The organism is Variovorax glucosi, assembly GCF_051216695.1.
GTDB lineage: Bacteria > Pseudomonadota > Gammaproteobacteria > Burkholderiales > Burkholderiaceae_C > Variovorax.
The window spans coordinates 335,855-391,615 of sequence record NZ_JBPJZE010000001.1 but is presented as its reverse complement, the minus strand read 5'-3'; the positions used below and the strand labels follow the sequence as shown (position 1 = coordinate 391,615).

The window sequence follows — 55,761 nt, the reverse complement described above, 5'->3', positions numbered from 1 at the left end:
TGCGTTGTCAGCGCAACTCGCGGACGGCTCGGTTCCTATGACCGTTTCGGGCTCACCGACACGGCGTCTGCCGACGCGAGTCAAGTAATTACTTCCTAGAATCATTGTTTCCCGCAACCAACCACGAGCATAAAAAATGGAACACGTACTTCCTCCTCTCCCGTACCCGATGGACGCACTGGCCCCTGAATACTCGAAGGAAACCCTCGAGTACCACTACGGCAAGCATCACAACGCGTACGTCGTGAACCTGAACAACCTGCAGAAGGGCACCGAGTTCGAGAGCCTCCCGCTCGAAGACATCATCAAGAAGTCCAGCGGCGGCATCTACAACAATTCGGCCCAGATCTGGAACCACACGTTCTTCTGGAACTGTATGAAGCCGCAGGGCGGCGGTGCACCTTCGGGCGCGCTGGCGGCCGCTATCGATGCCAAGTGGGGCTCGCTGGATGCCTTCAAGGAAGCCTTCACGAAGTCGGCCGTTGGCAACTTCGGTTCCGGCTGGACGTGGCTGGTGAAGAAGGCCGACGGTTCGGTGGACATCGTCAACACCGGCGCCGCCGGCACGCCGCTCACCACCGCCGATGTCGCGCTCCTGACGGTCGACGTCTGGGAGCACGCCTACTACATCGACTACCGCAACCTGCGTCCGAAGTTCGTCGAGACCTTCCTTTCGAAGCTCGTGAACTGGGAATTCGCCGAGAAGAACTTCGGCTGATCGCCGGTCAGCGCGACCAGGCAGGCAATGAAAACCGACCCGCGGGTCGGTTTTTCAATTCAAGGAGCAGACCGATGAAGCTGACAGGATTCCTGCTTGCAGGCATGTCGATGATGGGAATCGCGATGAATGCTGCAGCGCTCGACAGTCCGGCGACCGGCGACGCGGGCTTGCCGGGCTACGCGTCCGGCGCACAGGTCATGCGGGTCGGAACCACACGAGGTCAGATCGACACGATCGGCAACCTGATCTATTCGCAGGTGAAGTCGACGCGTTCCGTGCGCCAGCTTCGGATGACGATCCTGGTGCCCCGGACGGACGACCTGAAGCCGGCCATCGTCTATTTCCCCGGTGGTGGTTTCACCTCGGCCGACCACGAAAAGTTTTCCGAGATGCGCATGGCGCTGGCTCAGGCCGGATTCGTCGTCGCAGCTGCCGAGTACCGGGTCGTGCCGGACCGGTTTCCCGCGCCGGTCGAGGACGGCAAGGCCGCCGTGCGTTATCTGCGCGAACATGCGGCGGAATACGGCATCGACCCGGCGCGGATCGGCGTGCTCGGGGATTCGGCCGGAGGTTATGTCGCGCAGATGCTCGGCACCACCAATGGCGACAAGGTCTTCGACAAGGGACAGTTTCTCGAGAAGTCCTCGGAGGTTCAGGCGGCAGTGACGCTCTACGGGATTTCCGACCTGAGGAGCATCGGCGAAGGTTTCCCGGAAGCAATACGGAAAGTCCATGAGTCACCGGCGGTGACTGAAGCGCTGCTGTTGAACGGCCCCGCCTTCGCGGAATTTCCGGGTGCATCCGTCATGAGCGACCCCGACAAGGCATTCGCGGCCAGTCCGATGGGGCATGTCAAAGGCAAAAAGCCGCCGTTTCTGATCATGCACGGCAGCGCCGACGCGCTCGTGTCGCCGAGGCAGAGTGCGCGGCTCTACGAAGCGCTGAAGGCGGAGGGAAACACGGTCGAGTACGTGCTCGTGGAGGGCGCCGGGCATGGCGATCTCCGCTGGTATCAGGCCCCGGTCGTCGAGCGGGTGGTCAACTGGTTCCGGCAAAGCCTCGGAGAGCCGATCAAGGGCGCAGTCAAGGCTCCAGGGCAAGGCGCCAACCTGTGACGGCGCCTTGAGAAACGGGAGATCGGTAGGGGCTTCGACTTTCTACGGACGCTGCGTCTTGAAGGGCGCTCCGGCGAGCTTCGTGCCCTTCTGAATGTTCTTCTTTGCGAACCAGCCCTGGTTCATCTCCAGAACGTAGCGCACCGGCTCGTCGGAGCAATGCGAATCGAGCGTCTGCGGCTGCATGTCGACCAGGTTGACGATGCGGCCGTCATCAGCGACGAACGCGGCGGTGAGCGGAAGCAGCGTGTTCTTCATCCAGAAACATTGCGTGCGCGGCTGGTCGAAGACGAACAGCATGCCCTCGGCCTGCGGCATCTCCTTGCGGTTCATCAGCCCGATTTGCTGCTGCGGCGACGTGACCGCAACCTGCGCGTCGATCTGGTACATGCCTGCGGACAGCTTGACGCGCTGCAGGTTCATCTGGGCTTCCTGGGCCGAGGCGCCGGCTGCCATCGCGAGGGAGATCGCAAAGGGCAGCGCGACAAGTGTTGCGAAGCGCTTGAACATGAAAACGACTTTCGAAAGAAATGAGGAATATCAACGATTCGATTGACCGAGATTATTGCGATCTAAAATTTCGACGCTTTCCTCGAGCTGAAGGTTCCATTCAGCCTTCACGTCATTCCATAGTCACTCATTCATGTCCAGCTACCAGCACATCAAAGTCCCGACCGAAGGCCAGAAGATCTCGGTGAATGCCGACAATTCGCTCAATGTGCCCGATCAGCCGATCATTCCTTTCATCGAAGGCGACGGAACCGGTGCCGACATCACGCCGGTGATGATCAAGGTAGCGGACGCAGCCGTGGAAAAGGCCTACGGCGGCAAGAGAAAGATCGCATGGATGGAGGTCTATGCCGGCGAGAAGGCGACCAGGATCTACGGCCCCGACGTGTGGCTGCCAGAGGAAACGCTCGAAGCGGTTCGCGACTATGTCGTGTCGATCAAGGGTCCGCTGACGACGCCGGTCGGCGGCGGCATCCGGTCGCTGAACGTCACGCTGCGCCAGCAACTCGACCTCTACGTCTGCCTGCGCCCGATCCGGTACTTCAAGGGCGTGCCTTCGCCGCTGAAGGAACCCGAGAAGACCAACATGGTCATCTTCCGTGAGAATTCGGAAGACATCTATGCAGGCATCGAATTCGAAGCCGAGAGCGACAAGGCCAGGAAGCTCATCAGGTTCCTGCGGGACGAGATGGGCGTCAGCAAGATCCGCTTTCCAGAGACGTCGGGCATCGGCATCAAGCCGGTGTCGCGCGAGGGAACGGAGCGCCTGGTGCGCAAGGCGATCCAGTACGCGATCGACAACGACAAGCCCAGCGTGACCGTCGTGCACAAGGGCAACATCATGAGGTTCACCGAAGGAAGCTTCCGCGACTGGGCCTACGGCCTCGCAGCCAAGGAATTCGGAGCCGAGCTGATCGACGGGGGGCCCTGGATGAAGCTCAAGAACCCCAAGTCCGGCAAGGAAATCACTCTCAAGGACAGCAATACCGACGCGTTCCTGCAGCAGATCCTGATGCGACCGGCCGAATATTCGGTCGTCGCCACGTTGAACCTGAACGGCGACTATGTGTCCGACGCGCTGTCGGCCCAGGTGGGAGGCATCGGCATCGCCCCGGGCGGGAACCTGAGCGACACCGTCGCCATGTTCGAAGCCACCCACGGCACCGCGCCGAAATACGCCGGCAAGGACTATGTGAATCCGGGCTCCGAAATCCTCTCTGCCGAAATGATGCTGCGCCACATGGGCTGGACGGAAGCCGCCGACCTGATCATCAGTTCGATAGAGAAGTCGATTGCGAGCAAGAAGGTGACCTACGACTTCGCTCGCCTGATGGACGGCGCGACGCAGGTGAGTTGCTCGGGCTTCGGTGCCGTGATGATCGCCAATATGTAGGTTTTTTGTTTGGCTTCCACTCGTTGTAGGGAGTAGCAAAAATGCCGGCAAGCGCCACTTTGTCCACCAAGTTCCAGATCTCGATTCGGTAAGGCAACTCACCGACCTCGTCGCGCTTCGATCCAGACCACCAACACCAGCCCGGCCAGCACGCAGGCCAGCCCCGCAAAGGCCATCGCCGTAGGCTGTTCGCGTAGTACCAGGACAGCCAGCGCGAACGCAGTCACCGGTTCTGCAAGAGCGAGGGTGACACCGGTCGCGCCGGAAATCCGCTGGAGCGCGTAGCTGAAGAGCAGGTACGCGATACCTGTCGAAACCAGTCCCAGGTAGACCACGACGAGCCAGTCGGGCAGTGCAGCCGCAAACGGCCCCGACACGAAGAACGCCATCGGCACCGCCACCACAGCGGCTACCGTGAACACCCAGAACGTGACGGTCGGTGGCGGCGCCTCGCTGACGAGCCGCTGGCTCAGGAGCGTGTAGCAGGCGTATGAAAGACCGGCGGCAAGACACAGCGCGATACCGAACCCATCGATCCCCGGCCCCGTGCTACCAGCGTCTGGAGCCGGCATCACCATCAGACAGCCGCCCGTCACAGCCAGGATCGTTCCCAGCCACCATGCGCGCGTCGGCGTCTGCCGGAAGAACAGTGATTGCAGTGCACCCGCCCAGATCGGTCCGCTGCCGATGGCGACCGCGGTGCCGACCGCGACACCCGTCGCTTTCACGCCGGCAAAGAACGTGAGGTTGTACGCGGCGACGCAAAGCCCGGCGAGCGCGATGCGTCCCCATGTAGCGCGCGGCATGCGGAATGCCGAAAGCCGTTGCTTCGTCGACAGAAACAGAAAAGCCGCGAAAAACAAACTGGCCACCGCAAGCCGCAGCGCGCCGACCCAGTACGGCGAAGTCAGTCCCGGCGCCAGGCTCTGCGCGGTCCCGGTGGTACCCCAGAGAGCGGCGGCCGCCAGCGCCATCGCGGCGCCGGTCATCGATGCATTTTTCATGCGGACATCGTCGGGCCGCCAAGGCGTCCGAATGTCGAGCAACGCTCGAACCCGGCTGCGTCGACCGGCGGTCCCGTGGCCTATTGCACGGATCGCAGTTGCCGCGTGCCCGTCTGCCTGTCGCGTCGCAGCGCGAAGGCGAGTGCGCTTGCAGTGCGGTAGCCGGTGTGCAGAGCGGTGGTTTCGAGCGGCATGCCGTTCCGCAGAAAACGTTCGGCTGCATCGAGACGACGTGAGCGGAGAAAGGCCTGCGGCGTCAGGCCGGTCAGTTCGCCCAGACGCGCATGGAATCGTTGTGCGCTCAGGAAAAACAGTCCGGCCATCCGCGCCGTCGGCCAGGATTCGTGCAGCGTGCCGTCGAGCGCGGCGTTCAGGCGCGACAGGTCGATCCCGCGCCGGGAAACGATTGCCGGACTTTCGAGGATCTGCGGCAACAGTGCCGATGCGTCGGCCATCGGATCCGGATGCGTCCCGAGCACGTCGCCCAACCTGCGTTGTGCCGCGGTGACGGCAAATCGACGAATGCGGTCGACGCCGGCCTGATCGGGGGCGTCGATCACCAGCATCCGGGCGTCGCGCGACGCCAGGAAGCCATGGCTGACGCCGGCCGGCACGATCATTCCGCAGGATGTGTCCGCGAAGGCGGACCGGCCGCCGACTTCCAGTTCCATGCGACCCTGCAGCGCGAACATGATCTGCGCGTGGTCGTGCGCATGGCACATCGCCTCGCCGCCGTAGCTGCGGACGCTGCACCGGGCGGACATCGACGGAGGCGAAAACATCCGGCCAGTCTAGCTGTCTAGAATCCCGCCCCTTGCCCATTTGCCCAATCGCCCGCACCCAATGAACATGCCCATCGTCGTCAACGAAGATCTCCAGGCCTACATCGATCCGCTCACGCCAGAGGAAGAGGAGGCGCTGGAGCGCAGCATCCTGACCGAAGGCTGCCGCGATGCGCTGGTGCTGTGGGGCGACGTGCTGGTCGACGGTCACAACCGCTATCGCATCTGCCGGAAGCACGATCTGCCGTATCAGACGGTGCAGAACCCGCGTTTCCGGTCGATCGACGACGTGCATCTCTGGATGATCGACCAGCATCTCGGGCGCCGCAGCGTCTCGGATTTCCAGCGCGGCGTGCTGGCGCTGCGCAAGAAGGAGATCGTGTCGGAGCGATCCGTGACGCTGTCGAAAGACGTTTCGGGCGCACCGTTCGACGGCGGCGTCGAGGTGACGCCGACCGCACCGCTCAACAGCCGCGAGTCGCTGGCGAAAGCCGCTCGTCTCACCAACAGCCAGATCGTGATGATTGAGAAGATCCAGAAGCTTGCGGCGCCGGAAGTCGTTGCGGCGGTGCGCTCCGGCACGATCTCCATCAACGCGGCGGCTGCCGTGTCCAGTCTGCCCGCGGAAGAACAGGTCGCAGCCGCCATTGCCGGAAAGGACGAGCTGAAGCAGGCAGCCAAGCGGGTGAGGGAGTCGAAACGCAAGCCTCGCGACGCTTCGCCGGCCGATGCCGAAGCCGAAGCCGGCGACGACAGCGGCGACGGCGACCCGTCCGGCGTCATCGCCGGATTGCGTCGTCGAGTGGCCGAGCTGGAAGCGGAAAACCAGTCGCTGCGCCGGCAGATCGGCGAGATGCAGGTCTGAACCTGCAGCCCCTGTTGCCTGCGATCAGGGCTGCAGCACGATCGCGCCGGTGAGCGCCCGGCTTTCGGCGGCGCGGTGCGCTTCGGCGACGTCCGCCAGCGCGAAGCGGGCGCCGATGTTCGCGCGAATGGCGCCTTGTTTCATCGCGTCGAACACATCGGCGGCGTTGGCGCGGAAGGTCGTCGGGTCGGCGTTGTGCGGAAAAACCGAAGGCCGGGTCAGGAACAGGCAGCCCTTCTTGTTGAGCAATTCCGGGTCGATGGCGGGCGCAGGCCCGGACGCAGCGCCGTACAGCACGACCAGGCCGAAAGGCGCGCAGCAGTCGAGCGAGCCCATGAAGGTGTGCGCCGCGACCGAGTCGTACACCACTCGCGCCTTGCGCCCGTCCGTCGCCGCGATGACCTGCGCGACCCAATCCGGCTGCGAATAGTCGACGGCGACATCGCAACCGGCCGCTCGCGCCGCCTCGCATTTCGCAGCAGAGCCGGCGGTGCCGATCACGGTTGCGCCGAGCGCTTTCGCCCATCCGCTCAGGATCTGCCCGACGCCGCCTGCCGCCGCATGAACGAGTACGACATCGCCCTGCTGGACTGCGTAGGTGCGCCTGACCAGGTATTGCGCCGTCATGGCCTTGAAGAAAACAGCGGCCGCGTCCTCGTCGGAAATCCCGTCCGGTATCTTCACCAGCTTCGACGCCGGCACGTTGCGCCTGTCCGCATAGGCGCCGACGCCCGCATTCATGTAGACGACACGGTCGCCGACAGCCAGATCCGCGACGCCGTCGCCGATCGATTCCACGACACCCGCGGCCTCGTGACCGAGTCCTGTCGACGTCGGCAACGGGTATTTGCCGGCGCGCTGGTAGATGTCGATGTAGTTGAAACCGACGGCTGTCTGGCGAAGCTGGACCTCGCCGGGGCCCGGTTCCGGCAGTTCGATGGTGCTCAGCCGCATATGCTCCGGGCCGCCGAACTCGGTCATCTGGATGCTGCGTGCCTGCGTCGTTTTCATTTTTCTGGTCTCCGGAATCGTTGGAAGGGTTGTGTCTGGAAGATTGCGCCGCAATTGTGGGCGTGGAAGCGGTTTCAGGCGCCACCTGCGAGGTGGCGTCAGAATCTGTCCTTCAATCTTTCCACCGACCCGTTCGCGACTGCAGGAGCCTCTCTCAATGACCTATCCCGACACCCGACTTTTCATCTCCGGCCAATGGCAGGATGCGGCCGACGGCAAGACGCTTTCGGTGTTCAATCCGTCGACCGGCAAGGAAATCGGCAAGGTGGCGCACGCCGGCATCGCCGACCTGGATCTGGCGCTGGCTGCCGCGCAGAAGGGTTTCGAAGCCTGGCGCGACGTGTCGGCGTTTGAACGCGCGAAAACCATGCGCCGCGCGGCTGCCCTGATGCGCGAGCGCGTCGACGCCATCGCGGAGATGCTGACGCAGGAGCAGGGCAAACCCCTGGCCGAAGCCCGGGTCGAGACGCTTTTCTCGGCGGACATCATCGACTGGTTCGCGGATGAAGGCATGCGCGTGTACGGCCGGATCGTCCCGTCGCGCAGCCTGGCGGCGCGCCAGATGGTGCTGAAAGACCCGGTCGGCCCGGTCGCGGCTTTCACGCCATGGAATTTCCCGATCAGCCAGGTGGTGCGCAAGATGTCGGCCGCGCTGGCGACCGGTTGCTCGATCCTCGTGAAGGCCCCCGAAGAAACGCCGGCCAGCCCGGCCGCGCTGGTTCAGGCTTTTGCCGATGCCGGCGTGCCTGCGGGCGCGATCGGCCTGGTTTACGGCAATCCGGCCGAGATCTCGAACTACCTGATTCCGCATCCGATCATCCGTAAGGTCACGTTCACCGGCTCGACGCCGGTCGGCAAGCAGCTTGCCGCGCTGGCCGGCCAGCACATGAAGCGCGTGACGATGGAACTCGGCGGCCACGCCCCGGTGATCGTCGGCGAGGACGCGGACATCGAGCTGGCGATCAAGTCGGCCGGTGCGGCCAAGTTCCGCAATGCGGGGCAGGTGTGCATCTCGCCGACGCGTTTCCTGGTGCACGAAAGCGTGCGGGCGGAGTTCGCGACCGCGCTGGCGCGGCACGCACAGGGGCTCAAGGTCGGCGACGGCATGGCTTCGGACACGCAGATGGGCCCGCTGGCCAATCCGCGTCGCCTGACCGCGATGGCCGACATCGTGCAGGACGCCGTCAAGCTTGGCGCCAAGGTGGTGGCCGGTGGCGAGCGGATCGGCACTTCGGGCAATTTCTTCGCGCCGACCGTGCTGACCGACGTGCCGCTCGGCGCCAAGGTGGTGAACGACGAGCCGTTCGGCCCGATCGCCGCGATCCGCAGCTTCACGAAGATCGAGGACGCCATCGCCGAAGCCAACCGGCTGCCGTTCGGGCTGGCGGGTTATGCATTCACGCGCTCGCTGAAGGACGCGCACCTGCTGGCCCAGCGCGTCGAAGTCGGCATGCTGTGGATCAACCAGCCCGCCGCGCCGTTCCCTGAAATGCCTTTCGGCGGGATCAAGGATTCCGGCTACGGCTCCGAAGGTGGTCCGGAGGCGCTCGAGGCTTACCTGAACACGCGCTCCGTCGCGATCATGAACGTGTGATCCGCCTGTGCCGATCCGCTCGATAGAATGATTTTCATGGCAACCAGAAACCCTCCGAAAACGCCGACGCCGCCGGCACAGAAGCCGGGGCGCGGCGACGGCGATTCGGTCGTCCTGGAACGACGTCCGCAAAAAACCGCGCCACCGCAAATGTTTCAGGTGGTCATGCTCAATGACGATTACACGCCGATGGAATTCGTCGTCATGGTCATCCAGGAATTTTTCAGCAAGGACCGCGAAAGCGCGACCCAGATCATGCTGAAGATCCACCTCGACGGCCGTGGCGTCTGCGGCGTCTATTCACGCGACATGGCCGCCACAAAGGTCAACCAGGTGATGGAAGCGGCAAATCAGGCCGGTCACCCGCTGCAATGTGTCAGTGAACCAGCCGGGTGATTGCATGAAGCTGTTTAATGGAGCTGTTGATTTCGGCACGCTCCAACCCATCTCAGAAGTTCAGTCGTTATTTACAGCAAGGCAAAAGGAAATCTCATGATTGCCCAGGAACTGGAAGTCAGCTTGCACATGGCCTTCGTCGAGGCCAGGCAACAGCGCCATGAGTTCATCACCGTCGAGCACCTGCTGCTCGCTTTGCTGGACAACCCGAGCGCCGCAGAGGTGCTTCGCGCATGCTCCGCCAATGTCGACGATCTCCGCGCATCGTTGACGAATTTCATCAAGGACAACACGCCGCAGGTGGCCGGTACCGACGATGTCGATACCCAGCCCACCCTCGGATTCCAGCGCGTGATCCAGCGCGCCATCATGCACGTCCAGTCGACGGGCAATGGCAAGAAGGAAGTGACCGGCGCCAACGTGCTGGTCGCGATCTTCGGCGAGAAGGATTCGCACGCGGTCTACTATCTCCACCAGCAGGGCGTCACCCGCCTCGACGTGGTCAATTTCATCGCGCACGGCATCAAGAAGAGCGATCCGCCGGAAGCGGCGAAGGGCTCTTCGGAGTCTTCTTCGAACGAAGGCGAAGAGGGCGGTGGCGGTGGCGAGAAGAACGAGAAGTCTTCGCCGCTGGAGCAGTTCACCCAGAACCTGAACCAGCTGGCAAAGGAAGGCAAGATCGATCCGCTGATCGGCCGCGAATACGAAGTCGAGCGCGTGATCCAGATCCTGTGCCGCCGGCGGAAGAACAATCCGTTGCTGGTCGGCGAGGCCGGCGTCGGCAAGACCGCCATCGCCGAGGGGCTCGCATGGCGCATCACTCAGGGCGACGTGCCCGAGATCCTGGCCGAGGCGATCGTCTATTCGCTCGACATGGGCGCGCTGCTGGCCGGTACCAAGTACCGCGGCGATTTCGAGCAGCGTCTCAAGGGCGTGCTCAAGTCGCTCAAGGACAAGCCGAATGCGGTGCTGTTCATTGATGAGATCCACACGCTGATCGGCGCCGGTGCGGCTTCGGGCGGCACGCTGGATGCGTCCAATCTGCTGAAGCCGGCGCTTTCGAGCGGCCAGTTGAAGTGCATCGGTGCGACCACGTTCACCGAATACCGCGGCATCTTCGAAAAGGATGCGGCCCTGTCGCGTCGTTTCCAGAAGGTCGACGTGGTCGAGCCGACCGTCCAGGAAACCGTCGATATCCTGAAGGGGCTTAAGTCGCGCTTCGAGGAACATCACGGTGTGAAGTACGCGGTCGCCGCGCTCCAGGCCGCGGCCGAGCTCAGCGCCAAGTACATCAACGACCGCCATCTGCCCGACAAGGCGATCGACGTGATCGACGAAGCCGGTGCGGCCCAGCGCATCCTTGCGCCGAACAAGCGCAAGAAGACGATCACCAAGGCGGAAGTCGAGGAAATCGTCGCGAAGATTGCCCGTATTCCGCCGGCCAATGTGTCGAACGACGATCGCGGCAAGCTGCAGACGCTCGAACGCGATCTGAAGAGCGTGGTCTTCGGCCAGGACAAGGCGCTAGAAGTGCTGGCCTCTGCCGTCAAGATGGCGCGCTCGGGTCTGGGCAAGGGCGACAAGCCGATCGGCTCGTTCCTGTTCTCCGGCCCGACCGGTGTCGGCAAGACCGAAGCGGCCAAGCAGCTCGCCTACATCATGGGCATCGAGCTGATGCGCTTCGACATGTCGGAGTACATGGAGCGTCATGCGGTGAGCCGCCTGATCGGCGCGCCTCCGGGCTACGTCGGTTTCGACCAGGGCGGTCTGCTGACCGAAGCCGTCACCAAGAAGCCGCATGCGGTGCTGCTGCTCGACGAAATCGAGAAGGCGCACCCGGACATCTTCAACGTGCTGCTGCAGGTCATGGACCACGGCACGCTGACCGACAACAACGGACGCAAGGCCGACTTCCGCAACGTCATCATCATCATGACGACGAATGCGGGCGCCGAGACCATGAACAAGGCGACCATCGGCTTCACCAACCCGCGTGAAGCGGGCGACGAAATGGCGGACATCAAGCGACTGTTCACGCCCGAGTTCCGCAACCGCCTCGATGCGACGGTGAGCTTCAAGGCGCTGGACGAGACGGTCATCCTGCGGGTGGTCGACAAGTTCCTGCTGCAGCTGGAAACGCAACTCGCCGAGAAGAAGGTCGATGTGACCTTCACCGACGCGCTGCGCAAGCATCTGGCGAAGAAGGGCTTCGACCCGCTGATGGGCGCGCGTCCGATGCAGCGCCTGATCCAGGACACGATCCGTCGCGCGCTGGCCGACGAACTGCTGTTCGGTCGTCTGCAGGACGGCGGTCGCCTCACGGTGGACCTGGACGACAAGGACGAAGTGCAGCTGGACATCCAGCCGCTGCCGAAGAAGGAAGGCCGCGGCGCCAAGCCCGAGGCCGAGGAAACCGCAACGGGTTGATCCTCGGGGCTGTCCGAAAAGACCGGTAGCATTCCAGCTGCCGGTTTTTTTTCGTCCGTCCGTTTCCGAACCTCAACTGTCTCCCTTGGTCATCCCCGAACTCAGCGCCGAGTGGCGCACCGGTCTTTCGCTTGCCTGGAGCGGCTACATGGCCGTGCTGTCGGTCTGGATCGTGATGCAGAAGCGGGCGCCGCTTTCGACGATGAGCTGGATCCTGTCGCTGGCGCTGCTGCCGTTCGCCGGCTTCCTGATCTATTACTTCCTCGGACCCCAGCGGCTCAAGAAGCAGCGGTTGAAGCGGCTGCGCAGCCGGGCGATCGCTCAGTCACCGGGAGAAACCGCGAGGTTGCGCGAGGCGTCGAACGACGCTCCGCCGGCGTTGCGCCAGCTCGCGGCGCTCGGAACCGCGTCCTGCGGCATTCCTGTCTCGAGCGTCGTGTCGGCGGAACTGCTTTCCGGCGGTGCGCGGACCTTCGACGCGATCTTCGAGGCAGTCCGCAATGCGCGCGACCACGTTCATCTCGAGTACTACATCTTCGAGCCCGACAAGATCGGCACCGCACTGCGCGACCTGCTGATCGAGCGTGCGCAGCAGGGCGTCACCGTGCGACTGCTGCTGGATGCGCTCGGCTCGAAAAGCGTCGGCCGCACTTTCATGGCGCCGATGCACGACGCCGGAATCCACGTTGCGCTGTTCCACGACACGCGCATCGGGCGGCGGCTGCGCCCCGTCATCAATTACCGCACGCACCGGAAGATCGTGGTGTGCGACGGACGCGTCGGCTTCACCGGCGGCGTCAACATCACCGATGAGGAGGACCGCCGCACGCGCCCGGATGCGTACCACGACGTGCATATTCGCCTGGAAGGCAGCGCGGTGCGCTGGCTGCAGACGACTTTTCTCGAAGACTGGAGCTATGCGACCGGCGAAAGCATCCGGCACATGGTCGACGAGTCGATCGACCGGATGATGCCGCGCATCGACGGCGGCCAGATCGCAGCGCAGATCGTGACCAGCGGACCCGATTCGCCGCTGGAAGCCATCCATCGCATGCACGTCGCCGCCATCCACTCGGCCGACCGGCGCGCCTGGCTGACCACGCCGTACTTCGTGCCCGGCGAGCCCGCGCTGATGGCGCTGACCAGCGCTGCGCTCCGCGGTGTCGACGTGCGCCTGCTGGTGCCGCGCCGCAGCGATTCGGCCGTGGTCAGCGCGGCGGCGCGCTCCTATTACGACGAGCTGATCGCGGCCGGCGTCAAGATCTGGGAATACAAGGCGCGCATGCTGCATTCGAAGACGCTGGTGGTCGACGACCAGTGCGCGATGATCGGCACCGCCAATTTCGACAATCGCAGCTTCCGGCTCAACTTCGAGGTGATGGCAGTGGTTTACGGTCCCGCTCTGGCGCATCAGCTGAGCGACCAGTTCGAGACCGATCTGCGCAGCGCATCGCCCGTGAGGCCGCACCGCAAACAGAGCTTTCCGCGCCGTTTCGGCGACTCGCTGGCACGACTTTTTTCTCCCTTGCTCTAGGTTCAGACACTTTGATGCCCGCCCACACCTTTCTCTGGCACGACTACGAAACATTCGGCGCGGTCCCGCGCCGCGACCGGCCGTGCCAGTTCGCGGCCATCCGCACCGATGCCGAGCTGAACGAAATCGGCGAGCCGTCGATGCTCTACTGCAAGCCGGCGCCGGACTATCTTCCCAGCCCGGAAGCCTGCCTGATCACCGGCATCACGCCGCAGCTCGCACTCGAGCGCGGCGTGCCCGAGCATGAGTTCGCAGCCGTCATTGAGAAGATGTTCTCGCAGCCGGGCACCATCGGCGTCGGCTACAACACGATCCGCTTCGACGATGAAGTCACGCGTTTTCTGCTGTGGCGCAATCTGGCCGATCCTTATGCGCGCGAGTGGCAGAACGACTGCGGGCGCTGGGACCTGCTCGACGTCGTGCGGCTCACTTACGCGCTGCGGCCCGACGGTATCCAGTGGCCGACGAAGGAAGACGGCAAGCCGAGTTTCAAGCTCGGCGACCTGGCGCGCGCCAACGGGCTGCTGCATGAGTCTGCGCACGATGCGCTGTCGGACGTGCGGGCGACCATCGCGCTGGCACGGCTGATACGCAACGCGCAGCCGCGCCTTTTCGATTTCGCGTTCGGCCTGCATCGCAAGGACCGCGTGGCGTCCGAGCTCGGTCTTCCGGCGACGCGTGAAACCGCACGGCCGTTCCTGCACGTCTCGGGAATGTTCGCGGCCGAGCGCGGCTGCCTGGCCGTGATGTGGCCGCTGGCCAGTCATCCGACGAACAGGAACGAGATCATTGCCTGGGACCTGGCGCACGATCCTTCGGAACTGCGCGATCTCGATGTCGCGACGCTGCGCGAACGCATCTTCACGCGCAGCGCCGAGTTGCCGGAGGGTGTGACGCGGTTGCCGGTCAAGGGAATTCACCTGAACAAATCTCCGATGGTGGTCGGCAATCTGAAGACGCTTTCGCCGGTCATGGCGGCGCGTTGGGGCATCGACATGGATGCCGCCATGCGCAATGCCGAAATCGCCGCCGGCCTGCCCGACATGAGCGCGATCTGGCCGCAGGTCTACGAGCGGCCGGAGCGCTCAAAAGACAGTGCCGCCCCGGATGTGGACGAGGACCTGTACGGCGGTTTCGTCGGGAATTCGGACCGGCGCCGGCTGAACGATCTGCGTGAACTGTCGCCGGAATCTCTGGCGACGGCGCGTACCGGGTTCGACGATCCGCGACTGGAGGAACTGCTGTTTCGCTACCGCGCGCGCAATTTTCCGGACACCTTGCAGCTGGAAGAAGCCGAGCGCTGGGAGGCGTATCGCGCAGCGAAATTGTTGGAAGGCGAGGGTGGCGCCCGTAACGTCGACCAGTTCTTCGCCGAGATCGATGCGCTGGCCGAGACGGCCGACGAGAAGGCCGAGGAGATCCTTGGCGCGTTGTACGAGTACGCGGAAGCGATCGCGCCGACCGACTGAGCCGCGCGTGTCGCTCACTTGACCGTGGCGGGGGGCAAACCCCGACGGGTCTGCCGCTGGATGGCTTCGAGAATGAATGCCCCCATTCCGAGGCACTTCATGTTCCAAGCACCGCCCAGCCGCCGCCGTTTTCATCTCGCAACCGCTTCCGTCGCCGCTCTGGCCGTTGCTTCGCTGGCAGTGCCTTCCTGGGCGCAGTCCGGCTGGCCAAGCAAGCCGATCCGCATCGTCGTGCCGTACACGCCGGGCGGTTTTACCGACCAGATGGCGCGGCTGGTGCAGATCGGGCTGCAGCAGCGGCTCGGCCAGCCGGTGGTCATCGACAACAAGCCCGGTGCCAACAGCCTGATCGGCGTCGATGCGGTAGCCAAGGCCGCGCCGGACGGCTACACCTTTGGCGTGGTGATTGCGGCCTATTCGGCGAACACCACGCTGTACCCCAAACTGCCTTACGACCCGGCGAAGGACCTGATCGGCGTTTCGCTGATGGGCATCTCGCCACTGTTGGCCGCCGTGAACAACGACGCTCCCTTCAAGACCGGCAAGGAACTGATCGCCTATGCGAAGGCCAATCCCGGCAAGCTCAGTTTCGGCTCGTCCGGCAACGGATCGGCCGCGCACCTGACCAGCGAACTCTGGAAATCGCTGACGCAGACCTATATGACCCACATTCCGTACCGCGGCGCGGTGCCAGCGCTGACCGACCTGATGGGCGGTCAGATACAGCTCTTCCTCGACGCGCCGACCGGGCTCATCAACCAGGCGAAGGCCGGCAAGATCCGGCTGATCGGCGTGGCGGGGGACAAGCGACTGCCGGCCGTGCCCGACGTACCAACCTTCATCGAACAGGGTTTTGCGGGGTTCACCGGCAGTACCTGGGCCGGGATGATCGCGCCGGCCGGCACGCCGCCGGACATCGTCAGGCGCATGTCCGACGAAGTGGCTCGCATAATCAAGAGAGATGAAACGCGTGCAAAACTGGATGCGATGGGCACCTTCCCGGTCGGCAGCACGCCGCAGGAATTCGATGCATTCATCGCCGCCGAGACGAAGAAGTGGGCGGCGGTGATAAAGACCGCCGGCGTCAAAGCCGAATAGATAACCAGCATGCGCCGGCCCGCGCGACGGTTACAGCGACGACTCCAGCATCTGCCAGTAATCGTCCCGCGTTGCGAGTCGCGGGTTGGTCTTGTGGCAGTGGTCGGCCATCGCGCCGTCGATCACCTGCTCGAATATCTCCGGCGTTACGCCGACTTCCGCGAGACCGCCCGGCAAGCCCAGCCGCCCGGCCATGTCGCGGATCGCCTCGCCGACATCGCCGGCCGAATCGAGATTCATTGCGCGCGCCATGCGTTCGAGGCGACGGTCTTTCTGCACCGATTCCGCACCGGCGTTGAAGCGGATCACCGCAGGCAGGAACAGCGCGTTGAGCGTGCCGTGGTGGAGGCGCGGGTCCACGCCGCCCAGGCTGTGGCTCAGCGAATGCACGCAGCCCAGTCCTTTCTGGAACGCCATCGCGCCCTGCATCGACGCGCTCATGAGGTTCAGTCGGGCGTCGCGGTCGCTGCCGTCGTTCGTCGCGCGTTCGATGTGGCCCCACGCGCGCTCCAGCCCGTCGAGCGCGATGCCGTCGGCCGGCGGATTGAAAGCGGCCGACATGAAGGTTTCCATGCAGTGCGCGATGGCGTCCATGCCGGTCGCGGCGGTGAGCCTGGGCGGCAGGCCGAGCGTGAGTTCGGGGTCGCAGATGGCGGCCTTGGGCATGATGAACCAGCTGTGGAAACCGAGCTTGCGATGGTCGTCCACGATGATGATCGCGCCGCGCGCCACCTCGCTGCCGGTGCCGCTGGTGGTGGGAACGGCGATCAGCGGAACGACGTTCTCGGTGATCTTCGGCGAGCCGCCTTCGATGGTGGCGTAGGTCTTGAGCGGGCCTTCGTGCGTCGCCGCGATCGCCACGCCCTTGGCGCAGTCGATCGCCGAGCCACCGCCGACTGCGATCAGCCCGTCGCAGCGTCCGTGTCTGTACGCCTCGACGGCAGCACGTACCGAGGCTTCGGTCGGATTGGACGGCGTGCCGTCGAATACCGTCACCGCCATGTCGCCGAGCGCATCGAGCGCCTTCTGCAACACGCCTGCCGCGCGCACGCCGGCATCGGTGACGATCATGGGGCGGTCGACGCCGATACGCGCGCATTCGCTGGCAAGCAGGCGGATCGCGCCGAATTCGAACTGGATCTGGGTCAGGTACTGTATGAGGGCCATAGTGGAGAATCTAACAACAGGAACGCCGCTTGCCCACGAATAAAACCCTTGCCGCTGTCCCTCCCGGCACAGCGGCACTGACCCCGCGCATGGCCGATGTCGTCGAAAGGATGACGCGTGCGAGGCATCCGGCGCTGAATACGCTGACGGCCGACGAAGCCAGGGCGTCTTACGAAAAAGGCGCCGGCGTGCTCGAAGTGCTGAAGCCGGCGCTCGCGAGGATCGAGGATTTCACGATTCCAGCCCGCGACGGCCATGTACTGCCTGCGAGGCTTTACGCACCGTCCGATGCCGTGCTTCCGGTGCTGCTGTACTTCCACGGCGGCGGCTTCACCATCGGCAGCATCGCGACGCACGACACGCTGTGCCGTGTCCTTGCCAGCCGTAGCGGTTGCGCCGTGATATCGCTCGACTACCGCCTTGCGCCCGCGCACAAGTTCCCGACCGCTTCCGACGACGCCTGGGATGCGCTGCAGTTCGTGGCGCGCGAGGCGAAATCGCTGGGGCTCGACGGCAGCCGGATCGCCGTCGGCGGCGACAGCGCGGGCGGCACGCTGGCCGCGGTCTGCGCGGTGATGGCACGCGATGCGGGCATTCCGATCGCGCTGCAGATGCTGTTCTATCCCGGCACCACCGCGCATCAGGACACACCTTCTCACGCCCGTTATGCCTGCGGACCGCTGCTCGACGAGCCTTTGATCAGCTGGTTCTTCAATCAATACGTTCGCACGCGAGCCGATCGCAACGACTGGCGCTTTGCGCCGCTCAACGCCGACGACGTCGAAGGCGTGGCGCCCGCGTGGATCGGGCTGGCCGAGGCCGATCCGCTGCTCGACGAAGGCATCGCCTACGCCGACAAGCTGCGCGCTGCCGGAGTGCCGGTCGATCTGGAGATCTACCGAGGCGTGATCCACGAATTCATCAAGATGGGTCGCGCCATACCCGAGGCACTGCAGGCGCATGCCGACGCGGCGCGCGCGATACGGGAGGCATTGCAGCCATGAACGAAACAGATTTGAACAGAAGCAATTACCGTTTTTTCCATCGCCTGCGCGTGCGCTGGGCGGAGATCGACGCGCAGAGGATCGTCTTCAACGCGCATTACCTGATGTACTTCGACACCGCGATCTCCGATTACTGGCGTGCGCTGGCCTTGCCGTACGAGGAATCGATGCGGGCGATGGAGGGCGATCTGTATGTCAAGAAGGCGTCGATCGAATTTCACGCGTCGGCGCGCATGGACGATGTGATCGACGTTGGTATGCGGTGCCGCCGCATCGGCAACTCGTCCATCGTGTTCGACGGTTCGCTGTTCCGCGGCGACGAAAAGATGGTGGATTGCGAGCTGGTCTACGTCTTCGCCGATCCGGCGACCCAGACTTCGAAACCGGTGCCGCCGGCGTTCCGCGCGATGCTCGAAGGCTATGAAGCAGGAGCGTCGATGCACACCGTCGTCACCGGCGATTGGCAGCAGCTCGGTCGTGAAGCCGGTTCCGTGCGGCGTGCGGTCTTCGTCAAGGAGCAGCGCATTCCCGAAGAGCTGGAATGGGACGAATTCGACGCCACCGCGCTGCATGCGGTTGCGCGCAACGGCCTGGGTCGGGTCGTCGGCACGGCGAGGCTGGTGGCAGGCGGGCCGAAGCTCGGGCGCATCGGACGGATGGCGGTGCATCGGGTGCTGCGCGGCGGCGGAATCGGCGCGGATGTGCTGCGGGCGCTTGAAGACGCGGCGCGTGCGCGCGGCGATTCGGACGTGATGCTGCATGCGCAACGCAGCGCCGAATCGTTCTATCGTCGCGCCGGCTATGTGCCGCACGGCGAACCGTTCGACGAGGCTGGCATCGCGCACATCGAAATGCGCAAGTCGCTGGCCTGAGCCTCGATGCGGCTGCGCACCCGGATCGTCACGCTGGCCGTGGTGCCGCTCGTCGTCGCGCTGTTGCTGGTGGCGGCGGCGGTCCATCACCAGGAGCGCGATCTGGCTGGGCGCGAGCGTGCGCTGGTCGAACACAGTCTGCTGGCGCAGCGGCGGTCGGAATTGCGCAGTTACGTCGAACTGGCCGTCAGCACGGTTCGCCCGCTGTACGACACCGGTCGCGACGACGAGCAGACGCGCGGGGAAGCGCTGCGTCGCCTAGCCGCGCTGGACTACGGCAACGACGGCTACTTCTTCGTCTACGACATGCAGGGCCGATCGCTGATGCACTCGCGCCAGCATGACCTGGAAGGCCGGAACCTGTGGGAGATGCGCGATTCGCGGGGCAGGGCGACGATCCAGGATCTGATCGGCCAGGCGCAGGCCCAGACCGGTTCCGGCGGCTTCGTCGAATATGAATGGCGCAAGCCGTCGAGCGCTCAGCTGGCACCCAAGCTCGGCTACGTGACCTCGTTGCCGCGCTGGAACTGGATGCTCGGCACCGGCCTGTACCTCGACGATGTCGAGACCGCGATGCAGACGCTGCAGCGGCAGGTGAGCGACAACGTCACGACGACGATGCTGTGGATCGCGGCCATCGCAGCCGGATGCATCGGCGTGGTCAGCGCGGGCGGGTTGCTGCTGAATCTGAGCGAGCATCGCGTGGCAGAAGCAAAGCTGCGGCTGCTGGCGCGGCAGGTCGTGCAATCGCAGGAAGACGAGCGCGGCCATCTGGCGCGCGAGCTGCACGACGGCATCAGCCAGACGCTGGTTTCTGCCAAGCTGCTGATCGAGTCGGCGGTCGACAGCATCGAGCGCTCGCAGCAGCAGCCGGCGCCGCAGTCGATGGCGAAGGCGCTGCTGCGGCTGAACGATTCGTTGTCGGAAGTGCGGCGCATATCGCACCGGCTGCGGCCGGCGCTGCTGGACACGCTGGGTTTGCCGGCTGCGCTGGAGCATCTGGGCACCGAATTCGGCGAAGCGGGTTCGCCGGAGGTCGAAGTGAGGATCGAAGGCACGCCCATCGAATTGCCGCAGGAAGTGAATACGGCGCTTTTCCGGGTCGCGCAGGAGGCGCTGACCAACGTGCACAAGCATGCGCAGGCGCGGCACGTGAGGCTGACGCTGGCTTTCCATCGCGCGCACGTACAGCTCGAAGTGCGCGACGACGGCGTCGGATTCGACGAGGTCGCGCTCAACCTCGATCCGCGTCGCGGCATCGGTCTGCGCAACATGCGCGAACGGATGGGCGCGATCGGCTGCACGCTCGACGTGCACTCCGACACCGGCGGCACGCGCATCGTCGCGATGGCCCCGGTCACAATCGTGCGGATCGCATGAATTCCGTGACAGAGCTGGCTCCGCCCATCCGCCTTTTCCTCGTCGACGACCATCCGCTGGTCCGTGATGGCCTGCGCGCGCGGATCGGCGGACTGGCCGGGATCGACATCGTCGGCGAGGCCGGTTCGGCGCATGAGGCGCTCGAGCTGATCGAATCGGTGCGACCGGGCCTCGTCCTGACCGATGTCGGAATGAAGGACATGAACGGCATCGAGCTGGCCGGCGTCCTGCTGGCGCGCGACCCGGCGCTGCACATCGTGATGCTCAGCATGTACGACAACCCCGAGTACGTTCAGCGCTCGCTGCAGGCCGGCGCGCGCGGCTATGTGCTCAAGGACGCGCCGGCTGCGGAGATCGTTGCTGCGATCCATGCGGTAACGGCAGGCGGAACCTTCCTGAGCCCGGCGGTTTCGCAGAGGCTCTTCCGCAGCCAGACGCCGAAGCCGACGTTGACGCCGCGCGAAAGCGAAATTCTCACGGCGCTGGGCCGGGGCGAATCCAGCAAGCAGATCGCGCGCAGCTTCGACCTGAGCGTGCGCACCGTCGAGGCGCATCGGCAGAGCATCAAACGGCGACTCTGCATCGACGGGCAGGCCGAGCTGATCAAGTACGCGGTGGAGCACGCGCGACAGTTCGGCGGCAGCTGAAAGTGGCACAGCTTCTGTAGCGCTTTCGGGTTATCCCTTACGCAACACCGCGCAGGCGAAGCGCGCGGTGTGACGGATGGCAGCGCTGCCGATGGAGGGAACACTTCGGGGACTTCCCCCTGGAGACAAATCAATGCAAAGCATCCGCCGCCACCTGCTGTGGCTCGTCGTCGCGATCGTCGGCGCCTTCGCGCTCGGCACCGTCGCACTTTCGCGAGGCGAAGCGATCAGCGCGCTTTGGATCGTGGTCGCCGCGGTCTGCGTCTACCTGATCGCCTACCGCTACTACAGCCTGTTCATCGCCGACAAGGTGCTGGGGCTCGACGCGCGGCGCCAGACGCCGGCCCATCGTCACAACGACGGCCTCGACTACGTGCCGACCGACAAGAACGTGCTCTTCGGCCACCACTTCGCGGCGATTGCAGGCGCCGGTCCGCTGGTCGGCCCGGTGCTGGCGGCGCAGATGGGCTACCTGCCCGGATTGCTGTGGATTCTTGCAGGCGTGGTGTTTGCCGGCGCTGTGCAGGATTTCATCATCCTGTTCATCTCGACGCGGCGCGACGGCAAGTCGCTCGGCGACCTGATCAAGCAGGAGATGGGCATCGTGCCGGGGATGATCGCGCTCTTCGGCACCTTCATGATCATGATCATCATCCTGGCGGTGCTGGCGCTGATCGTGGTGAAGGCGCTGGCCGAATCGCCGTGGGGCGCATTCACCGTGGGCGCGACGATTCCGGTGGCGCTCTTCATGGGCGTGTACCTGCGCTACATCCGGCCGGGACGCATCGGAGAGGTGTCGATCATCGGCTTCGTGCTGCTGATGCTCGCGATCTTCGGCGGCCAGGCCGTGAGCCAGAACCCGGAATGGGCGGCGATGTTCACCTTCGACGGCAAGTCGCTGACCTGGATGCTGATCGGCTACGGCTTCATCGCCGCGACGCTGCCGGTCTGGCTGCTGCTGGCGCCACGCGATTATTTGTCTACCTTCCTGAAGATCGGCACGATCCTCGCGCTGGCCATCGGCATCGTGTTCGTCGCGCCGACGCTGCAGATGCCGGCCGTGACGCAATTCGCTGCCGGCAACGGCCCGGTGTGGTCGGGAAGCCTGTTCCCGTTCCTGTTCATCACCATCGCCTGCGGAGCCGTCTCCGGTTTCCACGCGCTGATCTCGTCGGGCACCACGCCGAAGATGATCGACAACGAAAGCCACGCGCGTTTCATCGGTTACGGCGGCATGCTGGCCGAATCCTTCGTCGCGGTGATGGCGCTGGTCGCGGCATCGTGCATCGAGCCCGGCATCTACTTCGCGATGAACAGCCCGGCCGCGCTGGTCGGCAGCGATCCGGTGACCGTGGCACAGACGATTTCCAGCTGGGGCTTCGTCGTGACGCCCGAGATGCTGATCCAGACCGCGAAAGACGTCGGCGAAACGACCATCCTCGGCCGCACCGGCGGCGCTCCGACGCTGGCGGTCGGCATGGCGCACATCCTTCACCAGGCACTTGGCGGTCCGGGAATGATGGCTTTCTGGTATCACTTCGCGATCCTGTTCGAGGCGCTGTTCATCCTGACGGCAGTCGATGCAGGTACGCGCGCCGGTCGCTTCATGCTGCAGGACCTGCTCGGCAGCTTCGTGCCGGCGCTCGGCAAGACCGATTCGCTGCCGGCGAATCTGGTCGCCACCGGACTCACCGTCGCTGCCTGGGGCTATTTTCTCTACCAGGGCGTGGTCGATCCGCTGGGCGGCATCAACACGCTGTGGCCGCTGTTTGGCATCTCCAACCAGATGCTGGCCGCCGTCGCGCTGCTGCTGGGCACCGTCGTGCTGTTCCGCATGAAGCGCGAGCGTTATGCCTGGGTGGCCGTGGTGCCGACCGTCTGGCTGCTGGCCTGCACGCTGACAGCCGGCTGGCTGAAGATCTTCTCGCCGGACCCCAAGGTCGGCTTCCTGGCGCATGCCGCAAAGTACGCCGACGGACTGGCGCGGGGCGTGCTGATCGCGCCGGCCAAGACGCCCGAGGCAATGGCGCGCATCGTCTTCAACGACAGGCTCGACGCCGCGTTGTGCGCGCTGTTCATCTTCGTGGTGCTGAGCGTGCTGTTCTACAGCGTGAAAGCCTGCCTGGCCGCGCGGCGCGTGAACCATCCGACCGTGCACGAGACGCCGTTCAAGGCGTTGGAACCGGTGCGCACCTGATGTTCAATTCGGGCATGAGCCTGCCGGAAGCCGGCCGTTACCTCGGCCGCGCGATGGGGCAGACGTTGCGGCTGATGGTCGGACAGCCGGACTACGGTGCGTACGTGCGGCACATGGCTATGACGCATCCGGATCAGGCGCCGATGACCGAGGTGACGTTTTTCAGGGAGCGGGAGCAGGCGCGGTATGGCGGGGGCAGGGGCCGTTGCTGCTAGATGTTGCTCGCCCCCAGGCTTGCTCGCTTCGCGTAGCCGCCAACCCCCTGCCGGGGGCGATACCAGCGGCCGGGCGAAGCCCGTTCCGCGGTATCTCTGGACCCGAAGCGGGTCCGATGTCGAGGATCAAATGTCGGCAAGCAATTCGTAGGGCAGGGGCTGCACCTGCAACGCCGGGCCGGTCGCGCTGATCGCATGCAGTGGCCCGGCCTCCAGAGCGGAGGTCTGCATCGACACCAGCGCCGCCCATCCGCCGTCCGGCGCCGGTGCTGCCTGCACTACCGTTCCAACGGGTTGTTCCGAGTCGCTCGCTGCAAACACTTCCTGCCCGGCCTCGACCTGTGCATCGGCGCTCACGACATAAGCGCGGCGCTTGAGCGTCCCGCGAAACTGACTACGCGCGACGACCTCCTGGCCCGGATAGCAGCCTTTCTTGAAGTTCACGCCGCCGACGGATTCGTAGTTCAGCATCTGCGGCACGAAGGCCTCGACAACCGGCAGCGTCAGCGTCGCGATGCCGCTGCGGATTTCGCTCCAGGCCCAAGTTGCAGGGTCGATCGCGTCGCCGACAGGCGCGGGAGAGGCGAGCGGGGCAATCGACAGCGCGCGCGACACGCCGTCGGCGGGGTACAGGGCGATGATGCTGATGTCATTGACTGCCTTCCGGGTGCCTGGCGCAGCTTCGGAATCCCCGCCATTGGCCGCGATGGCGCTTCCCGCCAACCCATACAGAGCGAAATCGCCGGTCGCATCGGTCAGCTTGAGCTTCGCGCGCATCACGAACATCGACAGCCGCTTCAGCGTCTGCGCCAGGATGTCCTTGCTGATGACCAGCAGCACCAGTTCCGGCGTCGGCCGGATGCCGATGAAGCTGGCGATCATCCGGCCCTTGGCCGTGCAGAGCGCTGCTAGCCGGGCCTCGTCGGCTTTGAGCAGCGCGAAGTCCTGCGTCAGCTGTCCGTGCAGGAAATTGGCAGCATCGGGGCCTTCGGCGCGGATCACGCCGAGATTCGAAAGCGGGGTTACACCATGAAAAGCGACTGTGTTCATCGCTGAATTATCATGGCCGGCCACGACCCGCCCGGCTGGCAAGGCCAACGGCGCTCAGCCTTCCTCCGCAATTCAATCCATCCCTTGCGACGCTTTTTCCTCACTGTTTTCCTGCTCGCCGCCTTGGCCGTGCTCGGCACCGGTGCCTGGGGGCTCTGGTGGCTGCATCGTCCGCTCGATCTTCCGTCGCCCACAGTGGATCTTTCCGTCGAACCCGGGACGACGCCGCGCGGCGTGGCCGAGGCGGTCGTGGCGACGGGTACCCGCGTCCATCCGCAGCTTCTCTACGCGTGGTTTCGTTTTTCCGGGCAGGACCGGCAGATCCGCGCCGGCAGTTATGAGCTCGAGCGCGGCGTCACACCGCGCACCTTGTTGAACACGCTGGTTCGCGGGGAAGAGGCGACACGCAGCGTCGTGCTGGTCGAGGGATGGAATTTCCGTCAGGTGCGTGCGGCGCTGGCCAAGGCCGAACAGCTGAAACCAGACACGGTCGGCGTGACCGACGAAGCGCTGATGACGCGTCTCGGCAAGCCCGGCCTCCATCCGGAAGGCCGCTTCTTCCCGGATACCTATACCTATTCGAAGGGCTCGACCGACGTCGCGTTGTTGCAGCGCGCCATGCGGGCCATGGACAAGAAGCTCGACGCAGCCTGGGCCGCCCGCGCAAACGACATTCCGCTGAAAACGGCCGATGAGGCGCTGATACTGGCAAGCATTGTCGAGAAGGAGACAGGCCAGTCCAAGGATCGACCCGAAGTCGCCGCCGTCTTCGCGAACCGTCTGCGCATCGGCATGCCGCTGCAGACCGATCCGACCGTGATCTACGGTCTCGGAACGGCCTACGACGGCAACATCCGCAAGAAGGACCTGCAGACCGATACGCCCTGGAACACCTACACCCGCCGCGGCCTGCCGCCGACGCCGATCGCGATGCCCGGTCAGGCGGCATTGCTGGCTGCGGTTCGACCGGCGTCGAGCAAATCGCTCTATTTCGTTTCGCGCGGCGACGGCAGCAGCCAGTTCAGCCCGTCGCTCGACGAGCACAACCGGGCGGTGAACCGTTATCAGCGCGGTATCGAACCCAAGCAGCCGCAAAGCGGACAGTGAGCACCATGCCGAACGCACTTCCGAACGCCTTTTTCCTTACGCTCGAAGGTATCGACGGCGCCGGCAAGTCCAGCCACATCGATGCGCTGGAGGCGATGTTCGTCGCGGCCGGCCGACAGGTGACACGCACGCGCGAACCCGGCGGCACGCCGCTGGCCGAGAACCTGCGCAACATGGTGCTGAACGAGCCGATGGATCCGCTGACCGAGTCGCTGCTGGTCTTCGCGGCGCGGCGGGATCACATCGTCCGGGTGATCGAACCGGCGCTTGCTCGCGGCGACGTCGTGCTGTGCGACCGCTTCACCGACGCCACTTTCGCCTACCAGGGCGGCGGGCGCGGTTTCGATCTGCAGGTGCTGTCGACGCTGGAACGCTGGGTGCAGTCGCAGGACGGGTTTGCCGATCTGCTGCAGCCCGATCTCACGTTGTGGTTCACGCTGCCGCCCGAGATCGCAGCCGAACGTCTTGCCGGTGCGCGCGTTCCGGACCGTTTCGAATCGCAGCCGCTCGAATTCTTCCAGCGCGTCGCCGACGGTTATGCCGCGCGTGCGAATGCCGCGCCGACGCGCTTCGCCCGGATCGCGGCTGACCGGCCGCGCGAAGAGGTGTGGGCGCAGATCGAATCCGCGCTGAAAGAACGGGGCATTGCATGACGCAAACGCAGACAGCCTTGTCGCCCTGGCTCGTGGAGCCGCTGGCCAGTCTGCTGCGCCAGCGCGGCCACGCCTGGCTGCTGCAGGGACCGTCCGGACTCGGCCAGTACGAACTCGCCTTGGCGCTGGCGAGGACCTGGCTCTGCGAAAACCCGAGCGATGCGGGCGCCTGCGGCCATTGCGGCAGCTGTCACGCCATCGACGTACGAACGCATGCCGACCTCTGCGTGCTGATGCCCGAAGTCGCGATGCAGGAACTCGGCTGGCCGCTGGACGAGAAGACCCAGTCCGACATCGACGACAAGAAGCGCAAGGCCAGCCGTGAAATCCGCGTCGAGGCGATGCGCGATGCGGTCGGGTTCGCCCAGCGCACCAGCGCGCGCGGGCGTGGCAAGGTCATGCTGGTATACCCGGCGGAACGCATGAACGCGATCACGGCCAACGCCTTGTTGAAGACGCTCGAGGAGCCGGTCGGCGACGTGCGTTTCGTGCTGGCGAGCGAGGCGGCCTGGCAATTGCTGCCGACGATTCGCAGCCGCTGCATCGCCTTCAACCTGCCCTGGCCCGAAGCGGCACAGGCCGAAGCCTGGCTGGCAAGCCACGATATTCCGGCCGCCGATGCGCCCGCACTGCTGCGAGCCGCTGGCGGACGACCGCGCGACGCACTGCGGATGGCGCGTAACGGCCAGTCGCCGAAGGCGTGGTCGCTGCTGCCGAAGGCGATGCTGCGGGGCGAGGTTGCGGCGCTGGCCGATCAGGCGCCGCCGCAGGCTGTCGATACGCTGCTGAAGATCTGCCACGACCTGATGGCAATGGGCAGCGGCGCCGAGCCGCGTTTCTTTACCGTGGCCGAATTGCCACCGCCGCCGTCGGCAATTGCGTTGGCACGGTGGTGTAAATCGTTAACAAATGCTGCAAAAACTGCAGAGCATCCGTTCAACGCCGGGTTGATGCTGGAAGCTTTGGTGAGCGAAGCGCGAAGCGCCCTAAACTCGCCGGGTCGCCCATGAACACACCCATCTCCAGCAATACTTCGCTTTCTCCACGCCCCAGCGTGATTCAGCTGGCTATCAAGGAGAAGGGCGCTTTGTACGCTGCATATATTCCGCTGTTTGCCGAAGGCGGAATCTTCATTCCGACATCGCGCGAATATCGCCTGGGCGACGATGTCTATGTGCTTCTGACGTTGCCGGACGATCCGCAGCGCTATCCGGTTGCCGGCAAAGTTGCCTGGATCACGCCGGCGCGTGCGGCGGGCAGCCGCGCTCCGGGCGTCGGCATCCGTTTTCCGGCCGACGAGAAATCCCGGCAGCTCAAGGCGCGCATCGAAGAAGCGCTCGGCGCCGCAATGGCCTCCGACCGGCCGACGCAGACCATTTGAGTCAAAGTCGGCAGCCCTGCCGGCCTTCCTGTTTTTCCCGTGTCGTTCAACCGGCGCGATTGCCATGTTCACAGACTCCCACTGTCACCTGACCTATCCCGAACTCGCCGACAACATCGTGCAGATTCGCGCCGCGATGGCCGAAGCGCAGGTCGACCGCGCGCTCTGTATCTGCACCACGCTGGAGGAATTCGACGCCGTTCAGACAATGGCGGCGCGTTTCGACAACTTCTGGGCCAGTGTCGGCGTGCATCCGGACAATGAAGACATTGCAGAGCCCAGCATCGACGACCTGGTGCGGCGCTCCGAATTGCCAAAAGTCGTCGCCATCGGTGAAACGGGTCTGGACTATTACCAGATGGCCGAGCGCAAAGGCGGTCGCACCATTGCGGACATGGAATGGCAGCGCGACCGATTCCGAGTTCATATTCGTGCAGCGCAGCAGGTGAAGAAGCCGCTCGTCATTCATACCCGCGATGCGTCGGCCGACACGCTGGCGATATTGAAGGAAGAGGGCGAAGACGGCCGGGTCGGCTCCGCCGGCGGCGTCTTTCATTGCTTTACCGAGACTGCGGAAGTCGCGCGTACGGCGCTCGACCTGGGTTTCTACATTTCCTTTTCGGGCATCCTGACGTTCAAGAAAGCGCAGGACATTCGCGATGTCGCGGCATTCGTGCCGCTCGACCGCATGCTGATCGAAACCGACAGCCCGTATCTCGCTCCGATTCCCTACCGCGGCAAGACCAACAGTCCCGCTTATGTTCCCTATGTCGCCCGTCAGATTGCGGAGCTTCGAGGAATATCGGTCGAAGCCATTGCCGAGGCCACCAGCCTCAATTTCGAGACCCTATTTTCAGGTATTCAATGCTCATCCAATTGCTGAAGAAGTCATCGTATCTTCTTCTCCTGGTTGCATCTTTTGCAGCGCACGCCGACACGACCGTCGATTTCTTCAGAGCAGTCCGCAGCGACAACGCCAGCGGCGTCAGGAGCCTTGTCCAGCGCGGCTTCGATCCCAACACGCGCGACGAGAAGGGCCAGACAGGCTTGTTGGTCGCACTGCGCGAACCGTCTCCGCGCGTCATCGACGTATTGCTCGCTTCGCCGAAGACCAATGTCGAAGCTCGTAATGAAAACGACGAAAGTCCTCTGATGCTTGCCTCGATCAAGGGCCAGCAGGATCTCGTCGAAAAGCTGATCGCACGCGACGCCGATATCAACAAACCGGGATGGACGCCGCTGCATTACGCAGCGAGCAGCGGCCAGGTTGCGATCATGAAATTGCTGCTGGACAAATACGCGTTCATCGATGCACCGTCGCCCAATGGCACCACGCCGCTGATGATGGCAGCGATGTACGGATCTGGTGCAAGCGTCAAATTGCTGCTCGATGAAGGTGCGGATACGGCAATGAAGAATCAGCAGGGCATGACGGCCCTGGATTTCGCGAAACGCGGCAATCGTCCGGACGCGATCGAAATGCTTTCGGCACCCAAGTAGCCGGTTCAAGTAGCCGGTAACTCAGCGGGGACAAGCCCGCTGATGCGTCTCGTGTCTTTGTATATTGGTAATAAGTCGTTTGCGGCCATTGCGGCGATCCATAGACTTCTTTTATCTCTACAAGGCTCATTCATGATTCGTAAACTTCTGGTCGCAACCATGCTGGCCGCCGGTCTCCTGCAAGTCGCAGCCGTGCAAGCCGAAACCGTTCGCTGGGCGCGCAGTGCCGATCCCGCAACGCTCGACCCGCACGCCGTCAATACCGGCACCAACTTCAATCTGCTGCACCAGCTTTACGAACCACTGCTCATCCGCACGTACGACGGCAAATTGCAGGGTGCGATCGCCACTTCCTGGACGCTGACTTCCGACCCGACCGTCTGGGAATTCAAGCTGCGTCCGGGCGTCAAGTTCCATGACGGAACGCTGCTGACCGCCGATGACGTCGTCTTCTCGCTAAAACGCGCGCAGGCACCGACCTCGCAGCTGAAATCGCTTCTGTCTTCGGTCGACACGGTCACCAAGGTCGATCCGCTCACCGTTCGCGTGAAGACCAAGGGCCCTAACCTGATCTTTCCGAACAACCTGACGAATCTTTTCATCATGAGCGAGGCCTGGTCCAAGGCCAACAAGGCCGAAACCTCGCAGGACGTCGCCAGCAAAACCGAGAACTTTGCCACCCGCAACGTGAACGGCACCGGCCCGTACACCCTGGCTTCGCGCGAAGTCGATACGCGTACCGTGCTCAAGCAATTTCCTCAATACTGGGGACGCGGCCAGTTCCCGCTCGACGTGACCGAACTGGTCTACCTTCCGATCAAATCGCCGGCGACCCGCGTCGCTGCGCTGCTCTCGGGCGAAGTCGACTTCCTGCAGGACCTGCCGGCGCAGGACGTCGCCCGCCTGAAGGCCGACAACCGCCTGCGGATCACCGAAGGCCCGGAAAACCGTTCGATCTTCCTGGGCCTGAACGTCGGCGCGAAGGAGCTCAAGTACGGCGACGTGAAGGGCAAGAATCCGCTGTCGGACCCGAAAGTGCGCGAGGCCATGAATCTCGCTATCGACCGCGACGCGATCAAGACCGCCGTCATGCGTGGCCAGTCGATTCCGTCGGGCATCATCGCGCCGCGTTTCGTGAACGGCTACGAGAAAGCTTTTGCGGCTTACCCGAAAACCAATGTCGCGCAGGCCAAGAAGCTGCTCGCCGATGCCGGCTACCCGAACGGATTCGGTCTCACGCTGCACACGCCGAACGATCGCTATGTGAACGACGAAGCGATCAGCACCGCGATCTCAGGTTTCCTGGGCCGCATCGGCATCAAGACGACGGTTGTCGCGCGCCCGATCGCACTGCACAGCGTGGCCATCAATCAGGCAGACACCGATTTCTATCTGTTCGGCTGGGGCGTGCCGACCTATGACTCGGCTTACATCTTCGATTACCTCGTGCACACGCGCGGCAAGGACGGGCGCGGCCCGACCAACGCGACCGGCTACAGCAACCCGGACATCGACGCGAAGATCGTTTCGCTCGCGTCCGAAAGCGACAAGGGCAAGCGCGACGCCACCATCAAGGCGATCTGGCAGACGGTGCAGCAGGAGCGTTTCTATATTCCGCTGCACGATCAGGTGCTGACGTACGCATCGACGCCGAAGCTCGACATTCCGGTGAGCCCGGAGAACACACCGTTCTTCAAGTTCGTGAAGGTCGCCAAGGCAGCAAGCAAGTAAGCCGCAGATGCTGGTTCATCTGTTGCGCCGGCTCGGCCAGTCCGTGCTGGTGCTGCTGGCCGTTTCGTTCATCTCGTTCCTGGTCTTCCGCCACATCGGCGATCCGACGATCAGCCTGCTCGGCGAGGACGCAACCATCGCCGACCGCACGGCGCTGATCTCGCAGCTCGGCTTCGACCGTCCGGTGCCGGAGCAGTACGTGCGCTATCTCGGCAATGTGCTGCAGGGCGACCTGGGTGTTTCGTATCGGCTGAAGCGGCCGGTCGCGGAACTGATTGCGGAACGGCTGCCGGCCACGCTGGAACTGGCGCTGGTCGCGGCCGTGTTCGCCGTCACCGGCGGCATCGCGCTCGGCGTTTACACAGCCATCAAGCGCGACAGCGCGGTGAGCCGGGCGATCATGACGGTGTCGCTGGTCGGCGTTTCGCTGCCAACTTTTCTGATCGGCATCGGACTGATCTATCTCTTTGCAGTCGAATTGCGCTGGCTGCCGTCTTTCGGGCGCGGTGAAACGGTGCAGCTTGGCGCCTGGAATACCGGGCTGCTCACCGCGTCGGGCTGGGCCTCGCTGATTTTGCCGGCGCTCACGCTCGGCCTCTACAAACTGACGCTGATCATGCGGCTGGTACGCGCCGAGATGCTGGAAGTCCTGCGCTCCGACTACATCCGCTTCGGCCGCGCGCGCGGACTGCGAGAGCGCGACCTGCACTATGGCCACGCGCTACGCAACACGCTGATTCCGGTCATCACCATCACCGGTCTGCAGATCGGCTCGCTGATCGCGTTCGCCATCGTGACCGAGACGGTGTTCCAGTGGCCGGGCGTCGGACTGCTGTTCATCTCCTCGATACAGGGCGTCGACGTGCCGGTGGTGGCCGCGTATCTGATGCTGATCGCGCTGCTGTACGTCACGATCAATCTGGTGGTGGATCTGCTGTACGTGCTGGTCGACCCACGGCTGCGTAAATCATGAAATCTTCTTCCAGACACTGGCGCAATGCGGATTCGCCGGTGCTGCGCGCGTTCGCCCGTTCGCGCACCGTGCAGATCGCTGCTTTTCTGCTGCTGCTGATCGCCTTCGCATCGATCTTCGCGCCGTGGATCGCGCGGCAGAACCCGTTCGATCCGGCCAATCTCGACCTGATCGACGCCTTCACGCCGCCGTGGAGCGAAGGCGTCACCGGCGCGTTCTACCCGCTGGGCGCCGACGACCAGGGCCGCGACGTGTTCTCGGCCATCCTCTACGGCTTGCGCATGTCGATGCTGGTCGGCGTGTCTGCCATCGCGCTGTCGCTGGCCATCGGCGTGCCGCTCGGCTTGGCTGCCGGTTACGTGGCTGGCGGCGCCGGCGGCTGGTTCGACACGCTGGTGATGCGGATTGCCGACGTGCAACTGACCTTTCCGGTGCTGCTGGTCGCGCTGCTGATCTTCGGCATCGCGCGCGGCTTGCTGCCGGCTGGCTATCGCGACGACATGGCGGTCTACGTGATCGTGCTGGCGATCGGGCTCTCGGACTGGGTGCAATACGCGCGCACCGTGCGCGGCGCAGTGCTGGTGGAGAAACACAAGGACTACGTCGCTGCGGCGCAGATCATCGGCCGCTCGCCGGCTGCCATCCTCCGCCACCACATCCTGCCCAACCTGATGGCGCCGGTGCTGGTGATCGCGGCGATCAGTTTCGCGCTGGCCATCGTCGCGGAATCGACGCTGTCGTATCTGGGCGTCGGCCTGCCGCCGACGCAGCCGTCGCTCGGCACGCTGATCCGCATCGGGCAAGGTTTCCTGTTCTCGGGCGAATGGTGGATTCTTCTTTTCCCCGGGCTGGTGCTGCTGGCCCTCGCGCTGTCGGTCAACCTCGTCGCCGACTGGTTGCGCGACGCGCTGAATCCGAAACTCCAATGAGCACATCAGACAACAAGCCCGTGCTCAGCGTCCGCGACCTCAGCGTCGAATTCGACACTTACCGCGGCACCGTTCGCGTGCTCGACGGTGTGTCATTCGACATCGCGCCGGGAGAAATCCTGGGCGTGGTCGGCGAATCCGGCGCGGGCAAATCCATGACCGGCGCCGCCGTCATCGGCCTCATCGATCCGCCCGGGCGCATCGCGAGCGGTTCGGTCGAACTGCACGGCGAGCGCATCGACACGCTGCGCGGCGAAGACATGCGACGGATTCGCGGACGCCATATCGGCAGCGTGTTCCAGGACCCGCTGACCAGCCTGAACCCGGTCTACACGATCGGGCGGCACCTGATCGAAACCATCCGCACGCACCTGCCGGTGACCGAGCAGGAGGCACGGCGGCGTGCGCTGGAACTGCTTGCGGACGTCGAGATTCCCGATCCCGCAACCCGGATCGACCTGTACCCGCACCAGTTTTCCGGCGGAATGCGGCAGCGTGTCGCCATCGCGCTGGCGCTCTGCGCCGAACCCGAACTGCTGATCGCCGACGAACCGACGACCGCGCTCGACGTGTCGGTACAGGCGCAGGTGATCCGCGTGTTTCGTCGCGTGTGTTGTGAACGTGGAACGGCCGCGATGCTCATCACGCACGACATGGGCGTCATTGCGCAGGCAGCCGACCGCGTCATGGTGATGTACCGCGGCCGCGTGCTCGAAACCGGCCCGGTGCGCGAAGTGCTCGACCGGCCGCGCGAGCCGTACACGCGAGCGCTGATGGCTGCGATCCCGTCCGTGCATCAACGGCTGCATCGACTGCCGGTGCCGGACATCGGCGCCGATATTGCAGCTGCTGCGACACTGCCGCCGGCCGTTGCCGAAGTGGAAGCGAAGGCACGGGGCACCATTGCAGAGCCGGCTTCACCGCTGATCCAGGTTCAGGGCCTCGCACGCGAGTTCGACCTGTCGGCCGGCTGGCTGGTCCGCACGCTGGCGCGGCAACCGAAAAAAGTGCTGCGCGCCGTCGACGACGTGCATTTCGACATCGTGCGCGGAGGCACGTTCGGGCTGGTCGGCGAGTCGGGATCGGGCAAATCGACCGTGGCGCGAATGATCGCCGGCCTGACGAAACCGACAGCCGGCCGCGTGCTGTTCGACGGCGTCGACCGCTGGGGCGGCGCTGCGGAAACGGCGGCGCTGCGCCGGCGTTTCCAGATGATTTTTCAGGATCCGTATGCGAGTTTGAACCCGCGCTGGAGGGTCGACCGTTTGATCGCAGAGCCGGTCGAGGTGCTCGGGCTGGCTGGCAGTGCGGACGAAACCGCAGAGCGCGTGTCCGAGGCGCTGCGCCGCGTGCGTATGTCGCCGGACGACGGGCGCAAATATCCGCACCAGTTTTCAGGTGGACAGCGGCAGCGCATCGCCATCGCGCGCGCGCTGGCGAGCCAGCCGGAGTTCATCGTCTGCGACGAGCCGACTTCGTCGCTGGACGTCTCCGTGCAGGCGCAGGTGCTGAATCTGATGCGAGACCTGCAGGACGAATTCGGACTGACCTATTTGCTGATCAGCCACAACCTGGCGGTGATCCGGCATATGTGCGATCACATCGGCGTGATGCAGCGTGGGAGGCTGGTGGAGCAGGGCGGCGCAGAGGAGGTGCTGGATGCGCCGCAGCATGCGTATACGCGGGAGCTGATGGCGGCCGTGCCGGATCCGCGGCAGCACCACCTTTCAACGAGCTAAGTCGTCTCCAGGCATTAGGTCCTCAAATCAGCTGGAACGCGCGTTGCGCACCAACTTGCGGCTGGATCGGCTGTTGCGCCGGCTGTTGCACAGGCTGTTGCACAGGTTGCTGAATTGGATGTTGAGCCACTTGCTGTACGGGACGCTGCACGCGGGGCGACCCCATGGGCTGCGGTTGGTTGAACGCCTCGATCCAATCCTGTTCCCATCCTGCCATCCACGCCATGTTTTCCTGGCGGTTCACGATAGCCGGATCCATGTTTCGATGGCCCTGAGAAGAAGGTTCGCGTCTGTATCCGATCAGTGAGCCGCGGACAGTTGTCGGCTCTTCATGTCCCGATGGTCGTCCGAACAGCGTGTTGGTCACACGTCGGAGCATGGCATCGGCGTGGACTGGCGTCGCTTGGGGGTTCGCGTGTTTTCTTGAAAACGGCTCGAGCAGGGGTTTGGCGGTTGGCGCACCTTTTGCCTCTGATTGCCGACGGGCTGGCGTGTGGGGAACGACTGGTGAAATGGCGTTACTGCGCATGGACGCTTTCTGGATGATGTGAGGAAGCGTCGAACTTAGGACTCGCGGACCCGTCTCGCGCTAGGAATCGTCTGATTGGACATGCAGGCAACCAAGAACGACCGATGACCGCCGACAACGTTTGTGCACGAGCCGATCGAGGAGTTCTTTCTCGTCGCTCGGGCAACCGTGGCACAGTCGCATCCTCCAACCATCACTTGAAGAGTTCACATGCCAAAAGCCTATTGGGTCAGCGTCTACAGCGCCGTCAACGACACCGAAAAACTTGCCGCCTACGCAAAGCTTGCGGGCCCCGCGCTGACTGCGAACGGCGGACGTTTTCTGGCGCGGGGCGAGCCGGCCAAGGTTTATGAAAAAGGCCAGATGCAGCGCACCGTCCTGCTCGAATTCGACAGCGTCGAGCAGGCAATGGCAGCGCACGACAGCCCGGCTTACCAGGAAGCGCTGGCCGCTCTGGGCGATGGCGTCGACCGGGAAATCCGCATTCTCGCGGGCGCCTGATTGTTGAAACAGCAGGTGCTCAAACGACGTCGGCCGGGCCCGGCACGATCCGGTCGTAACGTCCCATCGCTTCGGGCTCGATCCCAAGCCAACGTGCGACTTGCTCCGGCTCGGTCCCACGTCGCAGCTGGCGAATAGCGAAGGTGTGGCGAAGCCGGAACGATCCGCCCTCGGCGTTTTCGATACCGGCTTCCTCGAACACAGCCCGCGACGCCCGGTACTGCGAGTCCTTGCTCCAGGGTTTACCGGTGCGCGTGGACGGAAACAGATGCTCGCCCGGGATCCGGGCCTCGGCCCGCACCTGGAGCCAGTATTGAAGCAGTTCTCCCGCCCATGGTGCGACCGGCGTCTCGCGCGCCGGCGAGTTTCCGTTGCCCGGTACCGCGAGTTTCCACGGGCGAGCCTGCACGCGTCCACCCGGGATGGTGGGCGATGTCAACGAAAGCGCCCGAACGTCCCCGGGCGAAAGCCCGGCGCCGAGTTGTAGCGCGACCGAGACCCGATTGCGCACGTCCTGCCAGCTCATCGCAGCCTGGCTGTCGCGCCGGGCAGCCGAAACGCCGGGGCGAGGTCGGGCCGACGACAGGAACGTGATCAGCGTTTTAGCCTCGGCGACGGTGAGCGATTCCGGCAGGGGATCGGCTGTGGCAGCCTCCGAATAACGAACCCGCGGATTTGCCGCCAGCCAATGCGACGCTGCGAGGTTGGTGCGATGGCCGGCGTCGGCGGCATGGTGCATCAGCACGCGGTCGATCAATCGCATCAGCCGCAACGCATGCCGGGGTGAGAGCGAGAGATCCGAACTCTTGACGCCGTAGCGCGCTGCCTGGAAAGCCTGCAGATCCAGCGCATTGACGGAAGCCAGCGTCACAGGCGGTTTCTGACCCAGGCACCACGCGGTAAAGGCACCCCACATGTCGCGGTAGACCTGGACGGAGCCCGGTTCGCGTAGCAGGCCGGTCGCTTGCTTGTGGGCGATCCATTGCTGGAAGGCAGATTGGTGATCGGGAATTTCGGGATCGTCGAAGAGGGAGAGGTTGCTCATAAATACACTAACGGCAAACCATTATTGTGTCTCATTACTAATGCTTCGCCACCTCAAATTGCAAGATAGGTGATCCTATTAATCTCTATGCATATCAATCGGTATGCCGTTAGTGTATTTTTACGGTGTAGCTTTCTAGTTCAGCGGGGCGGGGCGGTGGAGTCCTGTTGAAGTCTTCAAAGCGCTCGCGTTATTCGCATTCAGCACATCAGTGCCAACTGCAAACAAGGTTCAGGAAAGAATGCTGCAGCGGGTGCAGGGCCAGCGATCGCTGGAACCATGCTCAATCAGTGCTGCGCCATTGGCTGCCTCGATCTCGTTCCTCAGGGGTTCGTGAAGAAGCGGAAGCCGATCAACAATCCGCCGATGCCAGCAGCAGCGCAAGCCATGGCGCCCAGCATCATCAGAACCAGGCCGATGGTCCTGGATGGCTTTCGTTCATTGGATGTCTGCGATGCAGATAGGGCCTCGCCAGGAAGGCGCTTGATGGTCTCGTTCGAATCTCTCGAAGGCTCAGGCTTTGTTTGTGTCATGCCGAATCGTACGGTAGACGCGCCAGGATCACTTTTCGCATACTTTATACAATGTATATTATGTTAAATCACTGAAGCGTTGAGCGGATGTGGAATGCCGGCGTCCCCTGCACGCTCCACTGAGCCCGCGTGCAGGCCCAACATTCCACCGCCACCACTGCCTACTTGGTGCCTGCAGATGCGCCACTAGCCGCCGCCAGCTTCTCGGCTGCTGCGAGGTGCGCCCGAAGCTTCGGCAACGTTTTCGCAGCAAAGTCTTTCACCTGCGGATCCTTGCCCTTGGCGACTGCCGCTTCGAACAGCTTGATGTCGGCCTTGTGGTCGTCCAGGCCGACGATCTTGATGTACTTCTCGTCGAACTCGGCCGGTGTCGATTTCGAGAGCATGTTCAGATCGGCCTTCTTTCCGTCGGGCATGTCGAGTGGCAAGCGCAGCGGCTTGGCGACGGCGATGGTCTTCAAGGTTTCGCTCGCGGCGGTGTGATCCTTGACCAGCATGGCCGCGTAGCGCTTGACATCGGCGTTCTGGGACTTCACGGCCGCCATCTTGGATGCCTCGATCTCGAAAAGCCCGCCGCCGGCCGCCTTGATCATGAACTCCCTGTCTTCGTCGGAAAGCGATTTGCTGGCCATGACGTCCTTGCCGCCGACAGCACTGGTCTGCGCCACGGCGCCTGTTACGGACGCGCCTGCCAAAGCAGCGACGAAAAGCACGGATACGAGTTTTTGGTTTTTCAATTGAGTCTTTCTGATTCGGATCCCGGAAGGATTCCTTGATCTCATCGAAGACTCGGCCGGCGTCGGCATGCACGCCGTGGGCCGACTCGCACTGTGGCTGTAGGCATCGGCAGGCGTCTTTCCTCACATCGTCTTGCGCTCGAAATCCGCAATCGGAACGGGTCGGCTGAAAAGAAAGCCCTGGAAGCGCGTGCATCCATGCTTTTCCAGAAAGATGCGCTGCTGTTCGGTTTCGACGCCCTCGGCGATCAGCTCGACATCCAGATTGCGTGCCATTCCAATGATGGTCTGGACGATCGTCTCGATCTTCGGATCGACGCCGATGCCGCCGACAAAGTATTTGTCGATCTTCAGCTGGTCCAGCGGCAATTGCGTCAGGTAAGACAGCGACGAATATCCGATGCCGAAGTCGTCCATCGAGAAGCGGATACCGAGCGACTTCAGCCGCTGCATCTTCCGGATCGTCTCCGGCACATGGCTCTGCAACAGGCTCTCGGTGAGCTCCAGCTTCAGCAGCCCGGGGTCGGCTCCCGACACGGCGATGGCCTTTTCCACCTCGTCGGCGAAATCGTCGCGCCGGAACTGGCGGGCGCTGACGTTGACGGCAATCTCGAGCTGCGATCGGCCAGGCACGCCGCGCCAGGCTGCGAGTTGCGCGCAGGCCATCTCCAGCACCTGGAGACCGAGCGGAACGATGAGTTCGGTGTCTTCCGCCACCGAAATGAACTCGCCCGGCAGAACCAGGCCGCGCTGCGGATGCTGCCAGCGGACGAGCGCCTCGACCCCGACGGTCGCGCCCGAACCGTCCACCTGGGTCTGGTAATAAAGCAAGAACTGATGCGCCGCGAGTGCCTCGCTGAGCTCGTTTTCGAGCACCGAACGCGCAGCCACTTCCGCCTGCATCTCGGGCTCGAAGAAGCGCAAGGCGTTGCCGCCAGCCGTCTTGGCGACATACATCGCGATGTCCGCCTGCTTCAGGATCTCCTCGATCGAGCGCTCGCCGCCGTCGAACAAGGCGATGCCAAGACTGCAGGTACGGTGGTAGGTCGTGGCGGTGTCGAGACGGAACGGCACATTCAGGGCGTCGATGATCCGCTCGCCGACCACGCGGACCTGGCTCCGGGCAGCCTCGCGACCTTCGCCGAGGTTTTCGAGCATGACGACGAACTCGTCGCCGCCGAGGCGGGCCACGACGTCGCCCGGCCGCACGTGGAGACTGATGCGCGCCGCCGCTTCCTTGAGCAACAGGTCGCCCATCGCATGGCCGAGCGCATCGTTGAGCATCTTGAAGTTGTCCAGATCCAGGAACAGCAAGGCGCCGTGGCGGCCGCTGCCCGGTTCGATCCGGACAGCGCCTTCCATCAGATCCAGAAGGAGTCGGCGGTTCGGCAGCCCGGTGAGGACGTCGTAGAAAGCCAGCTGCTGGATATGACGGGTGGCGAGCTCGGCCTGCGTGATGTCGCGCAGGATCACGATGTAGCTGGGCCGCTCGGTGCCTTCGGTCGGCTTGCGGGAAACCAGCACTTCGAAGAAGCGAGGCGATTCGGACATACCTTTCACCGCGAGTTCGAATTGCCGCACGCGGCGGCGCCCGGTGCCGCCCGACGCACCTGCCTCGCGAATCGCCTGCATGACCTGTTCGGCCGCCGGCGCAGGCAGCATCTCCCCGATCCTCCTGCCGACCGGTCCAACGTCCGCCGCAATGGCGCCCTGCCCCTGCGGCGCATGAAACCTGAGGCAGATGCCGTTCCGATCGAGTTCCAGCAATGTGTCGGGCAGCGCATCGAGCGTGGCTTGCAGCTGCGCACGTCCTTCGAGAAGCTGCGCCGTGTACCGTTTCTTCTCCGTCACGTCCTGGTAGATGCAGACGAGGCCGCCGTCGGGCGTCCGGTTCTTGGTCGACCGGATGACCCTGCCGTCGGGCAACACCAGTTCCTCTTCTTGCTCCTGCTTCCGATCCGGAGCGTTCGCCGCAGCCGGCAGGCGCCGATACTGCGCCGTCAGGTCGGCGATGGGCCGGAAAGGCCGGTCGAGGCCGGTCAGGTCTTTTGCTCTCGGGAATATGTCGTGGAACGAGCGATTCCAGACCAGCATCCTCTCGTCCGCATCGAGAAGCACGAAACCGACCTGCATGGATTCGAGCGCCTGATCGAGGGTGGCACGCGAGCGTTGACGCTCCATGCGCTCCGTCCACTGGCGCAGCAGGCGCTGGCGCAGGAACATCGCGCCGAGCACCAGTGCCGCGGCCACGACGCCGCCGATGCCGAAGATCACGTTGCGCTCGCGTCGCGAGTCGGCCAGCGCCGACGACAGCGGAATGCTGCCCGTGACCAGCATCTGAGTCTGCAGGCACGGACGAGCCACGACGACGGCCGGAACGGCACTGAGACGGGCGGGTCCGAGAAAGAAGGAGGCATCCTCGCGCCGTGGGCCTAGCGCACTGACCTGACGTCGCTCGCCCGGCACCAGGCCGGCCGGTGTACTTGCCAGCAACAGCCCGCTCTCGCGCTCGACCGTCACCTCCAGGCCGCCGATGTCCGCACCCTGGACCAGGATGTTCATCAGGAGGGCGATGTCCAGCTCCGCGACGACCACCACCCGGTTGCCGTCGGGCAGACGCAATGCACGCGCGAAATGAAGTACCGGTCTCGAAGTGGCCTGACTGACGACGGGTTCACCGATGAAAAGCGACGAAATCTTTTCCGCGAAGATGCTCTCGAGATAGCTTTCGGACAGCGGCAGCTTCGGGCTGCTGCCGCGCCCATGTTCTCCCGATGAAACCAGCACGCCACCGTCCGCGGAGATCAGGAAGAGCCTCTGGACGAGCGGATTCTGGTCGACACCCATGTCCATGAGCCGGGACGCCCGATCGCGCCCGTCCCTGCCCTTCAGTTCCGCCGTCCGAGGCACCAGTTCGCCGACGCCGGCCAGCAGGACGTCGACGCCCAGCACGGTACGGTTCAATGCAGCTTGTGCACCGCCGATGAACCGGATCGCCTGCTGTTCCACGTTGGTGAACGCACGCCGATGCAGCTCGCGGCTCGCGAGGAACGACGCCCCAGCCACCAGCATTACCGCGAGGAAGGCCGCGCCGTAAAGAAGTACCGCGCTGCGCGGTGAAGAACGGTTCGTCACCGGTAGGGAGGTGCCTTGATGCCGACGACGGGCCCGATGGTCGTGTCCCAGAGCTTCGTACAGTCCGGCCCGCAGCGTTCGACCCATCCAGGCAGCACCTGGCGCTCGAAGATCCGCTTCCGCAGGAGCTGGTCGGCTTGGGAAGGCCGCACGACAGCCAGCGCTTCGAGTGACCCTGGCGCGCATGTCGTCGTGGCATTGCAGGGCCGCGCAAAGTCCGATTCGCGCTCGGCCTCCTCCCAGATCGCGGCTTCGAGCTTCGGCATTTCCTTGAGCAGCAGAGCCCGGAGATCTTCCGGCAGGGATCGCCAGACGTCGAGGTTGGCGCCGAAGACGGCGACTCCCCACGAAACCGGAAGCGTGTAGATCGTCTTGGTCACGGCAGGGAGGCCGATGGCCTTGCCGGAGGTGGCGCCGGTGATCGCGCAATCGGTCGAACCCGAGCGGATGCTGGCAGTGACTTCGGAGAACGGCATCAGAACCGGGATTCCACCGACCGAAACGACGAAATCGGACTGCGTAGACGACGACACGCGCGTGCGCCGACCTGAAAGATCGGTCAGCCCGCGCAGCGGCTCCCTGCAGAACACAACCTGCGCCGGGTACATGTAGACGGCCAGCAATTCGGCGCCATGACGCTCCCGCATGGCGCTGGCAAGCGCCGGACGGAACGCGTCGACGACCTTTCTCAGCGTGGCGACGTCCGGACTAAGTGCCGCCAGGTCGGGCGCCGAAAGCTCTGGATATTGTCCCGCGACCAGGCCCAGCAAGGCAGTCCCGAACGGCACCACGCCGAGCCGGATGAGCGTCAGCATGTCCTGACCGGGAACGCCCGCGCGATCGAAGGGAACGATGCCGGCGGTGTAGCGGCCCGCGCTGAGCCTGCCGAGCGTCTGCGTCCAGAACGGCTCCTCGTGGCGCAGATACTGACTGACGTTGGCCAGCCCGCCGACGATGCGCAATCGCAACGCCTCGTTGGCAAATGGGGGCTGCGCGGGCTGCGCGGGCTGCGACCAGGCCTGGAAATGAGCGGCAAGGCAGAGGCCGAGCAGCCCGGCGGCGAGCCATTTGCGTGGTCCGGATGAAACAGGCATTGCGTGGTTCTTGTCGAGGGGTTTGTCTAGGTTCTTGTCGGTTTTTATTTTGACGATCGAGACACAATTCACATCACATTGTGTTGTACCAGTGATCGCCACCTCGTGGCTCTACGTGGCGAAAATCACAAACATGCACTTTTCCGTTTCTCTCCTCGCCGTTGCGTTGCTTGCCGGCTGCGCCCTGCGTTCGCAAAAACCTGATCTCGGTGCCAGCACCGGTGCGAATACGCAGACCGTCCACACGACATCCGCTTCGTCGCATGACGCCGCGTTCGCCGACTGGGTCAAGGAATTCCGTTGCAGCGCCCTTGCCTCCGGAATTGGCGAATCGACGCTCGACCGGAGTCTGAAAAACGTCACTTTCCTGCCTCGCGTCATCGACCTCGACCGGGCACAACCGGAGTTCACGCGCTCCGTCTGGGACTACCTCGACCGCACCGTCAGCGCTCAACGCGTGACGATGGGCAGGGAGATGCTGCAGCGCATCCGAAGCGAGGCGCCGAACGTTCTCCAGCAACAACAAACCGTGCCGCCCGAGGTGGTCGTGGCGATCTGGGGAATGGAGAGCAACTACGGCAGCAATTTCGGAAGCACATCGACCATCGACGCGCTGGCGACGCTGGGGTTCGAAGGACGGCGTTCTGGCTGGGCGCGCAACGAACTGCTGGCCGCGTTGAAGATCGTCGAGCGGGGTGACATCGCACCCGAACGGATGATCGGCTCCTGGGCCGGCGCGATGGGACAGACGCAGTTCCTGCCGTCCAGCTTCCTGGCGTACGCGATCGACGGCGATGGCGACGGGCGTCGAGACATCTGGAACAGCCTCCCCGATGTCGTCGCATCGACTGCCAACTATCTCGCGAAATCCGGCTGGCAGCCCGGACAGCCGTGGGGCGTCGAGGTTCGCCTGCCCGCCTTGTTCGATTACGTGCGTGCAGACCCTTCGGTCGTCCAGTCCGCGATGCAGTGGAATGCGGAGGGCGTGATGACGGTCGATGGAAGTCGGATGCCTGACTTCCCGGGTGCCTCGGTGCTATTGCCGGCCGGAGCGGGCGGCCCGGCCTTTCTCGTCGGCGCTAACTTTCGGGCCATCCTCAAATACAACAACTCGACCAGCTATGCGCTGGCAGTCGGGAGCCTGTCGCAGCAAATCACTGGCGGCCTGCCCATCCAGACCGTGTGGCCTCGCCAAATGACGCCACTAAGCAGGGCAGAGGTCGTCCAGATGCAGGAGGCGCTTGCAGCGAAAGGGTTTCCGAGCGGCGCCGCGGACGGCCTGTTCGGGCCTGCGACGCGCTCGGCATTGCGCTCGTACCAACGCGAGGTCGGACTGGTAGCGGACGGATTTCCGAACGCGGAATTGCTGCGGCGTCTGCTTCAGCCCTGAGCGCAAGCCCAGAGCGCAAATTCAGACTGCGCCTTTCCTGATGGCTTCTGCCTTCTTGTAGTCCGACAGCGGTGCGGGGTCGTCCTTCGACTCCGCCAGTTGCTCGGCTGCCTGCGCCCGTTCTTCCGCTTCTTTCTTCTCGTCGAGCTTCTCGATGGAGCGATCGAGTTCGGCCTCGATCGATTTGAGGGAGGGGTCTTTGCTGGAATTGGATTCGGTCATTTCTGTTTCAGGTGATGGTCGGATTCGAGTCGTCTGCCACCCGGACTTCTTGTCGTTTTTGTAGATGCCTGGCGCTGCATCACGATGCCATAGCTTCTCGCGTCCGAATCTCTCGCAGGGTTAAAACGCGGCGCTGTCCTGCATGCAGGTCGACCGCAATCACGCCTTCCACGTCGCTTAGGATTCAGGTTCAAGCATGGAGACCTACCGATGACCTACAAGATCCTGACGCTCAACGGCGTCAACCTCAACATGTTCGGCAAGCGCGACCCGGCGCAATACGGCACCGCGACGCTGGCCGAGATCGAGACCCGGCTGGCCGCACTGGGCAAGGAACTCGGCGCCGAAGTGGAAAGCTTCCAGACCAACATCGAAGGCGTGATGTGCGAACGCATCCATCAGGCCTTCACCGACGGCGTCGATGCGGTGCTGATCAACGCCGGCGCCTGGACGCACTACAGCTACGGCATCCGCGATGCGCTCGCGATCCTGAAGTGCCCGATCGTCGAGGTGCACATGTCGAACATCCACGCGCGCGAGCAGTTCCGGCACCACTCCGTGTTCGGTGAGATCGTGAGGGGATCGGTGTGCGGCTTCGGCGCCGACAGCTATCTGCTGGCACTAAGGGCTGCAGTTTCCGCGCTGGAAACCGCAGCCGCTTCAAAAGCCGCGGGTAATTCGAAGGGCTGAGACCTCGCCGGCGTCGCCTGCGCGCCGCCCGGTCCACCGCTTCGCTTTTTCAGGCGGCGGTGGCGCGGCCCAGCTTGGCATCGTCGATGGTCTGGCGGCGGAGCGCGTCGTACTCTGCCTTCGGCACCGGCACCGCATTCTTGTTGCCGAGGTCCTTCATGTGGACGCGGTAGGTTTCACGCGCCGTCCAGGCCGAGATCGCCGCGACGACGCAGATCGCCATGGTGATGAGGCCGATCGTCAGGGGGATGTTGGTGGCACCGGGAGGTGCGACGGTGACGAAAAGCACCGGCAGCATCGCCGTGACGGCGGTTCCCAGATTCTGCGAGATGGCCATGCCCGAAACGCGGGTGCGGGTCGGGAACATTTCCGGATAGAAGCTCGGGTACACGGCGTTGTAGCCCTGGTAGACCACACCCCACATCAGCAGCGACATCACGATGGCGAGCGGCACGTTGTGGATGCTGATGGCGTAGAGGTAGCAGAACGACAGCAGGCCCGCACCGATCGCGCCGACCATGATCGGGATACGACGGCCGATCTTGTCGGACAGCCGGCCCACGAACGGGATCACGGCCACGGCGACGATGTTGCCCATCACCGGAATCCAGAGATACACGTCTTTCTCGAAACCGATGCCGTAACCCGGCTGCACCGCGTAGGCGGCACCGAAGATGGTGGCGACCACCGGAATCACGTTCATCAGCGAACAGAGCATCACGCGCAACATGTCGCGCCAGCTTTCGGTCACGGCCTGAATCACCGGCGCCTTGGGCAGTGCGCCCTTGGCATCGACTTCGGTGAAGGCAGGCGTCTCGTCGACTTCACGGCGGATGATGTAGCCGGCCACGATCACGATGAAGCTCAGCAGGAACGGAATGCGCCATCCCCACGAGCTGAACTGTTCGGCCGGCATGTAGTGCGCCAGCGGCAGGAACACGGCCGCGGCCATGATCTGGCCGGCCTGCACCCCCTGCAGCGTGAAGCTGGCGAAATAGCCGCGACGGCCGAACGGCGAGTGCTCCAGGATCATCGAGCTGGCGCCCGAGATCTCGCCGGCCACCGCGAAGCCCTGCACCAGCCGCAACAGCACCAGCAGCGCCGGAGCCAGCAGGCCGACCTGGTCGTAGGTCGGCAGCAGGCCGACGGCCACGGTCGAGAAACCCATCAGGAACATGCAGATCACCAGCACCTGCTTGCGGCCGTGCGTGTCGCCCCAGTGACCGAGGAAGAAAGCGCCGATCGGTCGTGCCACGTAGCCGACGCCGTAGGTGGCAAGCGACGCGATGATGGCGATCTTCGGGTCGCCCTTGGGAAAGAAGATCTGCGGAAAGATCAGCGCGGCCGCGGTCGCGTAGATGAAGAAGTCGTAGTACTCCAGCGCCGAGCCGATCCAGCCGCTGGCTGTCGCTTTCTTCGTCTGGTGCCTGCCATGAGGCTCGTTGTGGGTTGCTGGATTTGCCATTGGTTGTCTCCTGGGTGGATGGTTTTTTCAGTGTTGCGGTAGCTGTTGCGCCTGCGCCGCCATCCGGGCCGGCGCATTGCTGCTGCCGTAGCCGTCGTAGGCGCCGATGCGCTGGACGATCTCGAAGAAAGTGCCCTCGCCTTCGAGGCTTTCCGTGTAGATGTGCAGGTAATCCCCGGTCGCGGAGCGGTCGAACAGCACGCCGGCCGCTCGCATGCGTTCTACGAGTGCGAGGTCGATGTCCAGCCGGGTCGGCAGGTCGTCGTGGTAATTCCGCGAGATCGGCACGAAGCGAACGCCGTTCTCGCGCAGACGGGCGACGGTCTCGAAGATGTCGGTGCAGCGCAGCGCGATGTGATGCACCGCACCGCCGCCGGTCACGTTCAACATGCGTGCCGTGCGCGTACGCTGGCTCATCGACACGTTGAGCACCAGCCGCACGCTGCGGTCCGCGTTGGCGACGCCGCGGCTGCGGATCAGGCCGAACGGATCGGCCAGCTCGAGGCTTTCTCCAGGCGCCAGTCCGAGCACCGCGCGCGAGAAAAGCACCCAGGTGTCGAGCTGGTCAACGGCCAGGCCGAGCGCGACGTGGTCGATCGCCAGCAGGCCGGCGCCCTGCCCCGCTTCCGCTGCTTGGTCGTCGTCCAGTATGAAATCCGCCTCGTACAACCCGTTCAGCCCGAGCGACGACGGCACGAAATGCAGCAGGTTTCCGCCCGGCGCGACGATGGCCGGTACTGTCGTTTCCGCCGGGCCGACCGGACTGTCGTAGCGCTGCGAGCGCATCGCCACGGCGCGTGCGACGGCCACTTGCGGATCCGCGGCGCGGATGCCCAGCGCGCAAACCGACGCGCCGTGGGCGTCGAAGCGTTCCCGTGCGAACGAATCGGGCTGCGCATTCACGATGAGGTGCACGTCGCCCTGCCGATAGAGCGACACCGCCTTGGAACGATGCCTGCCGACGCGCCGGAAACCGAACCGGCCGAACAGCGTACCTAGCGTGACAGCGGACTTCTCGTCTGCCGCGAATTCGATGAACGTGATGCCTTCGAGCTTCGGGACGGGCGGCGGGCTGAGCAGCTCGATGGCCGGAGCGGGCTGGCGCATCGCCGGTGCCGACTCAAGCCGCGCGCGCGCCTCGCTCTCCAGATACAGCAGCGAACGCATCGCATCCACCGCAATGCGGCGGTTCGGCGTTTCGCGGAAAACGTCGTTGAAGATTTCCAGCGACAGCGGCCCGGTGTAGCCGGCGCGCAGCGTCTGCACGAAGAAGTCGATCACGTCGAGCTCGCCCTGTCCGGGAAACGAGCGATGGTGGCGCGCCCACTGCAGCACGCTCATTTCCAGCAGCGGCGCGTCGGCCATCTGCAGGAAGAAGATCTTGTCGCCGGGAATCTCTGCGATGCCGGCCGGATCGTCCTTGAGCGACAGCGTGTGGAAACTGTCCAGGATCAGGCCCAGATCCGGATGATCGGCGCGGCGCACGATGTCCCATGCCTGGCGGTAGAGCGACGTCTTGCGGCCCCAGGCCAGCGCCTCGTAACCCACGCGCAAGCCGCGACGGCTGGCACGCTCGGCGAGTTCGTGCAGTTGCGCCGCTGCAAGCGCCGGATCGTCGATGGTCGCCGGCGACGTGTTCGAGCAGCAAAGCACCAGCGGGGCGCCCATCGCCTGCATCAGGTCGAACTTGCGCTCGGCGCGGTCGAGGCTGCGGCGGAACTGCGGTTCCGGCATGGCTTCGAAATCGCGAAACGGCTGGTAGAGGTCGATCGACAGACCCAGATCGGCGGCGATGCGGCCCAGCTCGGCAGCCGTTCCATTGAAGTTGATGAAGTCGGCCTCGAACAGCTCGATGCCGTCGAATCCCGCCGCCGCAATGGCTTCGAGCTTCTGGCGCAGTGTGCCGCTCAGCGACACGGTGGCGATGGAACGATGCATGGCGGCGACTTTAAAAAGTCGCGACATTAGTCACAATGCCGTACAACCCTAATTCGATCGATGATCGATCGCCAGCGATCATCCTGCGACCGAAATTCGGGTAACACCTGAGACGCCTGCTCGCCATGCAAAACACGCCCGACAACGAAATAGCCCCCGTCATCGACCGAAAACTCCTAATTGAAGGGCTCGGCCGCGGGCTGCGCGTCATCGAAGCGTTTTCGGACGACCGGCCCCGCATGACAGCCACCGAAGCCGGCGTCGCAGCGGCACTCACCCGAACAGCGGCACGGCGCTACCTGATGAGCCTGGTGCACTACGGCTACGCCGCGACGGACGGCAAATATTACTGGCTGCTGCCGCGCGTCCTGCGCCTCGGCGAAGCGTTTCTGGACAGCGCGCGCGTGCCGCGGCTGGTGCAGCCGTATATCCAGCGCGCGTCGATGCAGTGCGGCGAAACGCTCAACGTCGGCGCGCTCGACGGCGACGAAGTCGTCTATATCGCGCGCAGCAACGCGCCGCGGATGGTGTCGATCGGTTTCAATCCGGGCGCGCGCGTGCCGGCGCATGTGGTGTCGCAAGGCTTCGTGCTGCTGTCGGCCATCGACGACGAGGCGCTCGATGCCTGGATCGAAAAGCACGACTTCGCGAACTTCACCGATTCGCTGCCCGTCGACGCCGTACGCTTCCGCAACAGCGTCGTCGCCGCACGCTCGCTCGGCTACTGGATGGCCGACCAGCACCTCAACTTCGGCCTCAGCGGACTGGCGCTGATGCTCAAGGACCGCAAGGGGCGCGGCCAGTACGCGCTGAGCGTGACGGTGCAGCGGCAGATGTATCCCGACGACCAGATGGTGAAGAAGCTGCTGCCGGTGTTGAGGGACGTGGCGGAGGCACTGCGGCCCGTGCTCTGAGGCTCACGCTTTCGAGGGATGGAGCCGGGTGTCGAGTACGAAGCGCGACTGCGAGTCCTGTCGATAGCGGCCTTCGGCGACGGCAGGCTCCATGACAAGATTCCAGCTGAACCTCGAAACGGTGCTCGGAAAAAGCACGATGCCGTACTGCGCAAGGAGGCTACTGCCGAATGCCTGCTGGCTGGCGCCGGGCGTACCCGGCGCCAGCCAGCCGGGGTTGGGAACGTCCTCTGGCTGCACGACATACACCGGGCCACCGGTGATCCGTGCGCAGGTCAGCGTGTGGGGTTGCGTGGTCAGCAACGGGAAACCCACATGCACCGCAACTTCGAGAATCGCCGTGCCCGGGTCGACCGAGCAATAGACGGCGCGCTGACCCTTGATGTTCCACCTGCCGCCGAACTTTTCCGCGCCGATACCGCTGTCCCAGGTGTCCGCGTGATGCTGACGGTCGAGCCGCCATGCGAGGAGCGGACCACCTGGCCCGACCTGCGGCGCAGGTGCCATCGCATGTTCGCGCATCAGGCGTACACCCCGTGCGCGATGCGATCGAGCAACTCTTCGACGAGTTGCGTCCCGATGGGCGTCGCGAGCAGGTCGATCGGCTTTTGCTGATCGAGCCCGATGGCAGGCGTCTCCAGCCATTGCACGGCGGCTTCGCGGCTTCCGAGCACCAGCGAAGCCTTGGCGACCACCTCGGCAAACTTGAAGGTACGTCCGCCTTGCGCAACGCTCAGGGTCTCGCCCTGCGCCCCCTTCTTGCGATGCAGCGTGCGCAGACTGATGCCGAGCGCTTCGCTCAGCGTCGTCGACGAGAGCGGCTCTATCGAATGCGCCAGATGAAAAATCGACGCACTCGGGATGCCGTGGGAAACCCAGTGGTGAACGTCCAGGAGGTTTTCGGGTATGTGAGAGAGCACCTTGCTTCCGCCCAACATTTCCAGTGCGATCACCAGGTGCGTCCCGTTGGCATCGATGAGCGCCCCGTAACGCTCCCGCAATTTGGCGGAAATCGGGGGCTGGTCATCGAGCCCCCAACTCCATGCGGCGTTCGGCCCGGGTCTGTGAGCGGGTGCCTGGTGTGTGTTCATCATTGCCTTTCATGCCATTTGGCACTGACATTCTGTCATAAGGCACTCGATCAGCGAGTTGCTGGCGCCGGAACCAGCACCGAGGGCTTCAAAGGCTGCGCCAGAAGCCGATCAGGATTTCGGCGAATTCGTCCGGCAACTCCGCCGCACTCACATGCGCGGCATCGATCGTCGCCAGCCGCGCGCCCGGGATCTGATCGACCATCTGCTGCGACATCGCCATCGGCGTCGCCAGATCCTGCGTGCCGCCGATGACCAGCGTGGGCGTCGAAATCCGCCTGTTGCTTTCGCGGAAATCGATGGCCGCCACGGCTGCGCAGCTCGCCAGGTACGACGCGTCATCGTTGCGTACCAGCACGTCATGAAGCTGCTTGGCAACCACGGCGCCTTCGGCCGTCGCGGCGAAGGTCGGTGTGAGCCATCGTTCCACGGCGCCTTGCGCAACGGCGGCGACGCCCTTCGCGCCCACCGTTTCTGCTCGCGCACGCCACGTCGCCTGATCCGGATAGTGCGACGCCGAATTCGCGACGACCAGCGTGCGCAGCAGTTCGGGCCGACGCGCGGCCAGCGCCTGACCCGTCATGCCGCCCATGGAGAGACCGACGAAATGCACCGGCTCGCCGCCCGCTTCGCGCTCGATGAGCTCCGCCGCGTCATGCGCCAGCGTATCGATGCTTATCGCGTCCGGCACGCGTGCGGAGGCGCCGTGGTTGCGGTGGTCGTAGCGCACGACGGTGTGTGCACGCGCCAGCAACGCGGCCACGCCGTCCCACATGTGCAGGTCGCAACCGAGCGCATGGCTCAGAACGACGACCGGACCGTTACCTTCGCGGACGACGTGGAGACGAGGGGAAGCTGCGGTGGATGTCATGTTGTTTCCTTTTTGAGAGCGGGAAGGCGCGGCAGCCAGAAGAACGCGATCGACATCAGCGCGGCGCCGGCTAGCAGCATCGGCACGACCATCGGCCAGGCGCCGTTCGAGAATTCGGCGTCGACGAAACGCGCAGCGATCTGGCCAACGCAGAACGCGACCATCATCATGCCGAAGCCCGACCAGGACACCGCCCGTCCCGCCAGATGCGGAAGATCGCCGACCGAGCCCGCCTGACCGCATGGCTGATGGATGCCGTGGCCCATGACGTAAACGGCGTGGCCGACGAGCAACGGAACCGCGCTGTGCGGCAGCAGCCAGCAACCGAGCGCCTGGATGACCGCGCCGCCCAGGCTGAGCGAAGCCCCGAACTTGACCGACTTCACCGGGCCGAACCGACGCAGCAGGCGGCGGCACATCGTCGTGCTGAAGATGTAGATCAGCGAGCCGCCGGCGGGAATCCAGCCGTAGGCCGCCGTCGAGAGCCCCAGATAGCCGATGTAGACCATCGGCGACAGCAGCAGGAACGCGAAGATGCCGCCGTAGGTGACTGCGGCCAGCGAGGCCCAGGCGCGGAACGCCGCACTTGCGAAAACGGCGCGCGCGCTGCCTTTGGGCGCCGATTCGCCTCCCGCGTGCGATTTCCGGGTTTCGCCGAACCAGCGCCAGCACATCGCCAGCAGCGTCAGTGCATACAACGCCATCGCGACCATCACCGAGCGCCAGCCGAAGCCCTGCACCAGCCACGCCCCGAGGACCGGCGCGACAAGCCCGACGGCACCAAGACCAGTCAATCCGCGCGCCATCACATGCGGACCTTCGTGCGCCGGATACAGGTCGCGCACGGCAGCACGGGCGCAGACCAGAATGGCAGCCATCGCGAAACCCTGGATCGCCCGCCACGATCCGAGCATGAAGATGCTGGTCGCGAAAGCGCCGCCGAGTGAAGCCAGCGCGTAGCAGGCCAGCCCGCCGAGAAGCACCGGTCGTCGGCCGAAACGGTCGGACAGCGGGCCGCAGATCAGTTGCGCGATGCCGAAAGCCAGCACGAACAGCGTCAGGCTGGCGCTGGCGGAACCGAGTTCGAGCGCGATGGCAGGCAGCGCCGGAAGATAGCTGTCGGTAGCCACCGGCTGCGCTGCCAGAAGCAGCGGCAGCAGCAGCGCGAAGCTCGCTCCCCGGGCGCGCGGCGCGCTCACCGGCCGGGCGTGGCCGGCAGCAATCCCTTTTCGCGCAGGATGCCGGTCGCGATGCCGAAGGCATGATTCGCGACCGGCACGCCGCAGTAGATGGCGGACATGATGATCACTTCCTTGATGTCTTCCGGCGTCAGCCGCGACTCCGGCGGACCGTCGAGCGCCGCGCGCACGTGCATCGCGAACTCGTCGTACGCGTGGATGCCCAGCATCATCGACAGCACCATGTAGCGGCGCGTCTTGTCACCCAGCGCCGGCCGGCCCCAGATGTCGTTCCAGGCATGGCGCGTGATGAGTTCCTGGAACTCGCTGTTGAATTCGTTGCGGTTGGCGAGCGATTTGTCGACCCAGGCGTTGCCCAGCACGCGGCGGCGATTGACAAGGCCGGCTTCGTAGTCGTCGGCGGGTTGCTCTGCTGTGTCGGTCATGAAGCGGAATCCTTGTTCTGGATTACAACGAGGCATTCGCGCAAAACGGCGACTCGCTCGACTGCAATGGCGCCGGCGTTCTCGGCCAGCACGGGGTCGAACCATTCGTCGGCGGCCGATTGCGGCAGCTCTGAACGCAGGCGGTCGATGTTGGCCTGCATCCGTCCGGCATCGACCTGCAGGCCCGGAAGCGCCGCGGAAAGCGAACGAACGCTGCCGTGCGCCGACATCACCAGCTGCGGCCATTCGGCAAGTTCCGCCTGCCAGGCGCCAAGCGCACGCTCGTGCTGCTGCGGCATGGCGGCGAGCATGACTGCGACACGCTGTGGCACGCGGTGCGCGGCGGCGACCGCCACCATCGACGCGACCGGATTGCGCTTGTGCGGCATTGCGGAAGAGCCGCCGCGCCCGGCTTCGCTCGGTTCGGAAACCTCGCCGACCTCGTACTGGCCGAGCAGGCCGATGTCGACACCGATCTTGCCAAGGCTGCCGGTCATCAGCCCCAGTTCGCAGCCGAGCGCGACCCACTCGTCGCGCTGCGTGTGCCATGTCGCGCCGGGGTCCGCCAGTCCCAGGTCCGCAGCCAGCCGGGCGCGCACGGCCGCACCGCGACCGCGCATCTGCGCCAGCGTGCCGACCGCGCCGCCAAGCTGCACCTGCAGCGCGCGTTGCGCTGTCTCGTGAAGACGCTCGGCACTGCGCACCAGCGGCGCAGCCCAGCCGGCGCACTTGAAACCGAAACTGGTGACGGAAGCGGGCTGCATCAGCGTGCGCGCCAGCATCGGCGTCGTCGCGTAGCGAATCGCGTGGTCCAGCAACACATCTGCAGCGCGGGCGAGATCGGCTTCGATCAGCGCGATCACCTCACGCGTCACGAGCGAAGTCGCGGTGTCGATCACGTCCTGGCTGGTGCTGCCGAAATGAACGAATGGCGCAGCTTCGGCATTCGCAGCGGCGACTTTCTCGCGCAACGCCTTGACAAGCGGAATCGCGACGCTGCCGGCCCGTCCACTGTCGCGCACGATGCCGGCGACGTCGAACAGCGAAACGTCGCAGCACGCCTGGATGCTCGCCGCCGCGGCATCGGGCATCAGTCCCTCGGCGGCCTGCGCCCGTGCGAGCCCCGATTCGAACCGCAGCATCGCAGCCACAAACGCGCCGTCGCTGAACGCATCCAGCGATTCGGGCGAGGAGAGGAAGCCGTCGAAGATGCTCACGGGATCAGTAGCTCAGCTTGGCCACGGACCGCAGTTCATCCGCCGTCGCAGTGCCAAAACCGAAGAATTCCAGGTACGCCGGAATCATCTCGAACAGCATGTCGGTGCCGACCTGCACGGCACAGCCCTTGGCTTTCGCGGCCTGCAGCAGCGGCGTGAATTCCGTCTTCATGACGACCTCGCCAACAAAAGTCTCCGGGCTGATTCGGTCGATGTCGAACGGAAGCGGATCGTCGTCGCGCATGCCGAGCGGCGTCGCGTTGACGACCACGTCGAAGCCGGCCGGGTCTGTCGAGCCGGTTGTGACCGTCATCTGCGGATAGTGCTCGCGCAGCCGGGAAGCCAATGCCTCGGCCGACGCGCTACTGAAGTCGTACAGCGCCAGTTCGGCAGCGCCGGCCGCTGCAATCGAAGCGGCAATCGCAGAACCGACACCGCCCGTTCCCGACACCAGTACGCGCGCGCCCTTGAACAGCCGACCCTTTCGCTCGACGCCGCGCACGAAACCGGCGCCGTCGAACTGGTCGCCGAGCAGCGTTCCGTCCGGCCGCTTGAGGATGGCGTTGCAGGCACCTGCAATGCGCGCGGTCGGTGTCACTTCGTCCATCAGGCCGACGGTGACGACCTTATGCGGCATCGTGACGAGCGCGCCGCGAAGATTGCTGAACCTGAAGATCGAGGCCAGGGAGGTCGCATAGTCTTCAGGCTTGACGCCCATCGGTACGACGCATGCGTCGATGCCGTGCTTGTCGAACCACGGGTTGTAGATCATCGGCGCCTTGAAGGCTTCGGTCGGATAGCCCAGATGGGCGATGAGCGTTGTCTTGCCGGAAAGCATGTTCGGTCGGGCTCCAGGTGAATCAGGAGAATCAGGAGAAATAGGGTTTGGCGATCTCGCCCTGCATCGAGGGCGGATAGATCAGTTCGCGCAGGAAATCCGCGTCTTCCTGCAGCGCTTCGGCGGCGGCTTCGTGGCCGAAGTGGCGCAGGTAGTGCGGCATCTGCTGGATCAGCATCTCGAAACCGGCCTGCGCATGCAGGCCGCGTGCGCGGGCGGCGCGCACCAGCGGCGTCGGCTGGTTGCGCAGCAGCGTGTCGAACAGCGCGGCGCCGGGCTCCATGCGGGCGACATCGAAGGGCATCGGATCGTCTTCGGAAAGTCCGGAAGTCGTCGCGTTGATGACCAGGTCGTAGCCTTCGGGCGCATTGCTGCCCGCTGCGACGACATCGGCGGCAAAGAACGAATCCAGCTTCGCCGCCACTCGCGCGGCCTTGCCCGCCGCCGTGTCGTAGAACGCGATGTGCGCGACGCCGTTGGTCGCACCACCTTCGACCAGCGCCGTACCGATGGCCGCAGCCGTCGTGCCGGCTCCGAGCACCAGCACGCGCTTGCCGCGATACGGCATCGCATAGTGGTCGAGCGCGTCCAGCAGGCCGTCGCCGTCGAACAGGTCGCCTTCGAGCGCATTGCTCTCCGTGCGCCGCACGACATTGACCGACCCGGCGATGCGTCCGGCGAGCCCGCAGGCGTCGAGCAGATCGATCACCAGCGGCTTGTGCGGCGGTGCGATCACCATGCCGCCGACATTGCGCGCCAGGAATGCCGCCCTGAAGAACACTGCGAAGTCGCGTTTCGACACCTGCATCGGAAGCAGCACGGCGTCGATGCCGAAGCGCTCGAACACCGCATCGAACATCCGGGGCAACCGGACGTTGCTGACCGGATCGCCGGGAATCAGATAGACGGTCGCGTCGCCCTGGAAGCGGGACGATTTCCGTGCGAAGATGGTTTCCATGGGGCTGCGACGGCGTGGCCGTTCGAAGGAAGTGTCAGACCCGCTCGAGGATAACGGCGATGCCCTGCCCCACGCCGATGCACATCGTGCACAGCGCATAGCGGCCGCCCTGCTTGTGCAGCTGGTTCACGGCCGTCGTCGCGAGTCGCGCGCCGCTCGCACCCAGCGGATGGCCCAGCGCGATCGCGCCGCCGTTGATGTTCACGCGCGCGTCGTCGTCCTCCAGGCCGAGCATGCGCAGCACGGCGAGTCCCTGTGCCGCGAAGGCTTCGTTCAGCTCGATGACATCGATCTGGTCCAGCGTCAGGCCGGTCAGCGCCAGCACCTTGAGCGTCGCCGGTGCTGGGCCGATGCCCATCACGCGCGGCGCGACGCCGGCCGTTGCCATGCCGACCACGCGGGCGCGCGGCGTCAGGCCGTATTTCGCCGCGCTGGCTTCGTCGGCCAGCAGCAAGGCGCAGGCGCCGTCGTTCACGCCGCTGGCATTGCCGGCCGTGACGGTGCC

At 64.5% G+C, this 55,761-nt stretch carries 54 protein-coding genes (2 of these 54 only partly in view); 31 read left to right on the top strand and 23 right to left on the bottom strand.

Going from position 1 to position 55,761, the window contains the following annotated elements:
- From xseA to ACSFA3_RS01895, 3 genes are all read left to right on the top strand, one after another.
- Positions 1-88: the final stretch of an exodeoxyribonuclease VII large subunit gene (gene xseA / locus ACSFA3_RS01905; protein WP_435503714.1), read on the top strand. 1,223 nt of this gene lie to the left of the window's left edge; the window shows 88 of its 1,311 coding nt (coding positions 1,224-1,311); its start codon lies off the left edge, out of view; the stop codon is at positions 86-88.
- A gap of 48 nt (positions 89-136) precedes the next feature.
- Entirely contained in the window at positions 137-718 is a 582-nt protein-coding gene (locus ACSFA3_RS01900; protein WP_435503713.1) for a superoxide dismutase, read from the top strand.
- Between the two features lie 74 nt (positions 719-792).
- A complete protein-coding gene (locus tag ACSFA3_RS01895) occupies positions 793-1,836 on the top strand; it encodes an alpha/beta hydrolase fold domain-containing protein (RefSeq protein ID WP_435503712.1) in 1,044 nt (347 codons plus the stop codon).
- Positions 1,837-1,878: 42 nt separating this feature from the next.
- Here ACSFA3_RS01895 and ACSFA3_RS01890 read toward each other — a convergent pair whose 3' ends face one another.
- A complete protein-coding gene (locus ACSFA3_RS01890; protein WP_435503711.1) occupies positions 1,879-2,346 on the bottom strand; it encodes a DUF192 domain-containing protein in 468 nt (155 codons plus the stop codon).
- 133 nt (positions 2,347-2,479) lie between these two features.
- Between ACSFA3_RS01890 and icd the strand changes: the two genes are divergently transcribed.
- Positions 2,480-3,739: an NADP-dependent isocitrate dehydrogenase gene (icd, locus tag ACSFA3_RS01885; RefSeq protein ID WP_435503710.1), complete on the top strand. Its 1,260-nt coding sequence runs from the start codon at positions 2,480-2,482 to the stop codon at positions 3,737-3,739.
- Positions 3,740-3,837: 98 nt separating this feature from the next.
- On the opposite strand, the gene ACSFA3_RS01880 is transcribed toward icd, so the two are convergent.
- Together ACSFA3_RS01880 and ACSFA3_RS01875 are read right to left on the bottom strand one after the other, a co-directional pair.
- Positions 3,838-4,743, bottom strand: coding sequence for a DMT family transporter (locus ACSFA3_RS01880; RefSeq protein WP_435503709.1), 906 nt, complete (start codon positions 4,741-4,743; stop codon positions 3,838-3,840).
- Positions 4,744-4,823: 80 nt separating this feature from the next.
- Entirely contained in the window at positions 4,824-5,525 is a 702-nt protein-coding gene (locus ACSFA3_RS01875; RefSeq protein WP_435503708.1) for a helix-turn-helix domain-containing protein, read from the bottom strand.
- A gap of 67 nt (positions 5,526-5,592) precedes the next feature.
- Between ACSFA3_RS01875 and ACSFA3_RS01870 the strand changes: the two genes are divergently transcribed.
- On the top strand, positions 5,593-6,390 hold the full coding sequence (locus ACSFA3_RS01870; protein ID WP_435504928.1) for a ParB N-terminal domain-containing protein: 798 nt from the start codon (positions 5,593-5,595) through the stop codon (positions 6,388-6,390).
- A 24-nt stretch (positions 6,391-6,414) separates the two neighbouring features.
- On the opposite strand, the gene ACSFA3_RS01865 is transcribed toward ACSFA3_RS01870, so the two are convergent.
- The gene (locus ACSFA3_RS01865) at positions 6,415-7,401 is read right to left on the bottom strand and encodes a quinone oxidoreductase family protein (protein ID WP_435503707.1); all 987 of its coding nucleotides are present in this window, start codon (positions 7,399-7,401) and stop codon (positions 6,415-6,417) included.
- Positions 7,402-7,558: 157 nt separating this feature from the next.
- Here ACSFA3_RS01865 and ACSFA3_RS01860 point away from each other — a divergent pair, with 157 nt between their 5' ends.
- The 6 genes from ACSFA3_RS01860 (at position 7,559) to ACSFA3_RS01835 (ending at position 15,919) form a co-directional block, all read left to right on the top strand.
- A complete protein-coding gene (locus ACSFA3_RS01860) occupies positions 7,559-8,995 on the top strand; it encodes an NAD-dependent succinate-semialdehyde dehydrogenase (protein WP_435503706.1) in 1,437 nt (478 codons plus the stop codon).
- A gap of 36 nt (positions 8,996-9,031) precedes the next feature.
- Complete coding sequence (clpS, locus tag ACSFA3_RS01855; protein WP_435503705.1) at positions 9,032-9,391, top strand: ATP-dependent Clp protease adapter ClpS; 360 nt, start codon at positions 9,032-9,034, stop codon at positions 9,389-9,391.
- Between the two features lie 96 nt (positions 9,392-9,487).
- The gene (gene clpA / locus ACSFA3_RS01850; RefSeq protein WP_435503704.1) at positions 9,488-11,818 is read left to right on the top strand and encodes an ATP-dependent Clp protease ATP-binding subunit ClpA; all 2,331 of its coding nucleotides are present in this window, start codon (positions 9,488-9,490) and stop codon (positions 11,816-11,818) included.
- 85 nt (positions 11,819-11,903) lie between these two features.
- The gene (cls, locus tag ACSFA3_RS01845; protein ID WP_435503703.1) at positions 11,904-13,352 is read left to right on the top strand and encodes a cardiolipin synthase; all 1,449 of its coding nucleotides are present in this window, start codon (positions 11,904-11,906) and stop codon (positions 13,350-13,352) included.
- A gap of 14 nt (positions 13,353-13,366) precedes the next feature.
- A complete protein-coding gene (gene sbcB / locus ACSFA3_RS01840) occupies positions 13,367-14,821 on the top strand; it encodes an exodeoxyribonuclease I (protein WP_435503702.1) in 1,455 nt (484 codons plus the stop codon).
- Positions 14,822-14,920: 99 nt separating this feature from the next.
- Entirely contained in the window at positions 14,921-15,919 is a 999-nt protein-coding gene (locus tag ACSFA3_RS01835) for a tripartite tricarboxylate transporter substrate binding protein (RefSeq protein WP_435503701.1), read from the top strand.
- A gap of 30 nt (positions 15,920-15,949) precedes the next feature.
- Here the strand turns inward: ACSFA3_RS01835 and ACSFA3_RS01830 are convergent, their stop codons facing one another.
- Complete coding sequence (locus ACSFA3_RS01830) at positions 15,950-17,086, bottom strand: iron-containing alcohol dehydrogenase (protein WP_435503700.1); 1,137 nt, start codon at positions 17,084-17,086, stop codon at positions 15,950-15,952.
- A gap of 89 nt (positions 17,087-17,175) precedes the next feature.
- Here ACSFA3_RS01830 and ACSFA3_RS01825 point away from each other — a divergent pair, with 89 nt between their 5' ends.
- From ACSFA3_RS01825 to ACSFA3_RS01800, 6 genes are all read left to right on the top strand, one after another.
- Entirely contained in the window at positions 17,176-18,090 is a 915-nt protein-coding gene (locus tag ACSFA3_RS01825) for an alpha/beta hydrolase (RefSeq protein WP_435504927.1), read from the top strand.
- On the top strand, positions 18,087-18,962 hold the full coding sequence (locus ACSFA3_RS01820; protein WP_435503699.1) for a YbgC/FadM family acyl-CoA thioesterase: 876 nt from the start codon (positions 18,087-18,089) through the stop codon (positions 18,960-18,962). The genes ACSFA3_RS01825 and ACSFA3_RS01820 overlap by 4 nt, the downstream gene beginning before the upstream one ends.
- 6 nt (positions 18,963-18,968) lie before the next feature.
- Positions 18,969-20,342 carry a cache domain-containing protein gene (locus ACSFA3_RS01815; RefSeq protein ID WP_435503698.1) on the top strand — a complete coding sequence of 458 codons (1,374 nt, stop codon included), beginning with the start codon at positions 18,969-18,971 and terminating at the stop codon, positions 20,340-20,342.
- Entirely contained in the window at positions 20,339-20,989 is a 651-nt protein-coding gene (locus ACSFA3_RS01810; protein WP_435503697.1) for a response regulator transcription factor, read from the top strand. The genes ACSFA3_RS01815 and ACSFA3_RS01810 overlap by 4 nt, the downstream gene beginning before the upstream one ends.
- Before the next feature lie 133 nt (positions 20,990-21,122).
- Positions 21,123-23,186, top strand: a complete 2,064-nt coding sequence (locus ACSFA3_RS01805) for a carbon starvation CstA family protein (RefSeq protein WP_435503696.1) — start codon at positions 21,123-21,125, stop codon at positions 23,184-23,186.
- The gene (locus ACSFA3_RS01800) at positions 23,186-23,401 is read left to right on the top strand and encodes a YbdD/YjiX family protein (protein WP_435503695.1); all 216 of its coding nucleotides are present in this window, start codon (positions 23,186-23,188) and stop codon (positions 23,399-23,401) included. The genes ACSFA3_RS01805 and ACSFA3_RS01800 overlap by 1 nt, the downstream gene beginning before the upstream one ends.
- A gap of 126 nt (positions 23,402-23,527) precedes the next feature.
- On the opposite strand, the gene ygfZ is transcribed toward ACSFA3_RS01800, so the two are convergent.
- Positions 23,528-24,451 (bottom strand): CAF17-like 4Fe-4S cluster assembly/insertion protein YgfZ, encoded by a 924-nt coding sequence (gene ygfZ / locus ACSFA3_RS01795; protein ID WP_435503694.1) that lies wholly within the window; start codon positions 24,449-24,451, stop codon positions 23,528-23,530.
- An 84-nt stretch (positions 24,452-24,535) separates the two neighbouring features.
- On the opposite strand from ygfZ, the gene mltG reads away from it, so the two are divergent.
- From mltG to ACSFA3_RS01745, 10 genes are all read left to right on the top strand, one after another.
- Positions 24,536-25,558 (top strand): endolytic transglycosylase MltG, encoded by a 1,023-nt coding sequence (gene mltG, locus ACSFA3_RS01790; protein ID WP_435503693.1) that lies wholly within the window; start codon positions 24,536-24,538, stop codon positions 25,556-25,558.
- A 5-nt stretch (positions 25,559-25,563) separates the two neighbouring features.
- A complete protein-coding gene (gene tmk, locus ACSFA3_RS01785) occupies positions 25,564-26,211 on the top strand; it encodes a dTMP kinase (protein ID WP_435503692.1) in 648 nt (215 codons plus the stop codon).
- Positions 26,208-27,221 carry a DNA polymerase III subunit delta' gene (locus ACSFA3_RS01780; protein WP_435503691.1) on the top strand — a complete coding sequence of 338 codons (1,014 nt, stop codon included), beginning with the start codon at positions 26,208-26,210 and terminating at the stop codon, positions 27,219-27,221. Before tmk ends, ACSFA3_RS01780 begins: the two co-directional genes overlap by 4 nt.
- Positions 27,218-27,592 carry a PilZ domain-containing protein gene (locus ACSFA3_RS01775; protein WP_435503690.1) on the top strand — a complete coding sequence of 125 codons (375 nt, stop codon included), beginning with the start codon at positions 27,218-27,220 and terminating at the stop codon, positions 27,590-27,592. The genes ACSFA3_RS01780 and ACSFA3_RS01775 overlap by 4 nt, the downstream gene beginning before the upstream one ends.
- A 64-nt stretch (positions 27,593-27,656) precedes the next feature.
- Complete coding sequence (locus ACSFA3_RS01770; protein ID WP_435504926.1) at positions 27,657-28,475, top strand: TatD family hydrolase; 819 nt, start codon at positions 27,657-27,659, stop codon at positions 28,473-28,475.
- Positions 28,457-29,092 (top strand): ankyrin repeat domain-containing protein, encoded by a 636-nt coding sequence (locus ACSFA3_RS01765; RefSeq protein ID WP_435503689.1) that lies wholly within the window; start codon positions 28,457-28,459, stop codon positions 29,090-29,092. The genes ACSFA3_RS01770 and ACSFA3_RS01765 overlap by 19 nt, the downstream gene beginning before the upstream one ends.
- A 132-nt stretch (positions 29,093-29,224) precedes the next feature.
- On the top strand, positions 29,225-30,823 hold the full coding sequence (locus tag ACSFA3_RS01760) for an ABC transporter substrate-binding protein (protein ID WP_435503688.1): 1,599 nt from the start codon (positions 29,225-29,227) through the stop codon (positions 30,821-30,823).
- 7 nt (positions 30,824-30,830) lie between these two features.
- Positions 30,831-31,796: an ABC transporter permease gene (locus ACSFA3_RS01755; protein WP_435503687.1), complete on the top strand. Its 966-nt coding sequence runs from the start codon at positions 30,831-30,833 to the stop codon at positions 31,794-31,796.
- Complete coding sequence (locus ACSFA3_RS01750; RefSeq protein ID WP_435503686.1) at positions 31,793-32,725, top strand: ABC transporter permease; 933 nt, start codon at positions 31,793-31,795, stop codon at positions 32,723-32,725. The genes ACSFA3_RS01755 and ACSFA3_RS01750 overlap by 4 nt, the downstream gene beginning before the upstream one ends.
- A complete protein-coding gene (locus tag ACSFA3_RS01745) occupies positions 32,722-34,464 on the top strand; it encodes a dipeptide ABC transporter ATP-binding protein (RefSeq protein ID WP_435503685.1) in 1,743 nt (580 codons plus the stop codon). The genes ACSFA3_RS01750 and ACSFA3_RS01745 overlap by 4 nt, the downstream gene beginning before the upstream one ends.
- A 22-nt stretch (positions 34,465-34,486) precedes the next feature.
- On the opposite strand, the gene ACSFA3_RS01740 is transcribed toward ACSFA3_RS01745, so the two are convergent.
- Positions 34,487-34,993, bottom strand: coding sequence for a hypothetical protein (locus ACSFA3_RS01740; protein WP_435503684.1), 507 nt, complete (start codon positions 34,991-34,993; stop codon positions 34,487-34,489).
- A 210-nt stretch (positions 34,994-35,203) separates the two neighbouring features.
- On the opposite strand from ACSFA3_RS01740, the gene ACSFA3_RS01735 reads away from it, so the two are divergent.
- Positions 35,204-35,494, top strand: coding sequence for a DUF1330 domain-containing protein (locus tag ACSFA3_RS01735; RefSeq protein WP_435503683.1), 291 nt, complete (start codon positions 35,204-35,206; stop codon positions 35,492-35,494).
- A gap of 19 nt (positions 35,495-35,513) precedes the next feature.
- On the opposite strand, the gene ACSFA3_RS01730 is transcribed toward ACSFA3_RS01735, so the two are convergent.
- From ACSFA3_RS01730 to ACSFA3_RS01715, 4 genes are all read right to left on the bottom strand, one after another.
- The gene (locus tag ACSFA3_RS01730) at positions 35,514-36,539 is read right to left on the bottom strand and encodes a tyrosine-type recombinase/integrase (RefSeq protein WP_435503682.1); all 1,026 of its coding nucleotides are present in this window, start codon (positions 36,537-36,539) and stop codon (positions 35,514-35,516) included.
- Between the two features lie 694 nt (positions 36,540-37,233).
- Positions 37,234-37,809, bottom strand: a complete 576-nt coding sequence (locus tag ACSFA3_RS01725; protein WP_435503681.1) for a DUF4142 domain-containing protein — start codon at positions 37,807-37,809, stop codon at positions 37,234-37,236.
- A gap of 123 nt (positions 37,810-37,932) precedes the next feature.
- A complete protein-coding gene (locus ACSFA3_RS01720) occupies positions 37,933-40,944 on the bottom strand; it encodes a bifunctional diguanylate cyclase/phosphodiesterase (RefSeq protein ID WP_435503680.1) in 3,012 nt (1,003 codons plus the stop codon).
- On the bottom strand, positions 40,941-42,038 hold the full coding sequence (locus tag ACSFA3_RS01715; RefSeq protein ID WP_435503679.1) for a TRAP transporter substrate-binding protein: 1,098 nt from the start codon (positions 42,036-42,038) through the stop codon (positions 40,941-40,943). The genes ACSFA3_RS01720 and ACSFA3_RS01715 overlap by 4 nt, the downstream gene beginning before the upstream one ends.
- 133 nt (positions 42,039-42,171) lie before the next feature.
- Between ACSFA3_RS01715 and ACSFA3_RS01710 the strand changes: the two genes are divergently transcribed.
- Positions 42,172-43,428 carry a lytic murein transglycosylase gene (locus ACSFA3_RS01710; protein WP_435503678.1) on the top strand — a complete coding sequence of 419 codons (1,257 nt, stop codon included), beginning with the start codon at positions 42,172-42,174 and terminating at the stop codon, positions 43,426-43,428.
- Positions 43,429-43,449: 21 nt separating this feature from the next.
- Here the strand turns inward: ACSFA3_RS01710 and ACSFA3_RS01705 are convergent, their stop codons facing one another.
- The gene (locus ACSFA3_RS01705) at positions 43,450-43,650 is read right to left on the bottom strand and encodes a hypothetical protein (protein WP_435503677.1); all 201 of its coding nucleotides are present in this window, start codon (positions 43,648-43,650) and stop codon (positions 43,450-43,452) included.
- Between the two features lie 210 nt (positions 43,651-43,860).
- Here ACSFA3_RS01705 and aroQ point away from each other — a divergent pair, with 210 nt between their 5' ends.
- Positions 43,861-44,340, top strand: a complete 480-nt coding sequence (aroQ, locus tag ACSFA3_RS01700) for a type II 3-dehydroquinate dehydratase (protein WP_435503676.1) — start codon at positions 43,861-43,863, stop codon at positions 44,338-44,340.
- A 49-nt stretch (positions 44,341-44,389) separates the two neighbouring features.
- Here the strand turns inward: aroQ and ACSFA3_RS01695 are convergent, their stop codons facing one another.
- Together ACSFA3_RS01695 and ACSFA3_RS01690 are read right to left on the bottom strand one after the other, a co-directional pair.
- Positions 44,390-45,805: an MFS transporter gene (locus ACSFA3_RS01695; RefSeq protein ID WP_435503675.1), complete on the bottom strand. Its 1,416-nt coding sequence runs from the start codon at positions 45,803-45,805 to the stop codon at positions 44,390-44,392.
- Positions 45,806-45,832: 27 nt separating this feature from the next.
- Positions 45,833-47,743, bottom strand: a complete 1,911-nt coding sequence (locus tag ACSFA3_RS01690) for a bifunctional sugar phosphate isomerase/epimerase/4-hydroxyphenylpyruvate dioxygenase family protein (RefSeq protein WP_435503674.1) — start codon at positions 47,741-47,743, stop codon at positions 45,833-45,835.
- 125 nt (positions 47,744-47,868) lie between these two features.
- Between ACSFA3_RS01690 and ACSFA3_RS01685 the strand changes: the two genes are divergently transcribed.
- Entirely contained in the window at positions 47,869-48,657 is a 789-nt protein-coding gene (locus ACSFA3_RS01685; protein WP_435503673.1) for an IclR family transcriptional regulator domain-containing protein, read from the top strand.
- A gap of 3 nt (positions 48,658-48,660) precedes the next feature.
- Here the strand turns inward: ACSFA3_RS01685 and ACSFA3_RS01680 are convergent, their stop codons facing one another.
- From ACSFA3_RS01680 to pcaF, 9 genes are all read right to left on the bottom strand, one after another.
- Complete coding sequence (locus ACSFA3_RS01680) at positions 48,661-49,179, bottom strand: RES family NAD+ phosphorylase (protein ID WP_435503672.1); 519 nt, start codon at positions 49,177-49,179, stop codon at positions 48,661-48,663.
- The gene (gene parS / locus ACSFA3_RS01675; protein ID WP_435503671.1) at positions 49,179-49,748 is read right to left on the bottom strand and encodes a type II RES/Xre toxin-antitoxin system antitoxin; all 570 of its coding nucleotides are present in this window, start codon (positions 49,746-49,748) and stop codon (positions 49,179-49,181) included. The genes ACSFA3_RS01680 and parS overlap by 1 nt, the downstream gene beginning before the upstream one ends.
- An 88-nt stretch (positions 49,749-49,836) precedes the next feature.
- A complete protein-coding gene (locus ACSFA3_RS01670; RefSeq protein WP_435503670.1) occupies positions 49,837-50,619 on the bottom strand; it encodes an alpha/beta fold hydrolase in 783 nt (260 codons plus the stop codon).
- Positions 50,616-51,818, bottom strand: coding sequence for an MFS transporter (locus tag ACSFA3_RS01665; RefSeq protein WP_435503669.1), 1,203 nt, complete (start codon positions 51,816-51,818; stop codon positions 50,616-50,618). The genes ACSFA3_RS01670 and ACSFA3_RS01665 overlap by 4 nt, the downstream gene beginning before the upstream one ends.
- Complete coding sequence (locus tag ACSFA3_RS01660) at positions 51,815-52,243, bottom strand: carboxymuconolactone decarboxylase family protein (RefSeq protein ID WP_435503668.1); 429 nt, start codon at positions 52,241-52,243, stop codon at positions 51,815-51,817. The genes ACSFA3_RS01665 and ACSFA3_RS01660 overlap by 4 nt, the downstream gene beginning before the upstream one ends.
- Positions 52,240-53,460 carry a 3-carboxy-cis,cis-muconate cycloisomerase gene (gene pcaB, locus ACSFA3_RS01655; protein ID WP_435503667.1) on the bottom strand — a complete coding sequence of 407 codons (1,221 nt, stop codon included), beginning with the start codon at positions 53,458-53,460 and terminating at the stop codon, positions 52,240-52,242. Before pcaB ends, ACSFA3_RS01660 begins: the two co-directional genes overlap by 4 nt.
- A gap of 4 nt (positions 53,461-53,464) precedes the next feature.
- Positions 53,465-54,298: a shikimate dehydrogenase family protein gene (locus ACSFA3_RS01650; protein WP_435503666.1), complete on the bottom strand. Its 834-nt coding sequence runs from the start codon at positions 54,296-54,298 to the stop codon at positions 53,465-53,467.
- A 31-nt stretch (positions 54,299-54,329) separates the two neighbouring features.
- Positions 54,330-55,256 carry a shikimate dehydrogenase family protein gene (locus ACSFA3_RS01645; protein WP_435503665.1) on the bottom strand — a complete coding sequence of 309 codons (927 nt, stop codon included), beginning with the start codon at positions 55,254-55,256 and terminating at the stop codon, positions 54,330-54,332.
- A 34-nt stretch (positions 55,257-55,290) separates the two neighbouring features.
- On the bottom strand, positions 55,291-55,761 hold the end of the coding sequence (pcaF, locus tag ACSFA3_RS01640; protein WP_435503664.1) for a 3-oxoadipyl-CoA thiolase. 735 nt of this gene lie beyond the right edge of the window; only the last 471 of its 1,206 coding nucleotides appear in the window; its start codon lies off the right edge, out of view — the gene reads right to left on this strand; it ends in the stop codon at positions 55,291-55,293.

What these genes read in the sequence shown, in the direction of transcription:
- ACSFA3_RS01900 (WP_435503713.1), top strand. Translation starts at nt 137, where the DNA reads ATGGAACACGTACTTCCTCCTCTCCCGTACCCGATGGACGCACTGGCC.
- ACSFA3_RS01895 (WP_435503712.1), top strand. Translation starts at nt 793, where the DNA reads ATGAAGCTGACAGGATTCCTGCTTGCAGGCATGTCGATGATGGGAATC.
- ACSFA3_RS01890 (WP_435503711.1), bottom strand. Translation starts at nt 2,346, where the DNA reads ATGTTCAAGCGCTTCGCAACACTTGTCGCGCTGCCCTTTGCGATCTCC.
- icd (WP_435503710.1), top strand. Translation starts at nt 2,480, where the DNA reads ATGTCCAGCTACCAGCACATCAAAGTCCCGACCGAAGGCCAGAAGATC.
- ACSFA3_RS01880 (WP_435503709.1), bottom strand. Translation starts at nt 4,743, where the DNA reads ATGAAAAATGCATCGATGACCGGCGCCGCGATGGCGCTGGCGGCCGCC.
- ACSFA3_RS01875 (WP_435503708.1), bottom strand. Translation starts at nt 5,525, where the DNA reads ATGTTTTCGCCTCCGTCGATGTCCGCCCGGTGCAGCGTCCGCAGCTAC.
- ACSFA3_RS01870 (WP_435504928.1), top strand. Translation starts at nt 5,593, where the DNA reads ATGCCCATCGTCGTCAACGAAGATCTCCAGGCCTACATCGATCCGCTC.
- ACSFA3_RS01865 (WP_435503707.1), bottom strand. Translation starts at nt 7,401, where the DNA reads ATGAAAACGACGCAGGCACGCAGCATCCAGATGACCGAGTTCGGCGGC.
- ACSFA3_RS01860 (WP_435503706.1), top strand. Translation starts at nt 7,559, where the DNA reads ATGACCTATCCCGACACCCGACTTTTCATCTCCGGCCAATGGCAGGAT.
- clpS (WP_435503705.1), top strand. Translation starts at nt 9,032, where the DNA reads ATGGCAACCAGAAACCCTCCGAAAACGCCGACGCCGCCGGCACAGAAG.
- clpA (WP_435503704.1), top strand. Translation starts at nt 9,488, where the DNA reads ATGATTGCCCAGGAACTGGAAGTCAGCTTGCACATGGCCTTCGTCGAG.
- sbcB (WP_435503702.1), top strand. Translation starts at nt 13,367, where the DNA reads ATGCCCGCCCACACCTTTCTCTGGCACGACTACGAAACATTCGGCGCG.
- ACSFA3_RS01835 (WP_435503701.1), top strand. Translation starts at nt 14,921, where the DNA reads ATGTTCCAAGCACCGCCCAGCCGCCGCCGTTTTCATCTCGCAACCGCT.
- ACSFA3_RS01830 (WP_435503700.1), bottom strand. Translation starts at nt 17,086, where the DNA reads ATGGCCCTCATACAGTACCTGACCCAGATCCAGTTCGAATTCGGCGCG.
- ACSFA3_RS01825 (WP_435504927.1), top strand. Translation starts at nt 17,176, where the DNA reads ATGGCCGATGTCGTCGAAAGGATGACGCGTGCGAGGCATCCGGCGCTG.
- ACSFA3_RS01820 (WP_435503699.1), top strand. Translation starts at nt 18,087, where the DNA reads ATGAACGAAACAGATTTGAACAGAAGCAATTACCGTTTTTTCCATCGC.
- ACSFA3_RS01815 (WP_435503698.1), top strand. Translation starts at nt 18,969, where the DNA reads ATGCGGCTGCGCACCCGGATCGTCACGCTGGCCGTGGTGCCGCTCGTC.
- ACSFA3_RS01810 (WP_435503697.1), top strand. Translation starts at nt 20,339, where the DNA reads ATGAATTCCGTGACAGAGCTGGCTCCGCCCATCCGCCTTTTCCTCGTC.
- ACSFA3_RS01805 (WP_435503696.1), top strand. Translation starts at nt 21,123, where the DNA reads ATGCAAAGCATCCGCCGCCACCTGCTGTGGCTCGTCGTCGCGATCGTC.
- ACSFA3_RS01800 (WP_435503695.1), top strand. Translation starts at nt 23,186, where the DNA reads ATGTTCAATTCGGGCATGAGCCTGCCGGAAGCCGGCCGTTACCTCGGC.
- ygfZ (WP_435503694.1), bottom strand. Translation starts at nt 24,451, where the DNA reads ATGAACACAGTCGCTTTTCATGGTGTAACCCCGCTTTCGAATCTCGGC.
- tmk (WP_435503692.1), top strand. Translation starts at nt 25,564, where the DNA reads ATGCCGAACGCACTTCCGAACGCCTTTTTCCTTACGCTCGAAGGTATC.
- ACSFA3_RS01780 (WP_435503691.1), top strand. Translation starts at nt 26,208, where the DNA reads ATGACGCAAACGCAGACAGCCTTGTCGCCCTGGCTCGTGGAGCCGCTG.
- ACSFA3_RS01775 (WP_435503690.1), top strand. Translation starts at nt 27,218, where the DNA reads ATGAACACACCCATCTCCAGCAATACTTCGCTTTCTCCACGCCCCAGC.
- ACSFA3_RS01770 (WP_435504926.1), top strand. Translation starts at nt 27,657, where the DNA reads ATGTTCACAGACTCCCACTGTCACCTGACCTATCCCGAACTCGCCGAC.
- ACSFA3_RS01765 (WP_435503689.1), top strand. Translation starts at nt 28,457, where the DNA reads ATGCTCATCCAATTGCTGAAGAAGTCATCGTATCTTCTTCTCCTGGTT.
- ACSFA3_RS01760 (WP_435503688.1), top strand. Translation starts at nt 29,225, where the DNA reads ATGATTCGTAAACTTCTGGTCGCAACCATGCTGGCCGCCGGTCTCCTG.
- ACSFA3_RS01755 (WP_435503687.1), top strand. Translation starts at nt 30,831, where the DNA reads ATGCTGGTTCATCTGTTGCGCCGGCTCGGCCAGTCCGTGCTGGTGCTG.
- ACSFA3_RS01750 (WP_435503686.1), top strand. Translation starts at nt 31,793, where the DNA reads ATGAAATCTTCTTCCAGACACTGGCGCAATGCGGATTCGCCGGTGCTG.
- ACSFA3_RS01745 (WP_435503685.1), top strand. Translation starts at nt 32,722, where the DNA reads ATGAGCACATCAGACAACAAGCCCGTGCTCAGCGTCCGCGACCTCAGC.
- ACSFA3_RS01740 (WP_435503684.1), bottom strand. Translation starts at nt 34,993, where the DNA reads ATGCGCAGTAACGCCATTTCACCAGTCGTTCCCCACACGCCAGCCCGT.
- ACSFA3_RS01735 (WP_435503683.1), top strand. Translation starts at nt 35,204, where the DNA reads ATGCCAAAAGCCTATTGGGTCAGCGTCTACAGCGCCGTCAACGACACC.
- ACSFA3_RS01730 (WP_435503682.1), bottom strand. Translation starts at nt 36,539, where the DNA reads ATGAGCAACCTCTCCCTCTTCGACGATCCCGAAATTCCCGATCACCAA.
- ACSFA3_RS01715 (WP_435503679.1), bottom strand. Translation starts at nt 42,038, where the DNA reads ATGCCTGTTTCATCCGGACCACGCAAATGGCTCGCCGCCGGGCTGCTC.
- ACSFA3_RS01710 (WP_435503678.1), top strand. Translation starts at nt 42,172, where the DNA reads ATGCACTTTTCCGTTTCTCTCCTCGCCGTTGCGTTGCTTGCCGGCTGC.
- ACSFA3_RS01705 (WP_435503677.1), bottom strand. Translation starts at nt 43,650, where the DNA reads ATGACCGAATCCAATTCCAGCAAAGACCCCTCCCTCAAATCGATCGAG.
- aroQ (WP_435503676.1), top strand. Translation starts at nt 43,861, where the DNA reads ATGACCTACAAGATCCTGACGCTCAACGGCGTCAACCTCAACATGTTC.
- ACSFA3_RS01695 (WP_435503675.1), bottom strand. Translation starts at nt 45,805, where the DNA reads ATGGCAAATCCAGCAACCCACAACGAGCCTCATGGCAGGCACCAGACG.
- ACSFA3_RS01690 (WP_435503674.1), bottom strand. Translation starts at nt 47,743, where the DNA reads ATGCATCGTTCCATCGCCACCGTGTCGCTGAGCGGCACACTGCGCCAG.
- ACSFA3_RS01685 (WP_435503673.1), top strand. Translation starts at nt 47,869, where the DNA reads ATGCAAAACACGCCCGACAACGAAATAGCCCCCGTCATCGACCGAAAA.
- ACSFA3_RS01680 (WP_435503672.1), bottom strand. Translation starts at nt 49,179, where the DNA reads ATGCGCGAACATGCGATGGCACCTGCGCCGCAGGTCGGGCCAGGTGGT.
- parS (WP_435503671.1), bottom strand. Translation starts at nt 49,748, where the DNA reads ATGAACACACACCAGGCACCCGCTCACAGACCCGGGCCGAACGCCGCA.
- ACSFA3_RS01670 (WP_435503670.1), bottom strand. Translation starts at nt 50,619, where the DNA reads ATGACATCCACCGCAGCTTCCCCTCGTCTCCACGTCGTCCGCGAAGGT.
- ACSFA3_RS01660 (WP_435503668.1), bottom strand. Translation starts at nt 52,243, where the DNA reads ATGACCGACACAGCAGAGCAACCCGCCGACGACTACGAAGCCGGCCTT.
- ACSFA3_RS01650 (WP_435503666.1), bottom strand. Translation starts at nt 54,298, where the DNA reads ATGCTTTCCGGCAAGACAACGCTCATCGCCCATCTGGGCTATCCGACC.
- ACSFA3_RS01645 (WP_435503665.1), bottom strand. Translation starts at nt 55,256, where the DNA reads ATGGAAACCATCTTCGCACGGAAATCGTCCCGCTTCCAGGGCGACGCG.